General features: G+C 46.1%; 48 protein-coding genes, 1 rRNA gene and 3 riboswitches (1 of these 52 running past the window's edge). Of the genes, 20 read left to right on the top strand and 29 right to left on the bottom strand.

Features of this window, described 5'->3' with window-relative positions:
- The 6 genes from OIU26_RS22795 to OIU26_RS22770 all read right to left on the bottom strand — a co-directional run.
- Positions 1 to 1,907: the 5' portion of a heavy metal translocating P-type ATPase gene (locus tag OIU26_RS22795; protein WP_264218109.1), read on the bottom strand. It extends 550 nt beyond the left edge of the window; 1,907 of the gene's 2,457 nt are visible here — the first part of the coding sequence; it begins with the start codon at positions 1,905 to 1,907; its stop codon lies off the left edge, out of view.
- A 117-nt stretch (positions 1,908 to 2,024) separates the two neighbouring features.
- Positions 2,025 to 2,225 carry a copper ion binding protein gene (locus OIU26_RS22790; protein WP_013369074.1) on the bottom strand — a complete coding sequence of 67 codons (201 nt, stop codon included), beginning with the start codon at positions 2,223 to 2,225 and terminating at the stop codon, positions 2,025 to 2,027.
- 55 nt (positions 2,226 to 2,280) lie between these two features.
- A complete protein-coding gene (locus tag OIU26_RS22785; RefSeq protein ID WP_013369073.1) occupies positions 2,281 to 2,631 on the bottom strand; it encodes a metal-sensitive transcriptional regulator in 351 nt (116 codons plus the stop codon).
- Between the two features lie 119 nt (positions 2,632 to 2,750).
- Positions 2,751 to 3,494, bottom strand: a complete 744-nt coding sequence (locus OIU26_RS22780) for a DUF3600 domain-containing protein (protein WP_264218108.1) — start codon at positions 3,492 to 3,494, stop codon at positions 2,751 to 2,753.
- The gene (locus OIU26_RS22775; RefSeq protein WP_264218107.1) at positions 3,484 to 4,068 is read right to left on the bottom strand and encodes a sigma-70 family RNA polymerase sigma factor; all 585 of its coding nucleotides are present in this window, start codon (positions 4,066 to 4,068) and stop codon (positions 3,484 to 3,486) included. Before OIU26_RS22775 ends, OIU26_RS22780 begins: the two co-directional genes overlap by 11 nt.
- 355 nt (positions 4,069 to 4,423) lie before the next feature.
- Positions 4,424 to 5,653: a multidrug effflux MFS transporter gene (locus tag OIU26_RS22770; protein ID WP_264218106.1), complete on the bottom strand. Its 1,230-nt coding sequence runs from the start codon at positions 5,651 to 5,653 to the stop codon at positions 4,424 to 4,426.
- A gap of 202 nt (positions 5,654 to 5,855) precedes the next feature.
- On the opposite strand from OIU26_RS22770, the gene OIU26_RS22765 reads away from it, so the two are divergent.
- The 5 genes from OIU26_RS22765 to OIU26_RS22745 all read left to right on the top strand — a co-directional run bounded on the left by OIU26_RS22765 (position 5,856) and on the right by OIU26_RS22745 (position 12,776).
- Positions 5,856 to 6,449 (top strand): DUF5317 domain-containing protein, encoded by a 594-nt coding sequence (locus tag OIU26_RS22765; protein ID WP_264218105.1) that lies wholly within the window; start codon positions 5,856 to 5,858, stop codon positions 6,447 to 6,449.
- 283 nt (positions 6,450 to 6,732) lie between these two features.
- A complete protein-coding gene (locus OIU26_RS22760; protein WP_264218104.1) occupies positions 6,733 to 8,583 on the top strand; it encodes a diguanylate cyclase in 1,851 nt (616 codons plus the stop codon).
- A gap of 296 nt (positions 8,584 to 8,879) precedes the next feature.
- Positions 8,880 to 10,556: a copper resistance CopC/CopD family protein gene (locus OIU26_RS22755; protein WP_264218139.1), complete on the top strand. Its 1,677-nt coding sequence runs from the start codon at positions 8,880 to 8,882 to the stop codon at positions 10,554 to 10,556.
- A gap of 31 nt (positions 10,557 to 10,587) precedes the next feature.
- Complete coding sequence (locus tag OIU26_RS22750; protein WP_137077685.1) at positions 10,588 to 11,337, top strand: YcnI family copper-binding membrane protein; 750 nt, start codon at positions 10,588 to 10,590, stop codon at positions 11,335 to 11,337.
- A 191-nt stretch (positions 11,338 to 11,528) separates the two neighbouring features.
- The gene (locus OIU26_RS22745) at positions 11,529 to 12,776 is read left to right on the top strand and encodes a stalk domain-containing protein (protein WP_264218103.1); all 1,248 of its coding nucleotides are present in this window, start codon (positions 11,529 to 11,531) and stop codon (positions 12,774 to 12,776) included.
- A gap of 96 nt (positions 12,777 to 12,872) precedes the next feature.
- Here the strand turns inward: OIU26_RS22745 and OIU26_RS22740 are convergent, their stop codons facing one another.
- On the bottom strand, positions 12,873 to 13,256 hold the full coding sequence (locus OIU26_RS22740; RefSeq protein WP_264218102.1) for a winged helix-turn-helix transcriptional regulator: 384 nt from the start codon (positions 13,254 to 13,256) through the stop codon (positions 12,873 to 12,875).
- Positions 13,257 to 13,444: 188 nt separating this feature from the next.
- On the opposite strand from OIU26_RS22740, the gene OIU26_RS22735 reads away from it, so the two are divergent.
- On the top strand, positions 13,445 to 14,119 hold the full coding sequence (locus tag OIU26_RS22735; protein WP_058831366.1) for an NAD(P)H-dependent oxidoreductase: 675 nt from the start codon (positions 13,445 to 13,447) through the stop codon (positions 14,117 to 14,119).
- Between the two features lie 200 nt (positions 14,120 to 14,319).
- Positions 14,320 to 15,471: a response regulator gene (locus OIU26_RS22730; protein ID WP_264218101.1), complete on the top strand. Its 1,152-nt coding sequence runs from the start codon at positions 14,320 to 14,322 to the stop codon at positions 15,469 to 15,471.
- 108 nt (positions 15,472 to 15,579) lie between these two features.
- Here OIU26_RS22730 and OIU26_RS22725 read toward each other — a convergent pair whose 3' ends face one another.
- Both OIU26_RS22725 and OIU26_RS22720 read right to left on the bottom strand, forming a co-directional pair.
- The gene (locus OIU26_RS22725) at positions 15,580 to 18,642 is read right to left on the bottom strand and encodes an ATP-binding protein (RefSeq protein WP_264218100.1); all 3,063 of its coding nucleotides are present in this window, start codon (positions 18,640 to 18,642) and stop codon (positions 15,580 to 15,582) included.
- 146 nt (positions 18,643 to 18,788) lie between these two features.
- Positions 18,789 to 20,045, bottom strand: coding sequence for a DUF445 domain-containing protein (locus tag OIU26_RS22720; protein ID WP_264218138.1), 1,257 nt, complete (start codon positions 20,043 to 20,045; stop codon positions 18,789 to 18,791).
- Positions 20,046 to 20,628: 583 nt separating this feature from the next.
- Here OIU26_RS22720 and OIU26_RS22715 point away from each other — a divergent pair.
- The 5 genes from OIU26_RS22715 to OIU26_RS22695 all read left to right on the top strand — a co-directional run bounded on the left by OIU26_RS22715 (position 20,629) and on the right by OIU26_RS22695 (position 28,131).
- Positions 20,629 to 21,504, top strand: coding sequence for a helix-turn-helix transcriptional regulator (locus OIU26_RS22715; RefSeq protein WP_436449194.1), 876 nt, complete (start codon positions 20,629 to 20,631; stop codon positions 21,502 to 21,504).
- Positions 21,505 to 21,611: 107 nt separating this feature from the next.
- Positions 21,612 to 21,690: riboswitch (cyclic di-GMP riboswitch) on the top strand.
- A gap of 37 nt (positions 21,691 to 21,727) precedes the next feature.
- Positions 21,728 to 21,809, top strand: a riboswitch (cyclic di-GMP riboswitch).
- A 51-nt stretch (positions 21,810 to 21,860) separates the two neighbouring features.
- Positions 21,861 to 22,631 carry a transglutaminase-like domain-containing protein gene (locus OIU26_RS22710; RefSeq protein WP_264218099.1) on the top strand — a complete coding sequence of 257 codons (771 nt, stop codon included), beginning with the start codon at positions 21,861 to 21,863 and terminating at the stop codon, positions 22,629 to 22,631.
- Positions 22,632 to 22,991: 360 nt separating this feature from the next.
- Positions 22,992 to 26,621 (top strand): collagen binding domain-containing protein, encoded by a 3,630-nt coding sequence (locus OIU26_RS22705; RefSeq protein WP_264218098.1) that lies wholly within the window; start codon positions 22,992 to 22,994, stop codon positions 26,619 to 26,621.
- A 106-nt stretch (positions 26,622 to 26,727) separates the two neighbouring features.
- Positions 26,728 to 27,378 (top strand): class D sortase, encoded by a 651-nt coding sequence (locus tag OIU26_RS22700; protein WP_264218097.1) that lies wholly within the window; start codon positions 26,728 to 26,730, stop codon positions 27,376 to 27,378.
- A 135-nt stretch (positions 27,379 to 27,513) separates the two neighbouring features.
- Entirely contained in the window at positions 27,514 to 28,131 is a 618-nt protein-coding gene (locus tag OIU26_RS22695; protein ID WP_264218096.1) for a GGDEF domain-containing protein, read from the top strand.
- Positions 28,132 to 28,211: 80 nt separating this feature from the next.
- On the opposite strand, the gene OIU26_RS22690 is transcribed toward OIU26_RS22695, so the two are convergent.
- Entirely contained in the window at positions 28,212 to 28,676 is a 465-nt protein-coding gene (locus OIU26_RS22690) for a cupin domain-containing protein (protein WP_013369054.1), read from the bottom strand.
- A 284-nt stretch (positions 28,677 to 28,960) separates the two neighbouring features.
- On the opposite strand from OIU26_RS22690, the gene OIU26_RS22685 reads away from it, so the two are divergent.
- The 4 genes from OIU26_RS22685 to OIU26_RS22670 all read left to right on the top strand — a co-directional run bounded on the left by OIU26_RS22685 (position 28,961) and on the right by OIU26_RS22670 (position 32,016).
- Positions 28,961 to 29,743 (top strand): amino acid ABC transporter ATP-binding protein, encoded by a 783-nt coding sequence (locus OIU26_RS22685; protein WP_436449193.1) that lies wholly within the window; start codon positions 28,961 to 28,963, stop codon positions 29,741 to 29,743.
- A 46-nt stretch (positions 29,744 to 29,789) separates the two neighbouring features.
- A complete protein-coding gene (locus OIU26_RS22680; protein ID WP_013369051.1) occupies positions 29,790 to 30,620 on the top strand; it encodes a transporter substrate-binding domain-containing protein in 831 nt (276 codons plus the stop codon).
- A 71-nt stretch (positions 30,621 to 30,691) separates the two neighbouring features.
- Positions 30,692 to 31,351, top strand: a complete 660-nt coding sequence (locus tag OIU26_RS22675; RefSeq protein WP_040102312.1) for an amino acid ABC transporter permease — start codon at positions 30,692 to 30,694, stop codon at positions 31,349 to 31,351.
- A 14-nt stretch (positions 31,352 to 31,365) separates the two neighbouring features.
- Complete coding sequence (locus OIU26_RS22670) at positions 31,366 to 32,016, top strand: amino acid ABC transporter permease (protein ID WP_264218095.1); 651 nt, start codon at positions 31,366 to 31,368, stop codon at positions 32,014 to 32,016.
- Between the two features lie 27 nt (positions 32,017 to 32,043).
- Here OIU26_RS22670 and OIU26_RS22665 read toward each other — a convergent pair whose 3' ends face one another.
- From OIU26_RS22665 to OIU26_RS22635, 7 genes are all read right to left on the bottom strand, one after another.
- Positions 32,044 to 32,982 (bottom strand): LysR family transcriptional regulator, encoded by a 939-nt coding sequence (locus tag OIU26_RS22665; protein ID WP_264218094.1) that lies wholly within the window; start codon positions 32,980 to 32,982, stop codon positions 32,044 to 32,046.
- Positions 32,983 to 33,043: 61 nt separating this feature from the next.
- A complete protein-coding gene (gene opp4A, locus OIU26_RS22660; protein ID WP_264218093.1) occupies positions 33,044 to 34,864 on the bottom strand; it encodes an oligopeptide ABC transporter substrate-binding protein in 1,821 nt (606 codons plus the stop codon).
- 43 nt (positions 34,865 to 34,907) lie between these two features.
- Positions 34,908 to 35,807, bottom strand: a complete 900-nt coding sequence (locus tag OIU26_RS22655; protein ID WP_436449195.1) for an ABC transporter permease — start codon at positions 35,805 to 35,807, stop codon at positions 34,908 to 34,910.
- A 24-nt stretch (positions 35,808 to 35,831) separates the two neighbouring features.
- Positions 35,832 to 36,812, bottom strand: a complete 981-nt coding sequence (gene opp4B / locus OIU26_RS22650; RefSeq protein WP_264218091.1) for an oligopeptide ABC transporter permease — start codon at positions 36,810 to 36,812, stop codon at positions 35,832 to 35,834.
- A gap of 13 nt (positions 36,813 to 36,825) precedes the next feature.
- Positions 36,826 to 37,752 carry an ATP-binding cassette domain-containing protein gene (locus OIU26_RS22645; RefSeq protein WP_264218090.1) on the bottom strand — a complete coding sequence of 309 codons (927 nt, stop codon included), beginning with the start codon at positions 37,750 to 37,752 and terminating at the stop codon, positions 36,826 to 36,828.
- Positions 37,730 to 38,761, bottom strand: coding sequence for an ABC transporter ATP-binding protein (locus OIU26_RS22640; protein ID WP_013369043.1), 1,032 nt, complete (start codon positions 38,759 to 38,761; stop codon positions 37,730 to 37,732). Before OIU26_RS22640 ends, OIU26_RS22645 begins: the two co-directional genes overlap by 23 nt.
- Before the next feature lie 328 nt (positions 38,762 to 39,089).
- Positions 39,090 to 40,694, bottom strand: coding sequence for a ThuA domain-containing protein (locus tag OIU26_RS22635; RefSeq protein ID WP_264218089.1), 1,605 nt, complete (start codon positions 40,692 to 40,694; stop codon positions 39,090 to 39,092).
- Positions 40,695 to 40,908: 214 nt separating this feature from the next.
- Positions 40,909 to 41,023, top strand: a riboswitch (glycine riboswitch).
- Positions 41,024 to 41,234: 211 nt separating this feature from the next.
- Between OIU26_RS22635 and sdaAB the strand changes: the two genes are divergently transcribed.
- Positions 41,235 to 41,924, top strand: coding sequence for an L-serine ammonia-lyase, iron-sulfur-dependent subunit beta (gene sdaAB / locus OIU26_RS22630; RefSeq protein ID WP_165083790.1), 690 nt, complete (start codon positions 41,235 to 41,237; stop codon positions 41,922 to 41,924).
- On the top strand, positions 41,914 to 42,813 hold the full coding sequence (sdaAA, locus tag OIU26_RS22625) for an L-serine ammonia-lyase, iron-sulfur-dependent, subunit alpha (RefSeq protein WP_165083788.1): 900 nt from the start codon (positions 41,914 to 41,916) through the stop codon (positions 42,811 to 42,813). Before sdaAB ends, sdaAA begins: the two co-directional genes overlap by 11 nt.
- A gap of 152 nt (positions 42,814 to 42,965) precedes the next feature.
- On the opposite strand, the gene OIU26_RS22620 is transcribed toward sdaAA, so the two are convergent.
- The 6 genes from OIU26_RS22620 to OIU26_RS22595 all read right to left on the bottom strand — a co-directional run bounded on the left by OIU26_RS22620 (position 42,966) and on the right by OIU26_RS22595 (position 49,600).
- A complete protein-coding gene (locus OIU26_RS22620) occupies positions 42,966 to 45,302 on the bottom strand; it encodes an Ig-like domain-containing protein (RefSeq protein ID WP_165083786.1) in 2,337 nt (778 codons plus the stop codon).
- A gap of 137 nt (positions 45,303 to 45,439) precedes the next feature.
- A complete protein-coding gene (locus tag OIU26_RS22615; RefSeq protein WP_165083784.1) occupies positions 45,440 to 46,600 on the bottom strand; it encodes a serine hydrolase domain-containing protein in 1,161 nt (386 codons plus the stop codon).
- 163 nt (positions 46,601 to 46,763) lie between these two features.
- The gene (locus OIU26_RS22610) at positions 46,764 to 47,225 is read right to left on the bottom strand and encodes a hypothetical protein (RefSeq protein WP_058711595.1); all 462 of its coding nucleotides are present in this window, start codon (positions 47,223 to 47,225) and stop codon (positions 46,764 to 46,766) included.
- Between the two features lie 71 nt (positions 47,226 to 47,296).
- On the bottom strand, positions 47,297 to 47,521 hold the full coding sequence (locus OIU26_RS22605; protein ID WP_016818874.1) for a non-oxidative hydroxyarylic acid decarboxylases subunit D: 225 nt from the start codon (positions 47,519 to 47,521) through the stop codon (positions 47,297 to 47,299).
- Positions 47,522 to 47,562: 41 nt separating this feature from the next.
- Complete coding sequence (locus tag OIU26_RS22600; protein WP_149036172.1) at positions 47,563 to 48,981, bottom strand: non-oxidative hydroxyarylic acid decarboxylases subunit C; 1,419 nt, start codon at positions 48,979 to 48,981, stop codon at positions 47,563 to 47,565.
- Between the two features lie 28 nt (positions 48,982 to 49,009).
- A complete protein-coding gene (locus tag OIU26_RS22595) occupies positions 49,010 to 49,600 on the bottom strand; it encodes a flavin prenyltransferase UbiX (protein ID WP_013369033.1) in 591 nt (196 codons plus the stop codon).
- A gap of 161 nt (positions 49,601 to 49,761) precedes the next feature.
- Between OIU26_RS22595 and OIU26_RS22590 the strand changes: the two genes are divergently transcribed.
- Entirely contained in the window at positions 49,762 to 50,667 is a 906-nt protein-coding gene (locus OIU26_RS22590) for a LysR family transcriptional regulator (RefSeq protein WP_264218088.1), read from the top strand.
- Between the two features lie 72 nt (positions 50,668 to 50,739).
- Here the strand turns inward: OIU26_RS22590 and OIU26_RS22585 are convergent, their stop codons facing one another.
- From OIU26_RS22585 to OIU26_RS22565, 5 genes are all read right to left on the bottom strand, one after another.
- Positions 50,740 to 51,924: a response regulator gene (locus OIU26_RS22585; RefSeq protein WP_264218087.1), complete on the bottom strand. Its 1,185-nt coding sequence runs from the start codon at positions 51,922 to 51,924 to the stop codon at positions 50,740 to 50,742.
- Positions 51,905 to 53,701, bottom strand: a complete 1,797-nt coding sequence (locus tag OIU26_RS22580) for a sensor histidine kinase (RefSeq protein WP_025675766.1) — start codon at positions 53,699 to 53,701, stop codon at positions 51,905 to 51,907. The genes OIU26_RS22585 and OIU26_RS22580 overlap by 20 nt, the downstream gene beginning before the upstream one ends.
- 29 nt (positions 53,702 to 53,730) lie before the next feature.
- Entirely contained in the window at positions 53,731 to 54,564 is an 834-nt protein-coding gene (locus tag OIU26_RS22575) for a carbohydrate ABC transporter permease (RefSeq protein ID WP_436449192.1), read from the bottom strand.
- Between the two features lie 5 nt (positions 54,565 to 54,569).
- Positions 54,570 to 55,460 carry a carbohydrate ABC transporter permease gene (locus OIU26_RS22570; RefSeq protein WP_013369028.1) on the bottom strand — a complete coding sequence of 297 codons (891 nt, stop codon included), beginning with the start codon at positions 55,458 to 55,460 and terminating at the stop codon, positions 54,570 to 54,572.
- A 133-nt stretch (positions 55,461 to 55,593) separates the two neighbouring features.
- Positions 55,594 to 56,925, bottom strand: a complete 1,332-nt coding sequence (locus OIU26_RS22565; protein WP_264218085.1) for an extracellular solute-binding protein — start codon at positions 56,923 to 56,925, stop codon at positions 55,594 to 55,596.
- 294 nt (positions 56,926 to 57,219) lie between these two features.
- On the opposite strand from OIU26_RS22565, the gene OIU26_RS22560 reads away from it, so the two are divergent.
- Positions 57,220 to 57,378: a hypothetical protein gene (locus tag OIU26_RS22560; RefSeq protein ID WP_013369026.1), complete on the top strand. Its 159-nt coding sequence runs from the start codon at positions 57,220 to 57,222 to the stop codon at positions 57,376 to 57,378.
- Positions 57,379 to 57,553: 175 nt separating this feature from the next.
- On the opposite strand, the gene rrf is transcribed toward OIU26_RS22560, so the two are convergent.
- Positions 57,554 to 57,670 (bottom strand): 5S ribosomal RNA (gene rrf / locus OIU26_RS22555).
- Between the last annotated feature and the right edge of the window lies 1 nt (position 57,671).

Raw genomic sequence — 57,671 nt, 5'->3', positions numbered from 1 at the left:
CCGGCATAGGAACCATCCACAGCGACAAGCATTGCCGTTTTCCCTGCGCCTTCCAGTTCATTCATTTGCTGCTCGGTTGAGTCATCCATCGTGATGCCTTCCCTGCTCATTAATCGGCGTGTGCCCACCAATACCTGCTTGCCCTCCACAGAGGCCTTCACACCATAGCCTGGAATATTTTCAAAATCCGTCGGGCCCACTAGCTCAATACCTCGATCAGCAATCCCTTTTACAATGGCTTCCGCCAGCGGATGCTCCGAGCTTTTTTCTGCCGCACCGAGCAAACGCAGCAAATCCGTTTCAGCCAGGCTGCTCGCTCCAACTATAACATCTGTCAGCTCTGGCTTGCCGTTCGTAACCGTACCTGTCTTATCCAAAATCACTGCGTTGACGGAACGGGTCATTTCCAAATGCTCGCCGCCCTTGAACAAAATACCGTATTCAGCAGCACGTCCCGATCCTGCCATAATGGACGTTGGGGTGGCCAATCCAAGCGCACAAGGACAAGCAATGACGAGAACTGCAATCATTTTCTCCAGTGATCCTGCAAAATCAGACGGTGTCACAAGGAAAAACCAGACGAGAAACGTCATCACGGCAACAGCAACTACGATGGGGACAAAGATACCCGAGATTTGATCCGCAATCCGCTGAATCGGGGCCTTAGAGTTTTGCGCATCTTCCACGACCTTAATAATACGGGCCAACGCCGTATCACCACCCACACGCTCAGCCTGAATACGAAGTACTCCGTTTTTATTGAGCGTGGCTCCTGTGACTGGGGAACCCTCTCCTTTTTCAACCGGAAGACTCTCTCCACTTAACATGGATTCATCCACTGCCGAACGTCCATCCACGACCACACCATCGACGGGAATTTTCTCCCCTGGGCGCACAATAAAGATGTCCTTCACACGCACTTGTTCAATCGGCAAATCTAGCTCTTGTCCATCACGTACCACACGTGCCGTTGTCGCCTGTAGGTTCATCAGGCTCTTGATCGCCTCAGACGAGCGCCCTTTGGCTACCGCCTCGAACCATTTACCGACTAGTATAAGCGTAATGAGTACCGCACTTGTCTCGTAATACAGCTCTGGCATGGTCATGACAGGCATTCCCGCCATTCCCTCCATGGCGTCAGACGGACGCAGAGTAAGGTACAAGCTGTAAAAATAAGCCGCAGACGTACCTAGCGCAACTAATACATCCATATTCGAACTTCCATTACGAAGCGCTTTATATGCTCCCACATAAAACTGCCATCCTATGATGAACTGAATTGGTGTCGTTAGTACAAGTTGAAACCATGGATTCAAGAACAGTTCCGGCACATAAATCCATGAGGTAAAGGAAAAATGAGCCACCATCGCCCACAATAACGGTAGCGACAGCACTGCCGATATCATCCACTTCCATTTTTTACGTTGGATATCCTTACTGCGGACATCCGCAATATTGTCCTCAGCGCTCTGCGGGATCGCTCCATAGCCCAGCTGTTCAATCTTGCTTACCAAATCACTAACCGTAGTACTCCCAGCAGCATATTCCACATGGGCTGTTTCCATCGCCAAATTTACCGTGGCACCTGTTACGCCTGGTATTCGATTTAATCCTTTTTCAATTCGAGCTGCACAAGCCGCGCAAGTCATGCCCGTCACATTCAAATTGGCTTCTTCACTCACAGTTCCAAAACCAAGAGAAGCAATTTTATCGCGGAATTCTGGGATTTCCACCTGCTTGGGATCATAGGATATGGACGCCTGCTCCAAAGCCAAATTCACATTAGCCTGTGCCACGCCGTCTATTCGATTTAAACCTTTTTCAATACGGCTTGCGCAGGCTGCGCAGGACATCCCCGTAATATGAAGCGTTGTATGCTTATCACCGTCGGTCGCACGGTTTTCCATGGTAGTCCTCCTTCTGCATACCCCAGCGGGGTATATTATGTTCAAAAAGAAAAAGCTCCTAATATGGAAGCTTCTCCTTCGAACAAATCTGTTCACGCATCATATAGCATCTTAATCTTAAACAACATCATAGCCTTGGTCTTCAATGGCTGTTTTCAGAGCTTCAACGCTCAGCTTGGATTCATCATATTCTACATTTACTTGTTTCGTCTCGAGGCTGACCTTGCCGGTAGCGCCTACTTTCTCCAAAGCTCCTTCTACTGCTTTCACGCAATGATTGCAGCTCATGCCTTCTACGTTCAATGTAACTTGTGCCATTTTCGTTTCCTCCTCAAGGGTACATCCATACCCATAATGTGTATACCTGCTACTTTTAACGGATTAGCTTCTTAACCGTCACCAGCAGCTCATCAATCACTTCTTGCTCTCCTGCCTGCATGCGCTCAATGACACAGCTTTTCATATGCCCTTCCAGCAGCAGCTTGCCGACACCATTAAGGGCCGACTGAACAGCCGCAATCTGATTCAGCACATCGTCACAGTAGGTGTCCTTCTCAATCAATCCCTTAATCCCGCGAACCTGACCTTCAATACGGTTTAACCGGGATACAAGGCTGTTCTTGAATTCTGCCGAATGATGACTTTTTCTAACTGTCTTCTCTCCATCTGTTCCACAATGAGCCCCGTGGACTTCAGTGTGGGAAACAGGTTGCTCCTCAGCCATACATCAGCCTCCTGTGTGGTGTATATGCACTCATGCATTTAATATATCCCCATCATAATATACCCCCATGGGGTATGTCAACCTTCCAGAAAAGTGTCACCTTTTCGCCTTAATTTTCGTCACCGTTTCTTCTCAAGCGAATTAAACTGATCGAAATAAGGCTGAAGCAACCTCAAATGCTCCTCGTAATCTTCTCTTTCTCTTTCAGGCAAACGATCTGGATACAATACCCCATTTTCGCCCGTTATACGGGGAACATACTTGTAAAACTCCGTGAACAGAACACGGAACTTAACAAATTCATCCTTACTTAAAGCTTTTTTCGCATAGTCTAACTCGTCCTGTAAATCTATTCTCTTATGGGTTTGGAATTCCTCCTGATTCAATTTATCAAAGTACGGTTCCAACTCGGCGGTTATTCGATTATACTCACGCTGTTCATCGACGCTTAAACGCTCCTTATGGAGCATCCCGTTTTTGTCCGTTATTTTAAGATTATAGGCTCCTAGTTCCTTTAGTAATTCCATAAAAACACTAAACTCTTCCTTCGACAAACGTCCCTGTGCTTGTTGGAGCTTCGATTCTACTCTTGTATATTCCTCTGCCGTCCCTCCCATTTCAATTAGCTTTTCCTGCGAGCCATACAGCGTATCAGTCAAGTAAGAGTATGCAGCAAAGGCACCTGTCGGGATCAATAATGCCGCTACAAGAATCGTTGTCACGATATACTTTTTCATAGGTTTAGATCCTTTCCCTTTAATTCGCTCAATTTGTATCATGATATTTTCCTTTAACTCAATGGGAGGAGATAAGTGGTTATCCTCATGCTGCATCGCCTTACGTAGTTCTTGCTCAAGCTTCATGGATTTTCTCCACCTTTCCGATCAGAAAATGTCCCTGCCGCTCTTTCGAACGGAGCTTTTGCAAAGCCGCGTGAATTCGTGACTTCACCGTACCTAACGGTATGTCTAAAATGTTTGCGATTTCCTCTTGGGAATACTCATGCAAATAGTGCAATACAATCACCTGTTTTAGCTTGAACGATAGCTGCTGAACTGCTTGGAGCAATACATGATTTGCAACCTTGTCCACTATTTCCTCAGAAAAATCAAACGCTGCATGATGCTCCAGACTCTCAGCCTTACTTGTGATTCGCATCCTCATCCATCTTTTTCTCCGATACGCCCGAATTTGACGCATAACAATCCCCATCAGCCAAGGTTGAAAAGATCTATTTGCATCAAATGTCTCCAGTGATTTATACACCTGTATATAAATTTCCTGAACCACATCATCAACGTCTGCCTTTTCCTCCAACAGAAAATGCACTGATTTATAGACCGTATGAATCGTGTAATCATAGAGCTCCTTATAAGCTTCGCGGCTGCCAGCCAGTGTCTCTGCAATAAGCATTGTCATCTGATCATCCTGTGCCAATCTGACCACCTCCTTGCACTGTTCGATCCTAATCTCCTCCTCTCTTTCGGCTCATACTCTATATTGGAAGGAACGGGGAATATCGTTCGATTTTTTTGTCTCAATAACAGGGAGACAGGGTATGGTCGGTTTTGTATTAGGTAAATTATTCTTTTGTTTAATTCCGACCATACTGATCCTGCTGTTTATTTGATTTGCATTCTAATTCACAAACCTTCTCGTATGTACTTAAAACAGACACCCCTCCCCGCGAGGGAAGCCGAAGATATCTCGATTGTAAAACGATAAAAAACACCCATGGTCTGAAGTGGTTCATGCATCAGTCCATGGGAGTTTTCAGTTCAAATTGCCTATTTTAAGCCTTCGCGCGTGCTTCCTTGGCAAGTACAATAAAGCTTAACAGCGCACCAAGCTCTGCTATAGCAATCACAACCGCCATCGGTACGGGGGTTGTTCCACTACCCAAGCCCACCAACGGTGAAGCGATGGAGCCAAGCAATAGAGGCAGCAAGCCAAGCATGGCGGACGCACTGCCTGCGGAACGCTGCTGACTCTGCATGGCCAGTGAAGTCGTCGTTGTACTCACAATACCTACGCAGGATACGACAAAAAACATCGGAATCAATACGGCTAACAGTTGGCCTCCGGTAAAAGCTACAGTAAGCAAGCTGATCCCGGCTACAGCCGCAATCACCAGACCTGACAAGAGCAACTGTCGCTCGCTAAATCGACCCACGAGTCTACCCGTCAACTGGGAAAACAGTACAATTCCTAAACCATTCACTGCAAAAATGATGCTATACGTCTGGGGGGAAACCCCGAAAATATCCTGAAGCACGAAAGGCGAGCCAGCGATGTACGCAAACATCGCCCCTGTAATCAGTGCCTGCGAGAGGGCATAACCCATAAAGCGCCGATCTGCAAATAGATGACCGAGGGTTCCTAGCGTCTGCTTCAAGCCACCGGATGAACGACGGTTCGTTGGCAACGTTTCTGGAAGACCCAATACAACGGCAATTAGCATGCCCACACCAACTACACACAGCACCATGAAAACACCGCGCCAGGAAACAAAATTTAAAATGACACCGCCCATCACAGGTGCAGCAATGGGAGCCACACCATTCACCAGCATGAGCAGTGAGAAAAAGCGTGTCAATTCTTTGCCCGAGTACAGATCACGGGCCACTGCTCTGGAAATCACGATCCCCGCCGATCCCGTAAGCCCTTGAATAAAGCGAAGCGCAATGAGCACAGCGATATTCGGAGCAAACACACATAACAGCGATGCCGCGGCGTACAGAATAAGCGAAATCACCAGCGGTCCTCTGCGACCCCTCACATCGCTAAGCGGACCAGCAACGATCTGGCCAACGGCCAGTCCCAACAGACAGGCTGTCAAACTAAGCTGCGCCAACGAAGTAGTCGTATGCAAATTGTCGGCTAATGTGGGCAGTGACGGCAAATACATATCTATGGACAAGGGTCCGAAGGCACTTAATGCACCCAGAACAAAGGCAATCCATAATATTCGTGATTTGGTCATATCTGCGGCAACCATTACCGTATTGGATAACCGGTTCATGATAATAATCATCCTTTTCACTAAAATATAAATAATGACTTCAATATATTATGATATCATTCATTTCGTCTGGCTTCGAATAATTACACGCTAATCCGCAATTTTTTTTCAAAACTGCTATAAATCAGGCAGGAATTTACCAATTTCAGGTCGAATTACACGGTAACCAAAACAAAAAAAATGTAGAATCTGGAGAATGATAATGGTCTATGATGGAGTGCTGCTGGGTCTCATTGTAGGTCTGTTCAGAGGAGGCTGGCGGCAAGGTCTGGTTCGGTTCAGTCATATTCGCCTTATAGCCGGTTGGATGTTCCCCCTGCTGCTGGTGGTGCAATTCATTATTTTTTATGCTCAGGAAAAATGGGCTTGGCTAGCAGCCATGAATGGGTATCTATTTATGGGAGTCTACGTGGTCGGATTGATATTTCTCTGGTTGAACAGACATCATAAGGGATTCAAGCTTATTTTAATCGGCGTGTTGATGAATTTTATCGTTATGGCAGTGAACGGCGGCAGGATGCCGGTCTCGCTGAGCGCTTCTGAAGTGCTGGGTCCCTATTATACAGATATGCTTAAATCCGGCAGTGTCATCTCGAAACATTACATGATGGATGCGAGCACACGTTTATCATTGCTTGGTGACATCATTCCCCTTTCCAAGCCCTATCCCCGCACGCAGGTGATTAGTATTGGAGATGTCGTCATGAACTTCGGGATGTTCCTGTTTATCCAAAATGTGATGGTCGTAAAAAGAAATAAGGATAATCAACAAGAAACCAACCCCCACCATGCCTAGTTCAGAGCTTATTCCAAGGAAGGGAGGGAACCGTATGAAAAACTTGAAATACTCCCGTGTGATTATCAATGCTATTATCGTTGCTTCTGTCGTAATCGCGTTGACTTCCGGTTACAAAATTGGAGGCTAGTCACCGATAAAGAAAAAAAGGAAGCACAGGCTCAACAAAACAGGCTGGATTCCGGCCTGTTTTTTCATGTGAAATTTTCGATTACACAATTGTAAATTATCCCATTCACCCCTGGTAGCTTTGACATCAAGATACGACAAGGCAGGAGAAAAAATGATGAGTATATTAAAAAAGCTGCAAGAACGGGTTACCACGACGGGAATATACGTATTTTTCATGTGTATGGTAGGTCTGATCGTTCTCTTGTATACGAACCATTGGTCCTTTTTGCACTATTCGACGACAGAGTGGGTCACGATCTATTCCCTGTTGGGAGCAGTTCTGATTCTGGAGCATTTTACATTCCAGTTGCCACCAGCCAGTAACAAGCAGTCCATGGATTCCTCCGTGTACCTCGCTTGTATTTTTGTGCATGGCACTGAAATTGCCATTTTGATTTTGCTGTTCAATGTGATCATTGCTGCGTTTCGACATACAGAACTGTCCTGGTGGAAACATGCCGTCAATTTTTCCATTTACGCACTTTCCATTTTCCTGTCGTCAACCGTATTCGAACTAAGTGGCGGAACGCAGGGAGCCTTGAACGAGGACCATTTTGCTTCCTATCTGCTGGCATTGATCTGCTACTTTACGGTAAACACAATCACCTTGGGCATCTACTTCTATATCGCATATAAAGGGTCGTTCAATGAGCTCAAACAGGCTTTTTTGGCAGAATCTCTGCTTGTATACTTATGTACACTCATCCTGTCTTTGGTCTTGACCACGCTGATTTATTACAACGGCATTTTAGGACTTTTGCTATTCTTGGGGCTAAGCATGCTCTTATCCCACGCGTTCAAGCAAATGTTCACGATGTATCGTGAGATTGAAGAAAAAGCCAACACGGATCGCAGAACAGGGCTGTACAATCACAGCTACTTTGAAAATACACTTGAAGCTGAACTAAATACATCCAGATCGCAGAATACTCCCCTAAGTCTGGCGCTGATTGATATTGATGATTTCAAAAAATACAATGATCATTTCGGTCATCTCAAGGGCGATCAGCTACTGGGGTTTCTCGGTGAGTTTCTCAAAAAGGAAACGTTCGGTACTCATATTACCGTATCCCGCTATGGTGGAGAAGAATTCACTTTGCTTATGCCCGATCATACTGCTGAACAAGCTTATGAAAAGGTCAATGCTATCCGAAAAAGACTGAATGATTCCCGTTACGAGGGAGTTGAAATTTTCCCACACGGGTGTCTGTCCTTCTCCGCAGGCATTGCACAAAGCCGTATTGATATCTACGACAAATCACAGCTGGTCGATCTGGCGGATAAAGCACTGTACTATGCCAAGAAACAGGGCAAAAATATCGTTCATACACACGGCAGTCTAAATGAAGTGGAACGCGAGGTCGATCTCGGACAGGATATCCGTGATCTGGAGCAGCAGCTTAATCTATTCTTGTACAAGGATATTAACACCTTCAAGCATTCCAAACGGGTATTCAGATATGCAGCAGACATGAGCGATGTGCTTCAGCTCGGCCCGAAGGATAAACGGCGTTTTTTACTGGGAGCCCTCATTCACGACATTGGCAAACTGGAAATCCCCTGGAATATTCTTAATAAAAAAGAGAAGCTGTCTAGCGAGGAATGGCGGATGGTACAAGCTCATGTCGTGTGGGGCAAACGTATTGTCGAAGCCAATGAACGATTCATAGATTTAGTTCCTTTTGTGGAGCTGCATCATGAACGTTATGACGGGGGAGGCTATCCGTTTGGCTTTAAGGGCGAGCAAATCCCACGGCTGTGCCGGATGTTGACGATCATCGACTCTTTTGACGCGATGACGACAGAACGTCCCTATCAACCGACCAAAACATTCGAGGAGGCCATCGAAGAATTGCGTACTTGTTCGGGTAGCCAATTCGATCCCGATCTAACGGCTATTTTTATCCAATATATTCAACATAAGCAACCTGCTTTCACGCAGTCTATAGAAGCAGGCCTCTAATGTCTCATACACTATTCCTCTTTATCCCTACCGCGAATGAAATCCAGGCGATTTCTTTCATAGTAGGGATTTTTCATAAGATTGGCATTTTGCATCATGCTTATTATTTCAAATTTCATATAAATGTCATAATTCGCTCCATCTATTCACGCTATATGCACTATGATTAAGATAGGAATTGGTTTGTCCGTATAAAATGCTACAAATGAGGATATCCTCGCTTCAAGTAATCGAGAGAAGGTGACTTCACAGGCATGTTGTACCTGTCCAGACCAGCCCGTGCGGCTTGTCTTTTATTGCTGTGTCTGCATCTTCTGCTCCTGTTTCCTCACTCATCGTGGGCTCATGCATTTGTCGTTGAATCCAGCCCGACCGAAAATCAGGTTTTGGACAAGTCCCCTTCTCAGGTGACTATCACTTTCAACGAAGATTTGCAATCAGCCTTCATGTCCATCAAAGTGACTGATGAAACAGGCAAGCGGGTCGACACAGGAAAAGCACAGCTCAATCCAGAGCACCAATCCACCATGGAAATCCAATTGATTCCAGGGATGCAAAATGGAATTTACACCATCACTTGGAGAGCTTTGTCCGCAGATGGACATCCAGTCAATGGAGTGATTCCATTTCAAGTAGGTAGCGGTTCCAATGCGTACACCGATCAAGCTCCCCCTTCTGAAAGCTCTGGGACATCACGAATCGACTTAATCGCTGTCCGTTGGCTCCTTTACATAGGGTTATCGCTTCTGTTTGGAGCGATTTGTTTCCGCCTGTTCCTCTTACCGAGCATAAACCGAGACAAGAATCGCAGTGAACAGCAGATGCTTAGTCAGCGACCCTCTGACACATTACCCCGTTGGACTAAGCTGCTCTGGAGCGGCTACGGCATAACGTCTGCTGCCATTTTAATTAGCCTACCGCTTCAGGCGTCTTGGGATGCCGGAGTTTCCATCGGGGAGGGCTTCTCACTCCCTATTCTGGGAGAAGCGCTTCAATTTACTGGAGCAGGGCAAATCTGGTTTATCCAGATGATTCTCGTGCTGCTACTGAGCGTGACGCTAATTTATGCAATTGATCAAAGCATTTCCAATCGCCAGCGCCGAGTGTGGGGCTACAGCTCTGTTCTACTCACGCTGAGCCTCATACTGTCCAAGGCCTTTGTCGGGCATCCGGCAGCAGCCACCCATCCGGCTCCAGCCATTGTGGCAGATTTCGTCCATCTTGCGGCGACAGCCTTTTGGATCGGCTCACTTGCCGTCATGGTGGTGTGCCTGCCTGTTGCCGGGTCGGAGCTGCCTGTAACCGAGCAGGCAACTCTGCGGCAAGCCGCCCTGCGCCGCTTTGCTGGCTGGGGCATTGCTATGGTGGCGGCGCTACTCGCCACTGGTATCTATGGAGCGGTGCTGTACATTCCGGCTTCCTCCATGCTGCTGAACACATCCTATGGACTCGTTCTGCTTGGTAAATCAGTGCTACTGCTAGTGATGCTGGTCTTTGCAGCCAGCCAGTTCCGCAGCGCTCGACAAGCGGCAGCGAGCAAACGAGCCGCCGGAGGATTGCGTGTCGAGCTGTCCGTCGGCCTGCTCGTGATGCTGTTGGCAGCGGTGCTCACTCACCTGTCACCTGGCCAGGCACCTGCTGTACCGTTTGAGGAGACTCGCCCTACTGGCGAACACAGCGTTACACTGGCAGTTAGTCCGAATGCTGTGGGCAGCAATGAATTTAAGGTATCCGTTCAGGATAGCAAGGGTGCTGCCGTTTCAGGCATCCAGCAGATCACATTAACGCTTACCCCAGCTAATCCTGACCAAGACCAACAGGAATTTGTTCTGCCCGTGAAGCAACAACAGCCCTTCCGCAGTCAGGAATTGATAACCTCCGAAGGAACATGGGCGGTAAAAGTACATGCCCTGACGGCATCACTCGATGCGGTTGATGCTGAATTCACTCTGCATGTAGGCGGTAAAAAATAATTATTTTATTTTATAAAGGAGCGAAATGAAGATGAATATAACGATTCAAACAGCAAAATCCAGGTTTTCCAGGTTCACAACCTCTATAGGTTTAATTGCGGCTGGTGCCTTGCTTTTTGCAGGTATGGCCAGTGCGCATGTGACGGTCAAGCCTTCCGTTTCACAACCTAATGCATGGGAAACATACACGTTGAAAGTGCCTGTGGAAAAAAACATTCCAACCACCAAAGTCGCTTTAAAAGTTCCTAAAGAGGTCGTTTTCAAACAATACGAGCCTGTACCGGATTGGAAGGTAGCCACCGAAAAAGACAGCTCTGGCAAAATAACCACCGTCACATGGACGTCTGAAAAAGACGGCATTCAAGCGGGACAGTACCAACGCTTCAGCTTTGTAGCACAAAATGCAGACCAGAATACCGCGGCAGCCTGGGACGCCTTCCAATATTACAGTGACGGAAGTATTGTGGAATGGACAGGCGATGAAGGAAGTAACAACCCTCATTCCATTACCAAAATTACGGCAGATGCCACACCCGAAACTTCTGCTCCTGCCGCAGACAGCGGACATGATTCGGCAGGCACCGCAGAGGGCCATGCGAGCACAGATACGGCCAAAGATAACAGCAGTGCAGCGCCGACCTCGGACAATGCTGCTGAGGCTACGCCTGCCGCTTCTGCTCCAGCCAGCTCTGCTGCACAAACAACAGCACTTGTCCTCTCGATCATCGCAGTCGTGCTTGGTGCCGCAGCAGTAGGCATTGCACTCAAGCGTCGCAAGTAATCTGAGTTACAAACAACAGAGCTTTACATGTAAAAAAGCTGGTGCCATTCATTCAGGCACCAGCTTTTTTTATCGTTATCTCATCCTATCATTTTACATTCACCTATCTATCATTTTTTTGGTAAAATGGTAGATACCTCACGATTCTAACATGATAGCATTGCAATCTATTGAGCATAGGAGATCATAGGATGAAAATCGTAAATAAGGCTCTGTTATCTAGCGTTATCTTTCTGAGTACCGCAGCGGGCATCTATAGTCCCTTGGCACAAGCGGAGGCGGGTAAGGTCAGCATCATGCTGGACGGATATCCATTGCCGTTCCCTGTACAGCCTGCCATGATGAACGGCACGACGATGGTTCCCTTTCGCGCTATTTCTGAGGCTCTGGGCATTACAGTGAAATGGGATCAAGCCAGCCAAAGCATCACCGCTACCAAAGCGCAAGGCAATGCAACCAAGCAGGTGGTTCTCAAAATGGGGAGCCGCAATGCCACAGTAGATGGACAAACGGTTCAACTAACAGCAGCACCGCAAACCGTACGCGGCAGCACGATGATTCCGCTGGGCTTTTTCGGGCAACAGTTTGGAGCCACAGTGAACTGGAACCAGGGAACACGGACGGTCTCTATCACATCGCCACGTGAAGCTATGTACACTGTAGGCTTCTATGCACTGTCTTCCTTTGACCAAAAATCCAAAATACCGAATTTTAATGCCGTTGCCTTCGGCTGGAGCCGAATTGATACGAACGGACAGTTCACAACGACCGGCAAAGAATATAAATGGCCTCAAGCTGCTGGAGCTGTAACGCCTGAGTCTATTCTACAGGAGGCAGATAGCCAGGGGACTTCCCCTTACCTGATGGTTTATTCTGTCGACGGTAATCATGAGCTAACCAAGGTTTTGGAAAATGCGCAGCTTCAAGAACAGACCATTTCCCAAATCGTCAGCACTGCCACCGATAAACAGTTCAAGGGCATTACGTTAGATCTTGAAGGATTAGGCTGGAGTGGCGATAAGGCCAAAGCTCGCTCCGATTACAACGCCTTTATTAAAAAGTTATCAGCCAAAGCGCATCAAGCCGGGCTCAAGCTTACCGTCGTTCTGCATCCGCTGAATAGCTCTTACACTGGCTATGATTACAAGACGCTGGGCAATCTGGCGGACGATCTGATCATCATGGCCTATGATTACGGACAAAAATCTACGCCTGAGCCACTGGATAAAGTGGACGAAGCCATAAAGCTGGCGTTGAAGGAAACCTCGCGGGACAAGCTCATTTTGGGAATTTCAATGGGTAGCGAAAAAGACAGTACCGTTAACGCCAAGATCGGTTTAGCCAAACGTTATGACCTCAAGGGAATCGCCATCTGGCGTCTGGGTATTATTGGAGAAACGGCCTGGGCGAAGATGAACGAATCGATCGAGTTTAAATAGTGTCCATTTTTTAAAAGGAATCCGTCCTTATTCCGCCCGCTAATGATTTTCATGTGTTTTCTATGAAATCATCGGTGGGCTTTTCTCATGTCTATCTTAGCAAAAATGCTTGCCTGACTTGGAAATTTTCTCCACAGGCTCGCATCCCTGTTCTCCGTAGAAGATCCCCCAGTCTCTCATAAAATCCAGCAACGGTCTTAACGTATCTCCCAACGGGGTAAGCGAGTATTCCACACGTGGTGGGTTCTCGTTATAAATTTCACGGTGCACAATGCCATCACGCTCCAATTCGCGTAGCTGCAAGGTTAGCATCCGCTGTGTAATATTAGGCAAGGTCCGTCGAATTTCATTATAGCGCCGCGGTCCTGTGGTCAAATGATATAAAATGACTCCCTTCCACTTGCCTCCAATCACCCCAACAGTTTTCGCTACCGGACATCCAAAATTAACGCTAACTGTATGTTCCATCTCCTGTGCCATGTATTCCCCTTCTTTCTACAGGATATAGGCTAATAGCCTTCAGACCTATAACAAGGAACAAATATGTGCGTACTTGTTCCCTGCAAAAACTTTCTATATGATAACTATATATTCGATATTAGCTCTCATTATAGTAGCAGAAAACCCATAGAGTACCAACTAAACCCATATCAAAAGGAGTACATTTTATGTCCAATACATCAGCTAAAAAGCAGGAAATTCTGGATGCCTTTTTATTCAGACATGCCACGAAGGAATTCGCCCCCGATCGCATCATACCTGAGGAGGATTTTCAATTTATTCTCGAAACCGGACGACTTTCCCCAAGCTCCGTAGGATTTGAACCGTGGCAGTTTGTGGTCGTGCAAAATCAGGCATTGAGAGAAAAGCTGGCGGCGGTTTCCAGTGGTGGTCAAAAGCAAATTCCTGCGGCTAGCCACGTCGTCCTGATCTTGGCACGTAAGGATGTTCGTTATGATTCTCCTTACGTGGAGTACATGTATAAAGAGGTTAAGGGGATGTCTGACGAAGACTTTGCCTCCCTACCAGGCCGCTATAAGATTTTCCAAGGTGAAAACCAACGCCTGCTGGAAAACGAACGCACGTTATTTGACTGGGCCTCCAAGCAAACCTATATTGCCTTAGGCAATATGATGACAGCGGCAGCTCAGATCGGCATCGATTCCTGCCCGATTGAAGGCTTTAACTATGATCAGGTACATGCCATTTTAGAGGAAGAAGGATTGCTTGAGAACGGGCTGCTGGATATTTCAGTCATAGCCGCCTTCGGTTATCGTGCTCATGAACCCAAGCGGGAAAAATCCAGACAACCCCTGGAGAAGGTCACACGCTGGGTCCTGTAAATATTCGTCCAATACTGTTAGTCAATCTTTAAGTTTGACACAATTTGAACAGGCGGGCTTGCGATCACTCATCTTAACGATGGCCCATCGCAGCCCGCCTCTTTATTTAAAATTTTTTCTTCTACAACTGTTTGCTTATAGCCGTAGTCAAGTTATCCTATATAATAAGATGTATCTGCCTACAAAGGAGTACAGTACACGTGGAAAGATCAGAGATATTGACAAGGATTGTTATTGTCGATGATGAAGAGTTAGCTTTGGATTATATGAAGCGTCTGCTTGGCGAGTTACAAGGCATACATATTGCAGGAGCTTTTACGAATCCATTCATGGCTAAGGACTATATTCTACTTGATGATATAGATATAGCTTTTTTGGATGTAAGACTTCCAGGGATCAGCGGAATTGAATTAGCAAATCAAATTTTGGAGCACAAACCCCATATTCAGATCGTTTTTGTTACAGCTTACGATAAGTACGCTATTCAGGCCTTCGAGCTTAACGCACTGGATTATCTGCTCAAGCCGGTCACGACAGAACGTCTTATCAAAACCATGAATCGCATTCTGAAGCGTGACGATCAAGCTGCCTCCATGCCTGAGAATCAGCCTTCTGTTCTCCAGTTACAGGTTTTTCAATATGTCGTCTTTACATTACCGGATCAGCAACCCACTGTTATTCAGTGGAGGACTAAAAAGACTCAGGAGTTGTTTTTGTACTTGCTCCAAAATCATGACCAATGGGTTCGCAAATCAGCTTTGATTGAATTACTATGGCCAGAATATGAAGAAGATAAGGCCTACTCTCTTTTATATACAGCCGCTTATTACATTAGAAAAACGATAGCGCCGTATCATTCCTTTTTAGAGATTTCCAATACTAATGGCGGTTATATTTTGCACACGCAAAACGTTCTGTTAGATACAGAAAGATGGGAGTCTCTCCTGGCATCCGCTCCACAGATGAACAAGGAATCAATCCCATATTATGTAAAAATGATGGAACTTTACAAAGGGGACTATTTACAAGAATATGATTTTTGGTGGGTTGAAAGTGAACGCCAAAGGCTGCATAAAATGTGGTTATCCGTATCATTAAAAATGGCAGAATGGTATAGAGGGAACTCCCAGCCTGAAGAGGCGATCTCTATTTATGAGGGCATCTGTAGTCGTCATCCCCAAGAAGAGGAAGCCTACTGGGGATTAATGAAGACTTATGCTGAGATGAATAAAAATAGCTTAGTGATCAAATGGTATGATTTATTATCATCCGTCTTATGGGAAGAGCTTCATGAGAAGCCCAATGAACAAATTACAAATTGGTTTAAAGAGTGGCAAATGGCTCATGCCTAATTTCACGACTGGGAATCATTCTCCGTACCCGTAGAGTCCCCATTAGAAGCGTCACTTACTTCGCCTCGTTCTGTATAGAGGACCTACGGGACAGAGATATTATGTTCCTTATCTTTGTACCTGGGGAACATGGAAGCTTACCGTTGTACCCTGGTTGGGAAGACTGCTAATAGATAATCCTTTACCGTATACTTGCTTCAAACGTCGATCTGTATTCCGTAATCCAATCCCGCTATCCTGTTCTTGATGAGGACTCAACAGACGGTCCAGTTCCTCTTGACTCATGCCCACACCATCATCAATGATCGCTATTTCTGTTCCATCCTCCCGCTGCTGAATACGAATACACAATGTTCCTCCATCTATCCGATTCATGATACCATGCCTGATTGCATTTTCTGCAAGTGGCTGAATCGATAACGGTGGCAATAACAAAGATATCTGTTCGTCTACTTCCCATACAATATCTAGTCTATTGCCAAAGCGTTCCTTCTCTATATAAAGATAAGATTTCAGGAGAGCAAGCTCATATTCCAGTGATACGACTCTATCCAGATTTTGAGGGTTAAAGCTTGATCTTAAATATTTGCCGAATTCTTCAATAAGATTCACCATTCTGGTGTGATCCACATGACTTAAAGATGCAATGGTATTCAAGGTGTTAAACAAAAAATGAGGTTTGATTTGTGCCTGTAACCATGCAGCCTCCATCCAAAGCCTCTCCCTTGCGGACTTTTTAACGTCAGTCAAGGCACGGACCCTTGATTTCAATTCCATGGAATCCACAGGCTTCATAATGTAATCGTTGGCCCCTGCAAGAAATCCCGTATATAAGTCCTCCTGCTGACTACGTGCAGTCAACAGCAACACAGGCAGCTCGGAAATGCTAAAGTATTCCCTCACACGCCGAGTTAACTCATAACCCGACATTTGGGGCATCATGACATCGGCTATAATTAAATCCCATTCCCGATGATCCAGCCTATGTAAGGCATCCTGGGCACTGGTTACAGTGACAAGTTCGTAAGGCTCCGACTCCGAGGCGAGAATGCCCTCTAACACCCTTAAATTGACCGGATCATCATCTACTGCGAGTATGGCAGATCGTGCAGAGCCTGCTGCAACTTGCATCACAGCCTCATTCTGTAGAGCTATAAAATCAGTATCTGCTTCTTCATCCATACATACCTGCTCGTTATCTCGTGATTCGTCTGGGGTAGGTGAGGGATCGAGCGGTAGTGTGAAAGAAAAGGTTGAGCCTTGACCAAGTTCAGAACTTACACTCAAAGATCCTCCATGAAGCTCCACCAATTGCTTGCTGATACTCAACCCAAGTCCAAGCCCATCCCCAATAACCGTCAAATGAGAATTTCCTTGTTCATATGGACGAAATATTCGCTTTTGCGTCTCCCCATCTATCCCAACGCCAGTGTCACGCACCTGAATACTGGCCATTTCGCCTTGGATGTGTGCGTGAACGGAAATAGTCCCCTCAGCAGTATGTTTAACAGCATTGTGAAGGAGATTGAACAGGATTTGGATTACTCGGTTTTCATCCGCTAATACATTCGGAAAATCAGCAGGGATGTTAACTACCATGTTTAAAGGTTTCCCATCTGTCATGAATTGAAGCATATCCAATACACCCGAGGCTACAGCCTTGGGCTTCAGGCTTCTTTTTTCCAGAATAATATCCTTTTCACGTAGACGTGTAACATCCAGCAAATCATTCAATAATAAGGACATACGGCGGCCGACCGTAACAAGCAATTGCATGTTTCTCCTGTTGGGTTCATCCAGGGCGCCGCCCCGGTTCTCCAGCACAGTCTGTGCTATATTGATCATCCCATGCAGTGGATTTCGCAGCTCATGAGAGGTGTTGGCTAAAAATTCATTTTTCACCTGATCAGCGCGCTGCAATCTGTCCGACAGCCTTCTCAGTTCAGCATTCGTATTAAAAAACCGTTTGAACCAATAGGATGCAAATGCCACAAAAGCCAGCACAATATCCCAAGGGTAATAGGGGAGGTCATTCGTCTTGAAAATGCCCCACAGCATGCTGGATGCGATGCTAATGGATGCTAGCAACAGAAAAACAGCCTCTTTTTGCCCTCTGAATGTTCTAAGAAAAGCAAGGGAGGGAACTGTAGCACATAGAGTAATAGCCGGTAATGCGATAAGAACCATAAGAAATGCATACAGGCTGGATGCAGGTGCAAGTAACACCAAAATCGCAAAACAACAGTGGCCTATAAAAACAATCTGAATGATTCGGGATCGAACCAACAGAGACTGCGCTAGCTTCAGTACACACATGCCTATTCCAATATAGGAAAGGGTGGTTATCTTTAACGAAAGACCCAGATTAATGGGGAACCAGTCCAATAAAAGCTTGTCATCGTCTGTCAGGATGGATAATACCGTGCAGATTACAATTCCCGCAAAATACAGAAGCGCCTTCTTTTGTGGATTCATAAAAAATATAACGACTATATATAACCCGTGAAGCAACAAAATAATACATACCATAATTTGCATTGCGATCGTGAAGTTGGTTCGGCTATTCACAGCATCCGCGCTTCCAAAAATGATAGGCTTCATAATTCCTCCACTAGCAGAGAAATCAAAATTGGATACTTGGATGACAATCTCAATGGCCTGCCTGTTCGCATCAAACATGGCAGAGAATGGAACAGTTGATCCTATATGCTGTTCGACCTTGCTAGAGACCTGACCACTATGACTAATTAAACGACCGTTCACAAATATGTTGGATGCCGTACTGATCTTTCCAATCCGAAGTCCGTATAGAGTGTCCTCCGACCTGTCACTCAAAATAAGCAGCCGATAGGTTCCAACGCCATATGCCTTATGATCAACAGGAGATACCGACTCACTCCATAATCCTGGTACCTGAATGGTCTGGCGCTGCTTCTGCATAAGTAAGGATTTCAGTTCGGCAGAAGAAGATAAAGTCCCAGGATAAAACTCCCACTCCCCATTTAATGGCAGGGTCTTTATCTCCTGCAGATTCAAGCCCCTCAGATCCAGAATTCCCGCCTTGGCCCGGGGATAATCCTGATTGTGGTAATAATCAAACCACAACAAACGCAAGCCGATAATCACGATCAGAAATGACAGCGTAATTAAAAAAAAGTTCCGCTTATTCATCTACTGGTGATCCGGCACCATACATCAACGTACCGTTGCCGGGCTCTCATCTGAACCAGCAGCATTGGATGGTGACCAATCCTCATAGTTTCACAACCTTATCTACACAAATTTCATTTATCGTTCCTTAGCTCAGATTGTCCGTGCTACTCAAGCAACATACGAACCCCAGTAAGCACAATTCCAATCAGAAAACCTGTAAGCGCACCGTTAATCCGAATCCATTGTAAATCCTGCCCCAGCTTGTCCTCCATTAAAGCGATCAGTGAGGCATCATCCATTCGATTTACATTTTCTCGAACCAGATTACCAATCTGACTATGGTTTGCTTCCACTACTCCGGTAACACCTGCTACGATCCACGAATTGATCTTGTCCAGCAGCCCCGTATTTCTCCATAAATCAGACAGCATTTGATCCAGCAAAGGTACAATGTACGCCGTTACATAACTGGCATCTTCCATGTAATCCAGCAGATTACGACGAAGCTCTTCAAGCTTATCGGATATGGCTGCATCACCTTCCCAAGAATCAATAAAGGTGTTTTTCCAGTGATTCAGCCCCTCCCTGACCGTATCTTTGGCCGCCAGATGAATCAACTGTGTGTTGAACCCATCCAGGACGGCCTGACGACGCGGATGTCCTTCATCTCGAAGCTCCGCTACGCGGTCCAGCAAAAAGTGACGAATCATCTCGCCCATACGCTCCTCATTCAAATAGCCAAGGAAAGCGTTCAGGGCAAACTGCATAAGCCCGCTGACCTGCAAGCCGCTAACAGCCTGCATCCCCAGGGTGCCTAGCGTAACCCCGGTGTCTGACCGCAGTAGCCAGGACTCCGTCTGCTCCAGCGCATAATCCAACGCCCGTTGGTCATACTTTCGCTCGCCAGCTTGCCGGGCGAGCACCTCTAGCAATGGTCCTATATCGAATTCTGTCGCCTGTCGTTTAATCCCAGTTGAGATGGCCGGGGCCAGCTCTGCCAGCGGAATCGAACGGACAAGTTGCTTGGCAAGAACATCTATAAAAGCGACCGCTTCGGGCGTACGTATTCCTTTTTCCACACTTTTCAGCACCAGCTCTGCCAGTCTAATCTCGGCAATTTTAGATGCAATACTTTCTTTATGAAGCAAATTGTTCTCGACCGTGTTAACCAAGGCATCGGTCAGCTTTCCCCGATTTTTAGGGAGAAGCGCTGTGTGTGGAATCGGAATGCCCAGCGGATGACGGAATAACGCGGTTACGGCAAACCAGTCTGCCAACCCTCCTACAAGTCCGGCTTCAAAAGATCCGGCCAAAAGACGGGCCCAGCCAAATTGTTGAAAAGGTAACGTAGCAGCAAAGCCCGCTCCCATCATAACAAGTGACCAAGCTGCTGCGGTTTTTGTGTTTTTTGTTTTTCCCATCATGTAGTCCTCCAAACTAACTGTAAAATTTGTTTCATTTCATCTGTAGTACCATCATATCATTGCCTGTGCAGATACCAAAGGTCACCATACTCTATTGTCAACAAATTGCATGATATTTAAAATTTGCACATTAGCTTAAATTGAGTTCGCATAACCACACTTATCCATACATTTTCGTGAACAAAATCACAACAATTAAGTTACAACTATTTTCTAACAAAATGAGCCCTTTGAATCATTTTGTCGAATTATGGTCCCATTTTTCTTGCAACCTAAAGGATATATGCCTCAAAAAGTGGAATTGCAAGATTATGATACATTCATTGATAAAGTTAATTATTCCCAACATCATTCTTTATTCCATCAATTTAAGGAATGAATTCCAGAAGAACCCTATCCTTTTCAAATAGGTGCTTTCTGGTTAATTTTGTTATATAATGTATAGCCTCAAATCGATACATGAATATACTTTAATGTGATAAAATAACCTTTGTAAATGGGAACTCCGGTTCTAAAAGGATATTCATGAAACAAACTACAATTGTCTTACTAAAATTGTTCTTTTGTAAAGGAATTGGATATGACAACAAACCAAAAAAATGCCCAGTATGTCTGGAGCGAAGATCCAGTTGCAATTATATGTACACCCTCTGCTTTTGCTAAAAAATCCCTCTTTTATATACAGGAAATAGGCTATTTCAAAACAGATGCTTATGTAATGGAACGGCAAAAGCTCACCTCTTTTTTGCTCCTTTTTACTCTGTCCGGGAGAGGGGAATTACAATACCGGGGCAAGGATTATATATTGAAACCTCATGATATGCTTTTTATTAATTGCGAAGAATATGTACAGTACAAAACTTCCTGTCAGAAGACATGGGAGTTTATTAGTGTGAATCTATATGGCAATCTTATTGACCATTTCTACGAACAATTCGATAAACACAATAAGCCCGTAATCTCACTAAAGGATTCAAGTGCAGTATTGGACAAGCTGCGCACCTTATTACATGTACAGCCAGAACGAAGCTTATCCTCTGAGCTGCTCTCATCCAGGATAATCGTTGACTTGTTAACGATTATTTTACAGCACCCCTACACCAATCCCAACGCGAATTCAGATGGAACGGCAGAGGTGCGCAAGGTAAAGCAATATCTGGATCAATCCTATTGCGAACGGATCACGCTGGATTCGCTAGCAGAAATGTTTGGTCTAAACAAGTTCAACCTGGCTAAAAACTTTAAAAAACAGATTGGCTTTTCCCCTATTGAGTATCTTATTAATGTTCGTATCACGGCTGCTCAAAGCTGGCTTAAAACTAGTGATGTAGCTATTGTGGACATCGCACAATATGTGGGCATTCCCAACACAAGTCATTTTATCAATCTGTTCAAAGAGCACATTGGAGAAACGCCTCATTCCTATCGCAAAAAATGGGGAAACCGTATAAAATAGGTCTTATGTATAATCTCCAAGCTTGCTTTGTCGATAAATAGCGAAAATTTGAGATTTAAACTTGCCTAATAGAGTACCTAACTGATAGAATAAAAATACAAGCTATTCAGGATAAATGGCAAACTTGTCGAAAGGCAAGGACGCAAAGCTACAGGGCCTTCTGTATGATGGCAGCCAGCTACCGGTTGAAGTGGCTTTTTGTCGTGCTTTTTTCCGAAAACTTTATACGAAATGGCAAACTTGTCGAAAGGCAGGGACGCAAAGCTATAGGGCCTTCTATTTATGATGGCAGCCTGGCCACCGAAAGGAAGTTTTTTATGGGGAAAATGATATTTTCTACACTTCTCCTATTTTTCATGCTGTCCGCAATACTCTTAAATTCGACAATTTACGCTGCTGATAGTGTTGCATGGTTGGATCAAAACAATGTAAATCATGGGACGGTCAGTGTGCGCTACCCCGTTAAACCTAACGTTAAAACCAAGATTTTGGTTACCAAAGATGCACAAAAATACTCTTATAATCTAACACCCGGGAAATCCGAAGAAGTATTTCCTCTCCAAATGGGTAATGGGAACTATAACATCAGTATTTTGGAACAGCTTAGTGGTAATCAATATAAAGTGATAGGACAAGATACGATCGAGTTAAAGCTAAACGATAGCAAGGCGGTGTATCTTAATTCCGTTCAAAATATTAACTGGAGTAGTACTAATCAAGCGATTCAAAAAGCCCGTGAGTTAACCCAAGGTGCAACAACGGATCGCGAGAAGCTCCAAAAAATCTATGACTACGTAATTAGTCATATCAAGTATGACTCCAATCAGGCCTTTGCCTTAACGACTGACTATCTGCCACAAATTGATCATACGTTAAGCTCTCAAAAAGATATTTGTTATGGTTATGCTTCACTGATGGCTGCTATGTTACGAAGTGTAGATGTACCAACCAAGCTGGTTATGGGCAAATCCTCCTACGTGGACACTTACCATGCCTGGAATGAGGTCTACATCGACAATCAATGGATGGTCGTAGACACTACAGTAGATGCAGCACTGTATATGGGTAAGCAGAAATTCGAAATGATCAAAGATCCCTCCAAATACATTAAAACAAAGCAATATTAATATCAATGTTTTTAATTCATATTTTTTAAAAAATGAAAAAATAGAACTACATTTCTTGAAGAGCCTTGATCACATGATCAAGGCTCTTTTTCTATCCTTGTTGAGAAATTGTTGAGATGTGGCATGTATTCTAGTCCAGGAAGACAATGAGATTTCCAACCATTATCTAATTTCGAGACAAAAGGAGGAAGTTCATCCCCGAACATAAATTTTCATAAATTCTGAACAAGTAATTAATGCGGCTAACATAGCATCATATGAATGAATGATGAATATATAAATACAGTTCTCTCGACCTCGAAGGAATAACCATTAGCCGTTAAATAAGAGTATTTTAAGAATAGGAGATTTGTTTACCGTATGAGAAAAAAATGGAATGCAGCAACGGTTGCGCTATTGCTCTTTTTGCAGTGTTTGTTCAGCACAACACAAGCTTATGCACAAAATCCCGACTCTAATCTGCCAGTGACCCCAGGAACCGAACCGGTTCAGAGTGTGACTAACGATGTTTATCCAATGCCCTCAGAGCCAATTAACATCCCACCTGCTGTCCCGGCTCCAGTCCCTGAACCAACTGCTGGCTCAACTTCTGAAGTTAGGGCAACTCAAGAAAGTATTTTAACCAAGCTAACCCTTACAGATTCTACTGGAAGTGTTATTGATGCAGTGTATAATCCCGATAGCCGTATTGATATTGGTTCCGCCATCCATTTAGGCTATGAATGGGAACTGCCCAACCATACGTATAAAGCTGGAGACACCTTTACCTTTCAATTACCTGAGCAATTCCAAATTTACACAGATATTACGTCTCCTTTGACGAATACAGATGGTGAAGTAGGTCATTTTACCGTAGACCGTCAAGGTAAAGTGGTTATGACATTTAATGATTACGTAGAAAGCCACTCTAATGTCAGCGGTAAGCTAGAGATCAAAACTGAATTTAGCACACAAATAGAAAAAGGCAGTACACAAGTTATTATTGCGATCCCGATCAAAGGCGGCGAGCAAACGGCTATCGTAAATATTAAGCCTGCAGCTGGTCCTACAATGGAGAAACAAGGAAAGTTTGATGGAAAAGACCAAATTCATTGGACAGTTGACGTAAATAAACACTTGGATCCTATCAAACACGCTGTAGTAACCGACCCAACTCCCCAAGGACTAGAACTAGTCAAGGACTCCATCCGGGTAAACCATTTACAAATTAATGTGAACGGAACCACCGTGCTGGGGGACACTGTTAGCGCAGATAAGTATACAGTAGAGGCTGATCCGGTTGTGCCGGGCTTCAGAATCCGTTTTAACGAGGAGAGTATTAACAGCGCCTACCGTATTCAATACTCCACAAACATAACAAGCGAGGATACTCGTTTCTCCAACACAGCCACTTTTTCAGGGGACGATGTGAAGGATACCTCCGCAACAGCTACAGTCACTGTTCAACGCGGGGATTTTTTAAGCAAAAAAGTGGAGAAATACGACCCAGTCACACAAACGATCTCATGGGCAATCAAATATAATTTTGCCAACAAAAAAATTCCCGCAGCTAAAGCCGCATTAAGTGACCGTTTTAATAACAGCCAACAACTCATCATAGATTCACTTAAAGTGTATAAAGGGGATACACAGGATGAGCTCCTTGCATCCCAATACAGCGTCACTCCAGTTATTGACGATCATGGTACCAATGGTTTCAATCTGCTTTTCAATACGGATATTGAAGCCCCATATACCATCCGTTATCAAACAAAGGCTATAGATCGTGTAGTTAAAAATAGTAAAATAACGAACAGTGTAACTTCTGGTGGGGTAACAAAAGAAACAACCACCGAACTGAAAAGTATAATTATCACCAAAGGCTATAAGGAACCGAACTATAACACCAAAACGATTCCTTGGGTCATTTCTATTAATGCGGATAAGTATACAATGGATCAAATCGTTATCGACGATGCCTTTCCGAATGGCGGTCTGGCCTTATTGCCGAACACATTGAAGATCCAAAGCGCGGACGGAAAAACAACACTAACATCACCGACAGACTACGAACTGATCCCTCTTACGCTGGATTACAAAAAAGGGTTCACTATACGTTTTCATAAAAAGATTCAAGACACGTACACCATTAACTATACAACTACCTTTAACAATGAATGGAAAATCGACAAAACCAAGCCTGACTTTTGGAATAAAACCTCTATCACTTGGTTATACAACGGACCAACACAAACTGCTGAGGCCGAAGCTCGATTATGGCCGGACAATATGACCCAGCAAAATGGCGCGAAGTCAGGTAGTTACAATGCCAGCTCCAAGCAAATTACATGGGACATTAAGGCCAACTATAACCGCAAAACTCTGAATCATGCTGAAATTAGGGATACCTTGTTACAAGGACAAAAACTGGTCCCAAATTCAGTTAAAGTGTACGATATGACCCTGCTCGGGTGGTGGAATGGCGTACAAAAAGGGGGCGAAGTGCCTTCGAGCCAATATACTCTTGTTTTGCCTTCCGCCGCTAACAACAACGAACTGAGCATCCAGTTTAACCAGTCCATCAACTCTCCTTACTGGGTCACTTTCCAAACAACATTGGAAGGAGAGCTTATTGACAAAGAGATTAACAATAACGCTCTGCTTATGGATGGAAAAAATGTAGATTCGGAATGGGCTGCCAAAGTGACTGTGCCCCACGGTGGAGAATACGTGACAAAGTCCGGTGCTCAGAATGGAAATAAAATCGACTGGAACATCCATATCAATGAAGGGCAATCCCATGTCTCCAACGCGAAGATCGTGGATACGCCCAGCAATAATCAAATTCTGATTGAAGATTCCTTCCATCTATACTCCACCAAAGTGTCTGCCAACGGAGAAGCTGTTAGGGACACTGAGTTAGTCAAGGATCAGGATTATAAGCTAAAAATAACAACGACTGCTCAAGGTCAGCAATCCTTTGAGCTTGCCTTTGCGAAGGCTATATCATCAGGTTATATTTTGCAATATAAATCCTTTCTTCAAGCTGAAGACAAGGCAAAAGTGAGCAATAAGGTTAATTTCGAGGGCGACCGTTTGACCACCGAAATCAGGGAAACAAGTAAGGAAATTACCGTGCGCACATCCTCTGGTTCAGGATCAGGAGGAGGAGTTACGGGAAGTCTGGAGATTACCAAAGTTGATGAGGACGATCACAATAAGGTTCTATCCGGGGCACGTTTTGCACTCTATGACAAGAATCAGAAAAGAGCACCTCTTGTCCAAACTACCAATTTGGACGGGAAAATCGTATTTTCTTCATTGAGTTATGATGACTACATCCTGGAGGAGCTTACTGCTCCTGAAGGCTACAAAATAACAGCGCCAAAAACAGAAATCAAAATAGATGCAACTATCAAACAAAGTTCAGGCATTAAACAAATCGTAATCACCAACAAAAAAGACACTCCTGTTGATCCGGGTCCGGGTACACCTACTGATCCAGGCACCCCTACAAACCCAGGTACGCCTACAAACCCAGGTACACCTACCGATCCGGGTACACCTACGAGTCCGGGCTCAGGCAAAAAACATGATAAGGACCCTGAAATAACTGAACCTCCGGCGACGCCTGTTACGCCCGTAACAACCGAAGAACCGAAAATTATCGAGGATGAGGATGTTCCGTTGGGCGTTCCGGTTATTGAACAGCCACCTGTAGAACCAGAGGCGCAACCATCCGCTGAACCAGGGGTGCAACCTGAGACACCGGAAGCCGATCCTCACCAGGAGCCTTCTCCGCCCGTGAAGATTGAAGAAGACCCAGTACCTAAGGGTGTAATCCGCCTACCAGCAGAAAAACCAGAGAATCCAAGTGATCCGGGTCATACACCCAAGGTGGATACATTGCCAAAGACAGGAGAAGACAGTCCTGCTCCCTTCTATGTAAGTGGCATGTTCTTAATTCTTCTGGGGGCCTATCTGGGTTATAGACGAACGCATAAAAAATAAATAACATTTTATAATCAAAAATCCCCCTTCTCAGCTCATCACTAGCGAGAAGGGGAATTATTTTACATGTCCGATCTATGGATTACTGTATTAGGAGGCTTTTTAATTGCGTAAGCTGGCATACGTGAGCATCATGTTAGGAATCATCATCATGTTATTTCCTACCGCTAATGAATGGTTGGAAGATCAAAAGCAAAAAGAGCTATTACAGGAAGCTGAATCATTATCAAATACAGATACATCGACACTGACTCCCGAAATGATGAAAGGATATACAAATTTGTCCAATTGGCTGACAAATACTGCAGCAGCGGATGGGCCACAATTGTCACAAGCCACTCCCCCATCGTCGGCTTCAGAGCAAGCCCCAATCGCTATAATCCAGATTGATCGTATCGGGCTGGAACTTCCTGTACTCGAAGGTGCAACCCAACAGCATATGAGATATGCAGCCGTACATATGTCGGAAACTGCGACACTCGGCCAGGTGGGGAATGCTGCCATAGCCGCTCATCGCTCACGAACAACTGGACGTTTATTTAACCGGCTTAATGAGGTGAAAATCGGAGATCAGATTCTAATTCACACTCGGGGTGAAAAATACGTATACAAGGTCTACAACATTTCAGTCGTCACTCCTTCAAATGTCTCCGTTTTAAAAAGCATCAAGAAACAAAAGCTTCTCACACTAATTACCTGTGATCCTCTTGTAAATCCGACACATCGACTCATCGTTCATGCCAGACAACTAACCTAATGCCGCTAATAGAAGCGGAATAACCTATAAACTATATTGGTGGTGAACCCATTGAGTATATCTTTAACAGCCTTACTTCTAATCGGTCTAACTTTGGCGCTGTGGATATATACGTTAATTTTTTTACATTCTGTGATGATGGAAAGAAATTTGCTGCGGAAACTTGCCTATCAGGACCCTGTAACGGGTCTGTTCAATCGGAATGCACTTGAGCTATTTTGGAAACGAAGCAACGGCAAGGAAGGCTTTGCTATTATGTATCTTGATCTGGATGGATTCAAAGCCATTAATGACACAAATGGACATCAAATCGGTGATAAGCTGCTCAGACGGGTAAGCGATCATTTACTCCAGGTAACAAACTCCCATCAGAAAGCTTTTCGAATCGGTGGTGACGAATTTCTACTCATTATGAAGGATTATGATGCCGATCAGGTCACAGTTCTGGCAGAACTGCTGCTGCAAAAAATCAGCGTTCCTTATAACATCCAGGGAATCAATCTTCAGGTTACAGGTAGCATCGGGATTACTATGCATCCTTCTCCGAAGAAGCCCCTGCCTTCTTTACTGAAAGAGGCCGATATCGCCATGTACCAAGCGAAAGGAATGGGGAGAAACCGCTATGCTGTATACCAGAGGATCAAACAGAGGCCAAACGTCAGATCATATGGTACTGCACGAGTGATAAAGTTTGCAGCTGGTTTTCGAAAAAAAACAAAGATCCAAAGTATACAACAAATGGCAACTCTCTAACACTAACAAGAATACCCGTAACAACAAATCAGGCGGGTAAGTCCTGTTTATCCAGGATTATACCCGCCGATAAAATATTCCTACTCCACCTTACCTTTGGCAATCAGCTTGAAATCATCAAAGTGGAATCCTGGTGCAACAACACAGGTTACCAGCACAGGCTCATCCCCCAGCGGACGTGCCGTTTGCCATACAGTTCCTGGTACGAGTGCTTGTGGATGTTGTCCTGCCTCCACGTCTGCGCCAACGATAATTACCGTTTCTTCGCCAGGTTCTTCTCCGCTTCCACCCAATTTTAACTCTATAGGGCTTCCACTATGGTACAACCACAGCTCGTCAGAATGGACCACATGCCATTCGGAGAACTCACCCGGATGCAGCAAGAAATACGTAGACGAAGCTGCAAAGCGCGGACCGGAATACACATCCGGTAGTACAGGCTTCGGAATTTGAAAATTGGCCTTCCACATCTCTTTGTACCAGCCGCCTTCTGGATGGGGCTCCATACCCAATGCCGTGACTAGCGGTGAAATAGCTTTCGTCATTGTCTATCCTTCCTTTACCCTAAATTCCTTCTTCCCTACTGTAAAACATAGCGCTCCTTTTGTCACGTTTCCCCCTCTGCATGTCGAGGTTTCATAGTTTATGTCAAACTAAATAACATTAAATTGTGGATATATATTCGTTTTCATCATATAAATAACAAATAACTAGTATGAAAACCGCCAAAAACACTTTTCACGTAAAGTTTATTGACATAAAATCTTGTTTTTTATTGTAAGCTTATAGTATCATGAGAGAAATTTCGAAATTCTAATAGAGCTTAATCATGTCAGTCTGTCTACTAAGCGATGTATTCAAGTCAAAAAAAGGGGTGAGCTCTCTGATCCAATTTCGCAATGTCAACAAGCATTACGGTCACTTTCATGTACTTAAAGACATCAATCTTCAGATTAAGGAGGGCGAGGTCGTTGTCATCATCGGTCCCTCCGGCTCAGGTAAAAGCACCCTGCTTCGCTGCATCAATCGTCTGGAAACGATATCTGATGGGGAGCTAATCGTTAACGATGTCCCCGTGCATGACAAAAAGATTGATATTAACGCCTTCCGCCGCAATATCGGGATGGTGTTCCAGCATTTCAATCTGTATCCCCACAAAAAGGTGATTGAGAACATTGTACTGGCACCGATGAAGGTACTGGGCATCCCGAAAGAAAAAGCTATTCAAACTGCCCTCACCTATCTGAAGCGTGTCGGAATTGAAGAAAAGGCACAGAGCTACCCCGCCCAATTGTCCGGTGGACAGCAACAGCGGGTTGCAATTGCCCGTGGACTCGCAATGAATCCGAAAATTATGCTGTTTGACGAGCCGACTTCAGCTCTGGACCCCGAAACGATCGGAGAGGTGCTGGATGTCATGCGCTCGCTTGCCCATCAAGGCATCACGATGGTCATCGTCACTCATGAAATGGGCTTTGCTCGTGAAGTGGCTGACCGCGTGATTTTTATGGACAAAGGACAGATCTTGGAAGACAGCCAACCTGCTGAGTTTTTTCAGAATCCGGGTGAAGAACGGGCTCGCCTGTTCCTGAGCCGTCTGATTCATCATTAAACAGACTATTATTAACTGGAATAAAAATTGAAAGGGGATCATTTTGATGAGAAAAAGATTTCAGTGGAGTACTTTGGTGCTGGTTGCATTAACCTGTCTGCTCGTCTTGGCAGGCTGTGGAGGTAAGCAAGAAGCAGCAACGTCAGGAAATGAAGCAGCAGCTTCCAACGGGCTGGAAGCCATCAAACAGCGTGGAAAACTGGTCGTTGGGGTGAAGTACGACACCAAGTTATTCGGACTAAAAGATCCGGCTAGCGGGAAAGTCGAGGGCTTTGATATAGACATCGCCAAGGCTGTAGCCAAGCATATTTTTGGTGATGAAACCAAGCTCGAACTCAAGGAAGTCACGTCCAAAACACGAATCACCTTACTGCAAAATGGGGACATCGACGCTATTATCGCCACGATGACCATTTCGGATGAGCGCAAAAAACAGGTCGATTTCAGCGATGTCTACTTTAATGCAGGGCAATCCCTACTCGTGAAAAAAGGAAGCCCGATCACCGGTCTGGAGTCCCTGACACCCGATACCAAGGTACTCGCTGTTAAAGGCTCTACCTCCGCAAAAAATATCCGCGAAAAAGCGCCCAAAGCAACGATTTTAGAGTTCGAAAACTATCAAGATGCCTTCAACGCCCTCAAGGCAGGTAAAGGGCAAGCGCTGACGACCGATAACTCTATTCTGCTTGGCATGCAACAGCAAGATCCGAATTATACCCTAGTAGGTGGGAACTTCACAGAGGAACCTTACGGCATTGCAGTGAAAAAGGGGCAGACCGAACTGCTGCAAGCCATTAATGATACGATCAAGGAACTGAAAAGCAATGGGGAATACGATAAGCTGCATGAGCAATGGCTTGGGGTTAAACCCGAATAATGATCTTGTGAAGGAGCCGCGATTGCGTGCTCCTTCCTTTCTTAGCTCTGGATAAGGAGGTATACCCGTAGATGCTAACTTTTGATATCAACGTACTTTTCGATCATGGCGATCGTTTCAGAGAAGGCTTGCTTCATACCGTTCAAGCTAGTGTTATTGCCTTGATCGGAAGCTTCATTCTGGGGGCTATCATTGCCATCTTCCGAATTGCGCCTTTTAAATGGCTAAACTGGATCGGTACTGTCTATGTAGAGGTCATCCGCAATATTCCATTGCTGATTGTTGTACTGTTTTTTTATCTCGGTCTTCCCACTTTGGGCATCCCCTTGGACGGCTTTGTATCTGGAACGCTTGGATTGACTGTGTACACCGCCTCTTTTATTGCAGAAGCTATACGTGCCGGCATTCAATCTGTACCCAAGGGACAATTTGAGGCGGCAAGGTCCTCCGGGTTGAATTACAACCAGACGATGATCAGCATTATTTTACCGCAAGCCATTAAAATTGTACTGCCTGCAATCGGCAATCAATTCATCAATCTGGTTAAAAACTCTTCCGTACTGGCCATTGTGGCTGGACTGGATCTCATGTATTACTCGGATCTCATTAACTCAGATACCTTTCTGCCCATCACAGTCTATGCGATCACGGCGCTGCTGTATCTTGTATTGACGGTTCCGCTCAGCTTTCTTGTGCTATATATGGAGCGACGCTTGTCCAAAACATCCTAAGGAGGGAAGCCCGTATGGATTTCGGTGGATTGTTTGCATGGCCTAATGTGCGTTTTATACTGGAGGGCTTCCTGCTCACGCTGGAGGTCGCTATTTACTCTATCATATTCAGCTTCGCTCTCGGTATTGTGTTCGGCATCCTGCGCTATGCCCGTATACCTGTCCTTTCACAGGTTGCAGCCTTTATCATTGATCTGATTCGCAACCTGCCCTTATTGCTCATTATTTTCTTCATCGGCATGGTTTTGCCATCCATCGGATTATCGATTTCCCTCAAGTGGGCAGCCATTACAGGACTGTCGATCTTCGAGGGAGCCATGATTGCCGAGATTATGCGCAGCGGTCTCAATTCGGTCCATAAAGGACAGCTGGAAGCCGCACGTTCCTCCGGTCTAAGCTATTCTCAAACCTTATGGCATATCATTCTACCCCAAGCGCTTCGTCGCATGGTACCTCCTATTGTCAGCCAGTTCATTTCCCTATTCAAGGATACCTCACTGGCTGTCATTATCAGTTTGCCGGAGCTGACGCATAACATTCAGATCGTCGGTGGACAAAATCAATCTTTTGTCATTCCAGCTCTGCTGTTCGCCGCTTTCCTGTACTTTGCCGTTAATTACAGTATGTCACTGATTGCACGCAGGCTAGAAGTTCGTACACATTAAAGCACGTAGTACTCATCAGGGTTGCCACTAGTTGGAACACTCTGTTAGTACAGCTTGTATCTTTTCAATTAATCGCTTCACTGCTTCTCCCTGGTAACGGTCAGACCGATAAACCAACTCTAGCTGACCTTGGGGCACGCCACGCAAAATAGGTACCGTGCAAAAAAGTGAACGATCCAGTTCGGCCGCAAGGGACTTCGTCTGTAGGGTTACGGCAAGTCCCTCCTGCACCCAGCGCAGGATTGAAGGTATAGAATTTGTTTCCAGGACGGTTGCAAAGGGATACCCGCGATCACGGAAGCATTTCTCAATCAGCTTCCTGCCGGGATGGCACTCTGGCTGCATCGCCCAGGGTACATGCCTCAATTCGTCCAGCATAAGGGAAGAACGATTGGAAAATGCATGATTTACGGGGACAATAAGACAGTAGTTCTCTGTGCGAAGAGGAAGCTGGACAAGCCTTTCATCTGTACCCGAATGTAGGGTGATGCCAACGTCCACACGGTTATCCAGCAGCTGTTCTGTTACATCAAAGGATGGACAGATGTGCAAGCTGATTTTAGGAAATGACCGATGAAAGTGGGCAAACATCTCTTGCAACGACTCCTCTAGCTCCGGTAATGCGATACCAATCCGTAAACTGCCGCGTTGCTCGGTACGCAGTTCCTCAATAGAAGCCTTCGCTTGCTGTAAATCTTTGAGCGCATGCGCACTGTGTTGCAGCAGCAGTTTCCCGGCATCTGTCATTTTGATTTTCTTGCCTGCACGGTCAAAGAGCGTCATGCCCAGTTCCTCTTCCAGCGCCTTAATTTGCAAGCTAAGCGTGGGTTGAGAGATACCGATCTTTTCCGAAGCCTTCGTAAAATGCAGTTCCTCGCATACGGCTATGAAGTATTGAAGCTGACGTATTTCCGTCTTCCTTCTCTCCCTTCGAGAATCCCCAGAATGTTTGCATGAACAGGTCAAAAGAAGCGCGAGATCGGATCAATCCGGTTCGCGCTTCTTCAGGTTATTGCGCTTTTTTAGATTATTGGGCTACTTCTGCTTTTTCCGCGGTCAACGTAATATTCGCAAACGCGTCTGCATCGTACTCCTTGCCGCGGGTAATATCGTAATTGGCTACCCGATTATTTACTGCCTCCAACGAGTAACGGAATAACGTCGGTACAATCGGCGCCTCCTCGCTCATATACGCCTGCCACTGATTGTATATATCTTTACGATAATTGTCGTCAAAGGCTTTCACAGACACCCCTTCCTGTAACAGCTTATCATTCTCTTCACTGGTAAAACGCGAGTAGTTAAAGCTGGCTCCGCGTCCATACAGCCCACTAGGGTTTACATCTGTACCTGTACTCCATGCGCCGCCAAAAATATCAATGCCCGGGTCATCCTTCTGCACACGGTCATAGAAAGAATTGAACTCAAGCAGACGACCGTCCACCAGTTCGACATGAAGCCCGACATCCTTCCAATTTTGCAAATAAAACTTAGCCAGCGATTCGGCCGTCGCATCCCCGCTCATTGCTGCATAATGGAGCACCAGTTCCTTGCCCTTAGGGTCTTCACGGTATCCATCTCCATTGGTATCCACATATCCTGCCTCGTCCAGCAGCTTTTTCGCCTTGTCTGGATCATACGCAATGCCCTTCGCATTCACATCATGGTATCCCTTGAAGGCGGGCGGGATCAGGGATGTCGCAGGAGTCCGAAGCCCATGATAGAGCTGCTTGCCAACCTGCTCATTATTCAGCGCATAGCCAAGGGCCTGACGCAATGACTTGTTCGCCAGCTTGGCGTTCGGGTCCATAATATTTAGACTCTTGGCCTGATCAAATTTGCCCAGCTTAAAGCCTACATAGCTATAAGATAATTCCTCCTGACCGAGAAACTGTACATTTTTCGGATTACTGGCCTCATTGTAACGGGTGGTTGGATAGCTGGCCCAGTCGATTTCTCCGCTTTTCAACGCCTCAGTAATGACATTCGGATTCACAACCTTCAGATGAAGGCCATCCAACTTGGGCGCACCGCGGAAATAATCTTCATTTTTGACGAATTCCACAGATTCACCTGTGACCATAGATTTAATTTTGAATGGCCCATAGCCAATCGGATGTTTGCGGACAGGGTCAGATCCAGCCATATCCTTTACGGGAATGTTCTGGAATACCCTCTTCTCCAGTGGTGTGGACCAAAGTCCCGACTTTACCGAAGGATTAGGTTCCTTAAAATGAATGGTAACCTCTTTCTCATTCAGCACCTTGATGCCAGAAATGGTTTTGGCCTTGCCGGCGTGATAATCTTCCATACCTACAATGTTGGTCATAAAACTATCATAACGTGGACCTTCATAGTCTTTGTGGCCAATCACTTCATAGGAAAAAGCATAGTCCTCTGCCGTTACGGGATTACCATCTGTCCAGTTCAGTTTGGGATCAATTTTGACAGTCACTGCCTTATTGTCTGCGGAAAAGAAAATCGTCGCCGCTCCTTTATCGTCAATATTCAGATTGGAATCAATCGAAAACAGGGAAGGGTAGAAAAACTGGAAGACTTCAAAATCCGGATTTCCATCATAAAATACAGGATTCAGAATACCTTCAAAAGGGGTATCGGACACAAGTGCATAATTGATGATGCCGCCCTTAATCGGGGGGTTATCGTTCTTGACCGCCTTTGCCAGCGCAGTCGCATTCACCTGCTTGCTGTCGGCCCCTGATCCACCTGTACCGTCAGACGATTTTGCTCCATTCGAAGCGGAAGGCGAGCCGCTGCATGCAGCCAAAGAAAGCACCAAAATGGCAGATAGAACAGGCAGAATTCCTTTTTTCCAGCGTTTAACCATTGTAATCCCCTCCTTGTTGTTGTCCTTATCCTTGAATTTCGGTTTAACCCAATCGTTGTTTGGCATCCGTGGCACGTTTGAGTGCCTGACCGATAAAGTTGATTGCCAGCATTAGCACCAATATAAGCAGTGAGGCAGGCAACCACATCCACCAGTTGTTCTGCAATACATCCGGGTCATTCGCATAACTCACCAGTGTCCCCAAGCTCGGAGTAGATTCCGGCAAGCCAAAGCCGAGATAGGAAAGCCCGGTCTCGATCCCGATATTTCCCGCAAGACTGAGCGTCAGATTAACAATCACAACAGAGCTGAGATTGGGCAGCACACCCAACCAGATGATCTTCCAATTGGGTGTGCCAAGGGTTTTGGAAGCCTGCACGTAGTCCAGTTCCCGCTCAGACAGCACCTTGGCCCGGATCAGGCGCGCTTTTCCAATCCATAAAAAGGCAGTCATAATAAAAATAAAGGAACCTATGCCGCTTTTGGGCACAATGCTGACAAATACGATAACCAGCATCAAGAATGGAAGCACCAGGATAAAATCAATGATTCGCATGATGATGTTATCAACCAGTCCTCCATAAAACCCAGCCAGTAAGCCCAGCGTCAAGCCGATGGCGGCGGATAACAAAGTAATCGTAAAGCCAATGGTAAAGGAATTGCGGGCCCCAATGACCAGCTGGCCGAATATATCCCTGCCCGCTCGGTCCGTACCCAGCCAATGCACTGAACCGGGAGCTTCGCGGATCGCACCCAAATCGACCGTCGTGACTACATCCTGATTGACAAACAGGACAGAGGCATATATAAAAATCAAGAACAGAGCCACAAATCCAATGGAAATCAAGGCCATTTTGTCACGTACGAGTTCACGACGCAGTACAGACCAGCTAGACGGTGATTTACGAATGATTTCCGGCGAGAAGACTTCCTTCACCTGCATAGACACCATAATCCCTCCTTTTCTCTAGACTTGTTCTCTATTCAATTCGATGCGGGGATCGACCTTGCTTAGGATGACATCAGATAAAAGGGTCCCTAATAGTGCCAAGAAGCCGGAGATCATGACCAGTGCGTTCACAACTGAAAAGTCCCGTTGGGTGATGGACTGAAGAAATAGCTGGCCCAACCCCGGATAACCAAAAATAGATTCTAGGAAAACGTTGCCCGCAATCACACCCGTCAGATCGTAGCCCAAGAAAGCAGCAATGGGTAATAAAGAGTTTTTGAAAATATGACGGGAATAGATCTTTCCTTCGGGTACCCCCTTGGAACGCGCCGTTTTCACAAAATCCTTCAGACGTGTGTCAATGACCTCATTGCGCAAATACTGAATCGTAGCCGTTGTACTGAGTAATGCGCCTGTAACCGCCGGTAGAATGAGGTGATATGACTTATTCACGTAATATGACCATGTCCCCGGCTCTACACCTACATCCACACTGCCGCTGGTTGGAAACCAGCCAAGCCTGAACCCAAACACGTACAACAACAGCAATGCGAGTATAAATAGAGGTGTCGCAAAGCTGAGATAGGTATACCCGACCACGGTTTTATCCAGCAGACTATGCTGATAACGACCGCTGAGTACTCCCAGCGGAATGGCGATCAGATACGTTAGAACCAGAATCACAACACCCAGAAAGAACGTGTTCCCCAAACGACTGCCAATCAAATCGGTAACGCTAATTTTATGTACATAAGATTTGCCCAGATCCCCATGAGCAAGCTGGACGAGCCAGTTCCCATACTGCACCCACACCGGGTCATTCAATCCCAGTCTTTGCCGCTGTTCTTCCAGTGCAGCCGGATTTAGATTGGGAGTTGAAGTGATGAGCCCTGTCAGGGCATCCCCTGGCATAGCCTTAGCTAGGAAAAATATAAGCACACTCAGTGCAAAAAGTTGAGGGATCATAACCAGCAGCCGGCGCATTGTAAATTTCCACATATTCTGTCCCCCCTTATGGTAGCGCGACTTGATGGGATGAACTTACTGACTTTAGTGCAAACGGCTTTCCACTCGCGTCTAGATGTTTGGGCAGCTCTGACTTGTAAGAGGATAAAAGCTTTTGCCTTTTTTGAGCATTATCCAGCCGTTTCGCAGGATCGATACTGGGAATGGTGGCAATAAGCCGCTGGGTATACAAATGCTGTGGACGCTCATAAATATCTTGCTCGCTCCCCTGTTCCACTAAGCGACCTCGGTACATGATGCCGATTTGGTCGCACATATGGCGGATAATCCCCAGGTCATGACTAATGAACAAATACGTCAATTTGAACTCCCGCTGCACATCCTTCATAAAATTAAGCACCTGTGCCTGCACAGAAACGTCAAGCGCTGATACGGGCTCATCTGCAATAATCAGTTTTGGGTTTAATGTCAGCGCACGCGCAATCCCGATCCTTTGCCGCTGTCCCCCGGAAAATTCATGCGGATATTTGTAGGCCGCATCAGCGTTCAAGCCAACCTTTTCCAGCAGCATCTGTACTTTCCGCCGTTCTTCCTCATTACTCAGCCTTTCAAAGTTTCGCAGTGGTTCAGCAATGACATCCAATATGCGCTTGCGCGGGTTAAGCGAAGAATAGGGGTCCTGAAAAATCATCTGAATGTCTCTACGCAGCGGATGGCGGTTATTACGACTCAGAGCCGTAAGATCCTTGCCATTAAAAAGAATCTGTCCGCTCGTCAGCTTATTCAGGCCGATAATCGTTCTTCCTGTCGTCGTCTTTCCACAGCCGGATTCTCCTACTAGCCCGTATGTTTGGCCTGCCTCTATGCTGATCGACACGCCATCCACTGCTTTTACCTGATCAACGACACGCTGGAAAAAACCGCCGCGCACCGGATAATGAACCTTCAAATCATTTATCTCTAGTAGTGCCATGAGCAGCCTCTCCCTTTGTCTCATCTTCAAAATGAAAATGTTGGTAACATGTACAGCGGACCCAATGGCCGGGAGAAATTTCACTTAATCGGGGATGGTCTTCATGCATTCTCTGCTGAATCCAAGGAATACGCGAAGCAAAGCGACAGCTATTGCGAGGAATATCTTGCAAGGAGGGAACAATACCACCGATGACATGCAGCGGTTCTCCCTTGGTATGCGATCCCGGCATGGAGGCTAGCAAGGAACGCGTATACGGATGCTGTGGATGCCGAAATAATTCAAAAACATCAGCGCTCTCCACGATTTCTCCGGCATACATGACCACCACACGGTCGGCTACTTCGGCCACAACGCCAAGATCGTGCGTAATCAGAATAATTCCGCTTCCGGTCTCCTGTTGAAGCTGTTTGAGCAAGTCAAGAATTTGCGATTGAATGGTTACATCGAGCGCAGTCGTCGGCTCATCTGCAATAATAAGAGAGGGTCGGCAAGCTATGGCAATCGCGATCATCACACGCTGGCGCATCCCTCCTGAAAGTTCATGCGGATACTGTTCATACACACGTACGGGGTTGGGTATATCCACGCTTTCCAGTAGCTCCAGTACACGTTCCCTTTTTTGCTTCGTAGATAGGGACGTATGATAATCGAGATTTTCCTCGATCTGCTTACCAATGCACATTAACGGGTTAAGTGCTGTCAGCGGGTCCTGAAAGATCATGCCAATGCCCGCTCCGCGGATTTTATTCATTTGCCCTGAGGAGAGACGGATCAGATCCGTGCCTTTAAAAAGAACCTTTCCTTCGACACGTGTTCGCTCCATGTCATGCAGTTGTGGGATCGAAAGTGCCAGCGCGCTTTTGCCACAACCGGATTCTCCGACTACAGCCAGCACTTCATTGGGATTGACCGTCAGATCCAGATGGTCGACTGCGGGGTGATATTGATCCTTGATGCGAAAAGATACGGATAATCCCTTAATCTCCAACACAGGTTTGATATTCAATGCGCGCTTCCTCCATTCTCCATGGTCTTGTCCCGCTTATTCTCACCATGTTTGATGTTTAAAACCTCTCATGAACATTACATACCGTTTTTGTCGGAATAATTTGAATACATCCTATCACCAGTATATGGATATATCAATTAAGATTATGCTATCAACATCATTTAAAAAATCAATGATCCAGCAGTAGCGCGACTTTCCTGGCACAAAATGTAATCAAATAACCAACCACAGGTTAATTTTCATCACAAAAAAGCCGTTTGATCCCCTACAGAGGATCAAACGGCAAACTAGCACCCAACCGCTCACACTGAATTCTTTACGTTTATTACGAAGCCGCTCCATAAGAGCCCGACTTGAACGTTTTTGGATCGTACCATTTGTAGCCTGCTGCTGGAGCAGACCAAGGCTCGGGTTGCGGTTCTGTGGAAGCCGCAGGCTCCTCAAACGGCAGAAGCTTCGTCGGTTGATCCAGCGTTAAACCTGCCACATCGGATAATTTGGTGTAGTCCTGCTTCCACGCAAGCCACTGGACCGTTTGCACCAGGAAGGTGGCATCGTCCACTTCCTTGAAACCATCATATGTCTTTTTCGACTGTCCGTTTTCTTCACGCGCATATTTCGGTGTAGCATCTTCTACAGGGGAAGAATCACCGATAAATGCTGCCTTGCCTTGACCCACCTTGGAGATCGCAGCATAAGGCCCTTCCGCACGGCCTCCACCGTTATAGACACCATGGTCTACAGCATTACCCCATTTTTTCGTACCTGTAGGGATATAGGCAATTCCTTTGGCTTTGGTAGGATCAATAATAGCCAGCGTAGATCCCGCATGCATGGCAATCGAGCGTACACCCTTGGTAATGCCGAAGGATTGATCTGCGGCTACAATGTCCGTAGCATTCACGTCGCCAAGCGCATTGTAACGGAAACGAACACCAAAGTTGGTCGCCAGCCAATCGGAGCTAGTTAACCCCTGCATCGCCGGTGATGCTGCTTCTTCTGTAGTCATCCCTTTGGCCGGATTAGTATAGGCTCCACGACGGTAGCCATTCATAACCTCAGAGGAATCCCAACGGTTTTTGTTACGGTCCGCATTATAGTGGTCGGAGATGAAGAAAACACTTCCCCCGTTATTCACATATTGCAGCAGGGCAGCCTGCTCGGATGCCTTAAAAGCAACATTCGCTTCACCGATGATGAACACATCATATTGGCGCAGCTTATCATAGGTTATGGCCTGTTCTCCATAAGTAAAAGGAATGGGACGGTTCAGTTGGTCCACTGTAAAACCTACATTACGCAATCCATTGGCAAAGTCGGAGAAGGCGCCTTCAATGACCCAATCTGCTGCCCCAGCCGTCTGTGCGTGCGTATTATCGAACAGCACCTTTTTGCCGTTGCCATCCGGCAGTGTAGTACCGGGTTGACCCGGGTTTCCAGGTTCAGGTTCGCCAGGTTCACCTGGTTCCCCCGGCTCGCTTCCGTTCACCAGTTCAACAGTGCTTGGACTTTTCACTCCACCAAAATTATTGTAGGTGCCAAGTGTACCCGTCACACGGATTTTGCTGCCAATCAGCTCAGGATGGCCTGTTAGCCCAAATTGCCCTCTGTACGCTGATGTCAGCTGTACATCCAATAGATTAGACGTGCTACGTTCATTGGCCTGGTCGGCAATCAGTACGTTAAAATCATTCGCAAACGGAGAAGAAAAATTAGCCGTTTTCGATCCGGTAGCATGTCCGACGATGTAACCTTCCACCGTCACTGTGCCTCCACTGCCTTGGCGCTGGAGTGCCTCGGCTACTGTCAGTGCTCCCTCCGCTTTGACCTGACCGAATGGAACGAAGATCCCGATCAGCAGCGATACGATCGCTGCCAGATGCAGCACCCCTTTCAAGCGTGAACCTGTGAACCGCAAGCCTTTTACCATACGTCAATATCCCTCCTATAATTCCATAAATGTGCTTGTCCTCTATCAGATTAGCTATCAATCTTCTAATTCCTTCCTGATTTCATCCATAATTATGTAAATTTTAATCTTTTTTATTGGAAACTCGCCTGTTTATGTAAAAATTGAACCCTGCGATTGACACCGAGCACGGCATACATTACGCTAAGAAAGATATGTAGAACGGTATACGCGAATGAAGATGACGGGAGAGTCTGTCCAGGGGCTTACACGCTGGCGGCACCGAAGGAGCAAGACGCCAACACCCGGCTGGCGGATAATCTCTCAGGTCCATGTATCGTCATCTGACGCAACTCTGGAGAGAGCGCAAGCCACCCAAGGGGTAAGGCGGTAAGGACACCGCACGAAACTCTCAGGTAACGAGGACAGAGATAAGGGAAACTTCCTTATCCTGTCCTTTTTTGCGCTCACATTGTACGTCAGCATTAGGAACCGTCATAGCCGCGCAAAAACGCGGAAATACCATATACTATGGTACTAGAACATACAGGGGGCCACACCATGCGTTTCAAAGATGTATTTTCCATTATCGGTCCGGCCATGACCGGACCTTCCAGTTCACACACTGCAGGCGCGGTGCGGCTTGCACGCGTTGCCCGTCACTGGCTCGGGACGCAGCCTGACCGTGCCCGCATGACACTGTACGGCTCTTTCGCCGACACATACAAAGGACACGGTACAGACCTAGCGCTCATCGCAGGACTGCTCAATTACGATACAGACGACCACCGAATTCCAGATGCCGAGCAATGGGCGGAGCAGGCCGGGATGACCGTGGAATTTGCCGTCAGCGGACTACCCGCCCCCCATCCGAACACCGTCCGTTTTGAGCTGTGGAAGGGTGAGGATCAGCGTACACTGCTGGGTTCCTCCATCGGCGGTGGCAGCATCCATGTCCAGCAGCTCAACGAATTCCGAGTCAACCTGACCGGAGAGCTGTCTACGTTGGTGCTTCTTCACTCGGATAAGCCCGGTACATTAGGTGCGGTGACTTCAGCGCTCGGCGCTGCTGACATTAACATTGCCTATATGCACGTGGATCGCAAAGGTCGGGATGGAGAAGCACTTACAGCCATCGAAACGGACAGTCCTCCTACGGCTGAATTAATCGCAAAACTACGATCCTTACCACATATGTACGAAATTAAAACGATTAATTTGAAAAAAGGAGCTGAATCTGATGCGATTTAGCCATCTGCATGAAATCAGCGCTATATGCGCGGAGGAATCCACCACGATTGGCCGCCTGATGATTCAAGAGCAGGTACAAGAGACGAATACAACGGAAGAAGAAATTTTCCGCCAAATGTCTGATTATTATGAAGTCATGAAGGAGGCCGTTCATCGTGGTCAGACGCAAGACACCGTATCCCGCAGTGGATTAACGGGCGGCGACGGCAAGCGCTTAGCCGAATATCTGCGGACAGGGGAAACCTGCTCCGGCGATGCCTCCGCGCTCGCCATGGCTTATGCGCTCTCCGTGTCGGAGGTTAATGCGTCCATGGGGCGCATTGTCGCCACGCCCACTGCAGGTTCATGCGGAGTCATCCCCGGTGTGTTCATTAGTGCGCAGGAGCGGTTCGGCTGGGATGATGAGCATATGGTGCACGGCTTGTTCGCAGCCGGAGCCATTGGCTACGTCATCGCCAACAATTCCTTCATTTCCGGCGCGGAGGGAGGCTGTCAGGCTGAGATTGGTTCAGCCATCGGGATGGCCGCTGGCGCTATGGTCGAGCTACGCGGTGGCACACCTGAGCAGGCCGTTCACGCCGTAGGCCTAGCGCTCAAGAACACGCTCGGCCTGATATGCGACCCCGTCGCCGGACTCGTCGAGATTCCGTGTATCGTGCGCAACGGGCTGGGAGCCGTGACCGCACTTGCCGCAGCGGATATGGCTTTGGCGGGTGTGCGCAGCGCCATTCCGTCTGACGAAGTCATTGACGTGATGCTTGAAGTCGGCAGCGCAATGCCGTCAAAGCACCGCGAGACCGCCAAAGGCGGCTTGGCCCAGACACCGACTGGCAAGCGTTTGACCGAATCCCTTACACGCAACACACTGGCCAAGAAAGATAAGTCGTAGCTTCTAAGCTCTAAACCAACTACTTTTCCTCTACAAAACAAAACGAATATCTCTCCCACACATTAAGGGAAAGAGAATTCGTCCTTAAAAAAAGAGCAAGCATGTCGTCCCTAGACGCATGCTTGCTCCTTTTCTTTTCAATTGATTACAGATTACTGGACAGTTACCTGTACCTTCGTCATTTTACCTGCATATTTCACGGTAATTACAGCTTTGCCTTTGCCCTGTGCTTTAATGTTACCGTCTTTGACCGTCGCAACAATAATTCTGGACGAGGACCAGACAGCCGGCTTGGAGACATCCTTCTCCGACTCATCCTTATACGTGGCTGTAGCCGTAACCTTAGCCAGCTGCCCTGCCTTCAAAGTCAAGGCGACTTCGTCCGTTTGCAGATATTTAAGCGTATCAACATCAACAGGCACGCTGATCACCTTACCGCCGAACTTCGCCTGAATGTTAGCTTTACCGTAGCTGATCGCGGTAACCTGACCTTTTTTGACGGTGGCTACCCTGTAGTTGGACGTTTTCCATTCAGCTTGGGTTGTAACATCCTTTTCTTTACCATCACTGGATTTAACCACAATCGCAATCGTTTTTTGATCCCCGGATTTCAGTGATAACGCAATGGCATCCGCTTCAATCTTTTGTGCTACGTCTACTTCTACCGTAAATGTAATGGTTTGCTTGCCATATGAAGCAGTGATCGTTGCCTTACCGCTAGCATTAGCTTTGATCAAACCTTCGCTAACTTCAACTACTTTTACATTGCTAGTAGTCCAAGTGGCGTCCTTGGTTACGTCTGTTTTTGTACCGCCACTCTTAACGCCTGATACTTTCAGCTGCTTCGTTTCCTGAGCACCGAGTGCAATTACGCGCGAGTCTGTTTCCAGACGGTCTACAAGGCCTACTTGTACGTTTATCGTCAGTTTTTTGCCGTTATAGGTCGCTGTAATAACCGCTTTACCGGCCGCTTTACCCGTAATCGTTCCCTTGGACACAGAAGCAATATCTTCCGCACTTGAAGTCCATTCTGCATCCTTTGTAACATCTTCCTTACGCCCGTCCGCATAAGTAGCCGTCAGAGTCGCAGTATAGTCCTCATTAATATCTATCGTTGCCGTTTTAGAGGACAAAGATAGATCACCAGGTACGTTTACGGATACGGTAGCTGTGGCTGTTTTGCCGCCATAAGAAGCTGTGATCGTTGCCTCACCTGTTTTATAACCTGTGACTTCTCCCCCGCTGACAAAAGCGATATCTTCATTACTGGACTTCCACTCTGCTTTACTTGTGATATCTTCTTCCGTCCCTGTTACATAGGTTGCGGTCAGCTTGAGCTTTTTGGATTCCTTAGCATTCAAGCTGAGCTTGTCCTCGCTTAAATCCAGAAATCTAGAGGTTTCAACATCTGTCTTGATCGAAACCGTCTTATCTCCGTACTTAGCGGTCACTGTAGCCGAACCCGCTCCAATGGCCATAATCGTTCCTTTATTCACTGTTGCAATTTTTTCATCGCTTGATGTCCAAGCAGCTTTATCTGTGATATCTGTTACCGTACCATCCGGGTACACAGCAGATACCTGTATTTTTTTTGATTCATCCAAACGGAGAAAAATATTGGTTTCGCTGGCTTTCAGCTTATTCGTCTGATCCACATCCACCGCAATCGTAGCGGACATCGTGCCATATTTACCTGTGATTGTCGCCTTCCCTGTGCTATAGCCGGTAATAGTGCCTTTCAGAACATCTGCCACGGCTGTATTGCTGGAGCTCCACTCGGCAGACTCTGTAACATCCTGAGTCGATCCATCCGGGAACGTGGCTGTCAATTTAACCTTCTCCGTATCTTTTAACAAAAGAGAAACCTCTGATGTACTGGCATCCAGCCGTTTGACCTGCTCTACCTGTACAGCAATCGTTACGGTCTGTTGTCCATATACAGCCTTAATATTAGCTGAACCTGCTCCCTGAGCAGTAACTAATCCGTTGACTACAGTCGCTACCTTCTGATTATCCGAAGTCCAGGTCGCATCACCTGAAACCTGAGCTGTTGTATTATCACTGTAAGTCGCTGTCAGATTGATCTGTCCTGTACCGCTTGAACGCAAGTTCAGGCTTTGTACATTGGATGTCAGCGCCTTAACCTTTTTCGTTACATGTACCTGAACGGATTGTACCTTCTCCTTATAGGTCGCAATCACAGTGGCTTCCCCTTCAGCTTTGGCTGAAACTGTACCATTGTACACCGTAGCAATAGATGTATTATCACTTTTCCAATCTGTGCTTACGGTTACATTTGAGGTTGTCCCATCGCTATAAACAGCCGTTGCCGTCAACGCAGCTGTATCCCCCTGTTGCAAAGTTACCTCGTTAGACGAAAGGACAATCTTGGAAAGCACTGCTTCTGCTGCAGATGCAAACCCTGCATATGATGTAAAACTTGAAATCAGGATGACCAACGCCAGAAAACCGGACCATCTATTCTTCAAAATCTAATTCCCTCCCATTTCAAAGCTAAAAATTAAGGATTTCGCAAAATCCCTACACCTACGTTTTATGTCGTCATATGGAAAAGAATAGTTTAGACTTTAGAGAAAATTTGGTCCTTATTAACTAGAATCGGAACTTACAGACAGCTATAAGCTGCTGCACGAATTCTTAAATGGTGGTACTCTTCCATATTGGGATCAAGCTGATGCATATAAACGACGGAGAACTGTTCGCTCGGATCTATAGAAACCCAGGTGCCTGCCATTCCCGTCCAGCCAAATTCTCCAATCGAGCTGTTTGCATGCCCAGCCGCTTTATCCATTAACGTGCGTACACCCAGCCCATAGCCATAACCTGTATGGTATGAATTGGTGAAATCCGATAGTTGAGCTGTATTCAGATGATTTGTACGCATTAAATCAATGGTTTTTCTCCCCAATAAGTTCACACCTTTTACCGTGCCGCCATTTGACATCATTTGTGAAAATGTGAGGTAATCTTTGACTGTCGAATATAAACCTGCGCCTCCACCTTCATATATAGCATCTGGCTGATGATATTCATCCAGGAAACCCTCAATTTTTTCAAGTTTTCCGGCGTCTGTCCGTTGATACATGGAAGCCATCCGCGATTCAATATCTCCACGATAACGGTAACCTGTATTGTTCATTCCAAGCGGATCAAAGATTTCATCCTTCAAAAATTGCCCTAATGATTTACCTGAAATGACTTCAATAAGACCAGCAACAAGATCGTGGCCATATCCGTATAACCATCGTGTTCCTGGTTCAAATGCAAGCGGAACTTCAGAAAGCGCTTTAATTTCTGTGCGCAGGTCATATTTCCCCTGCTTCTCCTTTAATGCTGTAATGACCTTATGCATAGCTTTTCCTGTTTCTGAAAACTCAGAAGCATACGGAATTCCTGCACTCATATTGAATATATGCTTAATCAAAATAGGGTTATCCGCCTTATCAATGTAGGTGTGTCCGTTAGGAGCAGTTTTGAATACATACGAATTACGATACTCAGGTAAATATTCATACAAAGGCTCATTCAATAAAAATTGTCCGCGTTCGTATAGCATAAGTGCAGCCGCACATACAACGACCTTTGTCATAGAAAACAAGCGATACACGGTATCTTCAGTAATCGGTTTCCGAGTTTCCACATCAGCATATCCATGATACCCTTCATACAACACTTGACCATTTTGTGCAATGGCACAACCACACCCTGCCGGCCCATTCGCTAAGAATCGTTGCAATAGCTGATCTACCTTGTCAAAACGAGACATTTTCATCCCTCCTATTTTCCTTCAAAAGAAACAAGCTTCCCCTCACGCTCTAATTCCTGTTCCAACAAGCTCAACCTGACTCCTTGTAAGCGCTTATTCCCTTGCATCTATTTTAACGGTAAACTTGGTAATTACAAAGATGATTTGTCATAATCAAATAGCTTTATACCAACAACTCTGCCACCGTCTCTTTCCAGCGATTGATCACCGATTCCGGCTCCTTGAGGCGAATTGTGACACCTGTCAAGATATCCGCATATTGAGCCGAATCTTCTCTGGCTGCAAAAACATGGGCCGCAAATCGCTCACGTACATGCTTGGCTCCGGGTAAAGCAGGCAGATGTTTCAGCGACAACCGCACATAATGCGCCTTTCCCCCGGTGAACACCGCAAGCGTTGCCTTCCCAGTACGGATCATGTTGCCTGTCGTGGTCGTACCCGGCCATAGGGCCAGACGCAAATTCCCCTCGTCCAGCGCTACAACCTCGCCCACACTAATCATCGCTATGTGCGGCCACTGATCTTCTGTAACCGTCAACAGCATCATTGCTTCTTGTTGCTTGTGCTCCAACTCCTTGCCGTTCAGCAGCGTGAACAGCTCCTTACCGATCCTTGGCGTCTGCATGAAGTATAATCCCCTTTACATTTGGCCTATAACTTCAAAATACCATAATTTACGGCTACTTACGAACGACCCTATATCCGCTCTGGAATAGGAGGAACATGAGCAGCATCCGGAATATCTTGGGGGTTTACCTTGAACGCCGATTTATACTTTGCTGGATCAGTAATGCTATCCGGTTCTGAGGTTCGCCATGTGAACAGGCATACAGGACACAACAAAACCTCCCAGGCACCTTTAACCGGCGAATGGGAAACGACTTCTGAACGATTGGACTCACAACGGGGACAAATATGCATCTGTCAGCACTCCTTTAATCTTTCTTTGTTTTTAAAAATATTTAGCGAAGCATTTGGCTCAACTTTTTCTCCCATTCCGCTACACCCAGCGGGGAATCGAGCGGCTGCGAGTAATGGCCTCTAATATCCGGTGCTACAGGTGTCGTCGCATCCAGTATCATTTTGTGCGTCATACCTGCCGGATCAGAGCCGGGGTCAAGCGGTAAAATAGACAAGCCAGGAACAATGACAGCATCATGCTTTGGATGAAGCTTGGTGGATAAAGCCCACATGACTTGCGGCAGATTGAACGGATCGACCTCCTCGTCCACCACAATCACCAGCTTACAATACCCCAATCCATGCGGAGTCGTTAACGCACGTATTCCCACAGCCTTCGCAAAGCCGCCATACCGGGTTTTCGTGGAAATAATAGCGACCAGCCCATGCGTATACATGGCATTAACAGCTACGATTTCATTAGGAAAAGCATCCTTAAGCTGCTGAAACAACGGTACACTTGTATTCACACCGATCATATAATCCGTTTCCGTCCAAGGCATCCCGATGTACAGATGCTCAAAGATAGGCTGTTTGCGGTGATATACACGATTAATCTGAATGACTGGCATCGCGCGACCGCCGGAATAGTGACCTGTGAATTCACCGAATGGACCTTCATACTCACGTTCACCTGCTAACACTTCGCCTTCCAAAATGACCTCGGCTCCCCAAGGCAGATCCAGGTCTGCATCCTTCGCTTTGACCACACGATAAGGCTCACCCTGAATGGCGCCCGCCATCTCATATTCGGATTGATCGTACAGCAGCGGCGTAGAAGCAGCCGTTGTAATCACAGGCTCACATCCGAGGGCAATAGCCACTTTCAGATTTTCGCCACGCTCCTCAGCCTGACGGATATGGATCGCAATATCATGCTGTGGTACAGGCTGGATGCCCAAACGGTTCTTGCCTTTCACCTGCATCCGGTATAAGCCGACATTTTGCTTACCGTAGGTGTCCGGGTCATCCAGATCGCGTGAAATTAGAATTGCTTTATCCAAATAAAACCCTCCGTCCCCCTGATTCAAACGAAACAACGGCAAAATATCAAACAAATTAATATTCTCCGTAATCTCGACTTCATGAAAAGGAGCGGCTTCTTCCCGCTTCACGGGCACCGGAAATTGTTCATAGCGTCTGGCAAATTCAAAAAACTGCTCCTTGAGCGGCGTATTTTTGGGCATTCCCATCATGAGGGCATGATTGGGCCAGGAGCCCATCACATTCATTGCAATACGAGCATCCGTATATCCATAGATGTTGTTGAAAAAGAGAGCAGGCGTCTTATCTCCAAGATTGTTTAATGCTCTGTTAGCTGCTGCGAGGTCCGGCTCCGGCTTTACCTCATCGCTGATCGTGAGTAATTGTCCCTCCTTTTCCAAGGTGTGTAGAAAATCGCGAAAGTCTTTATAAGCCATCATTCATTCTCCTTCGTCTTTCGATTTCTCAATTCTGGTGCAGCCTGGAGTCATTCTGCTTCATCCCATCCCAGCGTTTGGCTGCGGTTGTGACAATACCGAACTGATCCAATGCGCGAAAAACAATATGATCCACTAATTCCTCGATACTTGCAGGATGATTATAAAAGGCAGGCATCGGCGGCAGGATCATCACGCCCATACGTGACAGCTCCAGCATATTTTCCAGATGGATACTGCTTAATGGTGTTTCTCTGGTCATGAGCAGCAGCTTCTTTCGCTCCTTCAGTATCACATCCGCTGATCGGGTAAGCAGGTTGTCCGCCATACCGATACGAATAGAGGCAAGAGTCTTCATACTGCAAGGAGCGACGACCATACCATCTACCCGGAAGGAGCCGCTAGAAATACGTGCGGCCTGATCCTTATACGAGTAGACTGCATCCGCCATTGCCTCCACTTCCTTCACCGTGTAGCCTGTCTCATAGGGAATGTTGGCAATAGCCCACGGGGATAGCACCAGATGGCTTTGGACTCCAGCCTCCCGTAATTGTTGCAATATACGGATACCAAAGATTGACCCTGTCGCTCCCGATATTCCTACAATGATTTTCTTCATATGTCCCCTCCTTCCATCCCATCGTTTTATGTTCACCCATGCATTACTGTCAAAAATTATACGCCCGTTCCCTGCACACGAAAAATATATATAATATATGTAATGCATATTTTAAAAGTATTCAAATCGAAGCGGTGTTTAGAAATGAGGAGGAATCCCCAATGGACTTGAAGCATCTGCATTACTTTTGCGTCATCGTGGAGGAAGGGCAAATCACCAAGGCCGCCAGAACGCTCAACATGGCCCAACCTCCACTGAGTCAACAACTCAAAAACATGGAGGACGAGCTTGGTGTAAAGCTGATTTACCGTGAAGGAAAGAAGTGGGAAGTTACCGAGGCCGGATATACACTGTATACACGCGCCAAACGATTATTGGCTGAAATGGAGGACACCTGTAGAGAAATTGGGGAGTTTGAAAACAGAGTAACCGGCACACTTGCCATAGGCACGTCATCCGCCTGTATGTCTCTGATTACTGAACAACTCAGTCACTTTCATCAGGTTTATCCAGAGGTATACGTTAAAATAGGACACGGAGACACACATCATCTGGAAGAGCTGCTGCATCAAAATAAAGTCGATCTGGCCCTGCTGCTGCTTCCGGTAGACGACAAATCGTACCATACGATTGAACTGGAGGGCGTTTCTTTTGTTGCGGTTCTTCCGTGTGAATGGGCAGATCGCCATCCCAGTGGGGAAATTACATTACAGGAAGCTGCCAGCTATGACCTCTTGTTGGGACGCCGAACAGAAGGACACGGACTATACGAAACCGTCATCCGCAAATTTCAGGAACACCGTCTTATTCCGCGCGTCGTATTGGACTGTCCAGAAATATCGACCATTCTCTCGCTCGTTTCCACAGGCATGGGAATTACCATTATTCCAGACGCTGGCTTGGGACAAGAATACGGGGACAGATTTCGCACACTCTCCATTAAGGAGCCATTCCCCTTCACACAGCCTGCCGTCGTATGGCGCAAGGATCGTTATTTATCCAATGCAGCTCGCAAATTTGTTGAACTGCTACAAGCTGGAGACACGAAAAAGACTGTTCCCGAGTAGATGCTCTACCGCTCTACTCCTGAAACAGTCTGATGCTGGATGAACTTCCTTCATTCGGTCGTTGATACCAACTTATTTAACTCCTTGATGCCGATACTCGGTCGGAGTCATTCCACATTTGCGCCGAAACACCTGTGTAAAATGCCTCATATCTTGATAGCCGATCCGCTCGGAAATATCAGCCAGCCGCAGATGAGGATCATTTAGCAGCCGCTTCGCCTCTTCCATACGCAAGGAAATGACGTAATCCTTATACCCTTGTCCCGTCTTTTGCTTGAATAGCTGGCTGAAATATACTGGATTTAAAAATACGATTGAGGCCACTTTTTCCAGTGACAGCTCCTCTGTAAAGTGAGCCCGAATATACTGCAATGCTACATCAACTGTATGCATGCCCTTACGGAGACATTCTCCTGTATCCGCTGCTGCGGCTGCAATCTCTTCTGGCGTTCGTCTTAGTCGCGCTACCTCTTCAGGTATGGATGAGAAATTGTGATGAACACCTGAACGTGTAATTTGCAGAGGCACTCTGACATAACGCTTTAAATGAGATTCAAGCAACATCTCTAACCGTGTAGCCTCTGCTTCATCCCTTAGCCTTGCAATCCCCAGCAGACTATGGCGGTCTAGACTGACGACAAAACCGCTGCCTCCAGCCTCAATGAGCTCGGACAGTACATTTTCAATCATAAAATGCTCCAAATGTGTCTGCTTGTGATCAGGTTCCATGCGAACCATAAAAAGATGGAATTCTGGATAATTTTCGACGAAAGGCTGTATATCCAGCTTCCCCGTATCCAATCCGAGTGCATAACGTTGGAAAACAGCTTCACGTAAATAAACCATATTGGATTTAAGAAGCCTGCCCTCGTTTGCCTGTTGCGAGGCCACGAGCGCTTCGGCTGCTAACATTTCAATGCATTCCAGTAGCTTCTTTTTGCCGATTGGCTTTAACAGGTAGTCTTTGGCACCCAGCTTTACTGCTCTTTGCGCATATTGGAAGTCGGAATGGGCCGAAATGACAACCCACTGCAGATGAGGATGCTTTCGCTTGGAAATACGCATGAACTCCAGACCATCCATACCGGGCATCAGGATATCAGTCAATACAATATCCACAGGATGCTCCGCCAGAATGCCTGCTGCTTCCTCGGTGGAAGCAGCGAGATGAATGCCGCAGGTTGGTAGAGCTTGGCCAATAGTGCGCCGAATCCCCTGTCGAATCATATTTTCATCGTCAGCTATCAGAATATTCATGTTTCTCCTCCTTCTGTGGCAGAGGCACACTTACAGTGACTGTCGTTCCGGCCCCTGGTGTGCTGGAGATCCGTAGGCCGTACTCTTCTCCGAACATGTGCCGTAGCCGTAAATTTAGGTTTTGCAGGCCGATGCCTCCCGCCTGCCCGCTGCCCGCCTGTTTGCCGGGTTCTGCCAAAGCGACCTGGACCACCTCCCATCGTTCATATTCCATCCCTACACCATTGTCTATGATATGCAGACTCAATACACCGCCATACTCCTCCGCTCTGACGAGCAGTTTGCCACCTGTATCTGCATGAAGAGGCTCCAGCCCGTGTTTCACCGCATTTTCAATTAACGGCTGTAAGGTCATTTTGGGCAAACGGATATCCAGCCATTGTTCCTCGATATTGACGTCAACAGATACCCTGCCCTCCAGCCGAGCTTGGATAATGGTGAGGTAGTGGCCGACTTGCTCTACTTCTTCTCGAAGACTTACATCGGCTCCCTCTTCCCAGTGACTGCTGTAACGGAACATATGGGATAAGGAGAGAACCACCTCACCGAGCTGATCCTGTCCCTTTTCATCCAGCATCCAATAGATCATATCCAGCGTATTGTACAGAAAATGTGGATTAACCTGCGTCTGTAGAGCGTGCAGCTCCGCATTTTTTTCGCTGACCGATGATATACGCACTAACTCAATCAGTTCTGCAATCTGTCTTACCATATGGTTGAAAGAAGTAGCCAACTGGTTGATTTCTTCATAGGATTCGATGTTTACCGTATGACGAAAATTGCCTGTCTCTACCCGTTTCATTTCCCGTATAACTCGTTTGAGCGGATGGGAGATGCTCCTAGAGACGATGGACGCAATTAGCGCTGACACCATAATGAGTATAGGTGCCACGATAAATAAGTACCTTTGATTTTGCGCCAGTTCTACGTTCAGATCCTCACTGGGTGTCACACTAATCACCGACCAATCGGCAAACGGAAGTTTGGAAGCGATTACAACTTTCTCATTATTCCGATCTACAATTACATCCTCCTCCGGGACCTGTTGCTGTAGATTTCGCAAATCTGGTGGCGGATCAGAAGAAGTAGCCGATACAATTCGATTTTCATGGCCTAACAGATATACCTGACTATTAGTGCTCAGCCGCAAATTGTGGAGAGCGGACAATACTGAACGTGGTTCAGCCTCAAACAGAACAATACCAATCGGCTTGTGTTCATCCAGATCATAGAGCTGCCGTCCGAATGCAAACACAGGTCTGGTTTCCACTTGGTCGATGACAGAGTGAGGATAAACACCCAACCATGCAATTTTGCCCGCCGATCTTCGAATTTCCCTGTACCATTCCGTATGCTCGTAATGAGTATCAATGACATTCATATAATTTCCATAATTGTATACCTTGCCTGTGTCTGTGATGACATGAATGCCGATTAGATCCTCCCGCGAATAGTAGATGGCTCCAAGGATATTCGTAATCGTACGTTCATTGATGTAATTGACAGCAGGTAAATCACTATGATCTGTCGTCAACAGACGAACCAAATCCATATTGTTGCTGATCGACTTGGAAAGACTGTTATAGCTGTCGAGCAGCAATTCGAACAGTCCTGCTGTCTGAGATACATTTTTACGTGCAAGCTCGCTGATCTTATCATGGAACTGCACTGTAGTACGGTTGTAAAATAATAGACTGACCGCCAGCACAATGCTGGACATGCTCAATAGGAACAGAACAAACAAGCGGTATTGAATGGATTGAAAACGGCGCATCATGCCTCGTGCGCTCCTTTCGCATCGGCCGCCTATCCTTTAACCGCTCCTGCAACCATGCCCTTGGTGATTTTTTCGGACAGGGCAAAATAAATAATAATGACCGGTAAGGCTCCCATAACTAGAAAAGCACCAATATTGCCGTAGTTCACAGAATACTGGCTGACAAACGTATAAACGCCGAAAGGGAGAGTTTTTAGCTTTTCGGACGAGATAAAGGTGGCAGCCATAATGTATTCATTCCAGATATTAATGAAAGTTAAAATACACACTGTCATGATAGGCGGAATCGAGATGGGTAAGATTACACTGCGGAAGATACGATAAATGCTCGCTCCGTCAATGTAGGCGGATTCTTCAATTTCGTGGGGAATGGACCGCATAAAGCCGGATAGGATGAAGACCGCAATCGGTGTCTGAAAAGCAATGTAGGGTAAAATCAGCGAGAAATACGTATTCAGAATATGGACGTATTTAAACATCACCATCAGTGGTAGCAGTGTAGCTTGCATGGGGATCATCATCCCGACCAAAAACAACGTCAGTACAACAGCCCCGAAACGCCAGCGAAAACGTGTAATTGCATAAGCAGTCATCGAGCTTAATACAATGACGAACATCATCGTAACCCCAGTCACCAGCACACTGTTTCCTAAATAACGCAAGTAGCTCCCCGATTCATAGGCTTCCTGATAGTTGTGCCACTGGGGCACTTGAGGGAGTGCAAAGAAGCTTGAACTTAATATCTCTTCATTCGTCTTCAACGAATAGGTCAACAACCAAAAGAGTGGATACAGCTGCGTGACCACTAAGACAGCCAACAGGGAGAAGACTCCCGTTTTTTTCAAGGCGTTCAACAGTCCCATCTCCTTTAGCTTACCTTATTTTCGATCCGTTTGAAAACAAAATTTATCACAATTGTAAATGACAAGCAGATTACTACGAGAAACGAAGCCAATGCACTGCCATACCCGTATTTCATAGATAAAAAGGACATATTGTACATATACGTGGATACTGTATCCGTCGCATGGGCCGGTCCTCCACCCGTCATCACCCAGATCAAATCAAATGATTGCAAGGACCCGATAAAGGCTAATACAATAGATATTTTGAAAATAGGCACAATGAGTGGCAACGTAATGTAACGGTCTGCTTTGAATCCTTCTGCCCCATCAATTTTAGCTGCTTCATACAGCTCATTGGGTATATTTTGTACACCGGTAAACTGGATAAGCAAATGGTAGCCAAAATATTGCCACAACGATACAAAATATAGAGCATACATCGCTATCTGCGGTTCCGTCAGCCAAGAGCGTGTCCAGCTTTCCAGCCCGACCGCCATCAAAATACCGTTCAGCATCCCACCCATCGAGGCCGGATTATAGATCGTTTTCCACAACTGCCCGATAATGACCACCGATAGAATGACCGGCAGAAAATACATCGTTACCAATGTATTTGCCTTACGCACATAACGATTGAGTAAAATCGCCAGCAGCAGACAGAGTGGAATTTCCAGCATGGAAAATACAGCGAACATCATCGTCCGCTTCACGGACGGCCAGAACACTGGATCGGCTGTAAAAATTCGTTTGAAATTAGCTAGCCCCACAAACTTCGCCTCTGCAATTCCGTTCCAATCTAGCAACCCGCAATACACAGATACCAGAATCGGAACAAATACCATACAGGTATACAGCAACAGGCAGGGCAGCACGAAAACGGCAATTGTGCGTGCCGGCACCTTCAGTACATTCATGCTCTAATCTCCTTTGTGTTGATTCGGAGTATCTTCTGGGGATGCTTAACCATATGTGATTGCGAATCAGGGAAGAGTACTTTCGCTCCCTCCCCTAGAGTCCGCTACTTCTGGATTTTTGCAAAATCCTCACTTATTTATTGGCTTCAAAAGTGTTCTGGTGTTCCTTCGCAACTTGCGCAGAGTCTTCTTGTTGCACAAACAGGTTTTGAATGCTACTTAGATGCGCCTGCGCAATAGCCGGATTCATCGTATTATCAAAAGCGAGGTCTCCTCCTTTTACATTTTTGAACAGCTCATTGAGACTAATGGCTAGTTCGGAATAACCAGCTTCCTTCAGATCGCCTTTCATTTTCTGACCACTGCCAATTGCATTTTTCAGATCAAACTGAATCTTGGGCATCTCTGTAATAAAATAGTGCAGAAAGTCCTTCGTCTCCTGTAAATGTTCACTATTCGCAGATACCGCAAACGCGCTACCTGGCGCGATGACATACTCATTTACATTCCCTTTGCCATTCACCGTAGGGAACTGAAACGCTCCGACCTTACCAGCTACCGGGGAAGCATCAATAGAACCTGTTTCCCAAGTGCCCATGATATACATCGCAGCTTTTCCTGTTTTAAAAATATTACCGCCTGCATTATAGTCAATAGATGTGGCTCCATCCGGGAAAGCCCCAGCCTGCACCAATTCCTGGAACGCATCCACAGCTTCCACAAAAGCCGGGTCGTTAAACGTCTTTTTGCCATCCAGCACATCATTGAGGAAGTTTGGTCCTTCATTCGTACGCAACAGAATATTCATAAAAAGGAGGGAACCGGTCCATGAATCCTTTTCCCCAATAGCAATTGGAGTAATTCCCTTCGCTTTTAGTGTCTTGACCGTCGTAATCAGCTCATCAAAGGTAGTCGGCAACTTTTGAATTCCCGCCTGCTCGAACAGCTCTTTGTTGTAAAAGACCACTTCTATATTGTTACCATCCGGAAAAGCATACAGCTTATCATCGAAGCTATAGTAATTAAGAAGGCCATCCTGAAACGTATCTTTTAACCCCTCTTTATCAGCTACATCATTTAATGGTGCCAGTAGCCCGGCATCTACAAATGGCTTCATCTGTGCAGCCGGATTTACAATCGTAATATCCGGTACTTCCTTCGCTGCTGCTTGTGTTTTTAGCTTGAGCTTTTGCTGATCTGTATTTAACGAATCCAATTCAATTTTGACATGAGGATGATCCTGCTCGTATTGACTTACAATCTGCTTAATCATTTTGTACGAAGGGGTGCTCGGATCAGGATTGATGTTTTGAAAAGTAATCGTCACATCCTTCGTTACATTGCCTCCACCCTTTTCCCCTGAATTTCCCGGACCTGCGCTCTGTCCGTTATTACAAGCTGCCAGCGTCAATGCCAAGACGCCCGCCGCCACAACAGCAAACGCTTTCATCTTTATTCTGCTCATGTTCCTATTCCTCCTCTAGTTGAAGCATTGCGCAATTTATCCTCCTAGTCGGTGGACACTCAATGCCCGCTTGTTCTTTTCATTATGTTCCATAGAAAAGACGTGAACAATGCGTGAACTTAAGGAGAAGGGTTTGTTTTTTTAAGCCCTCATTTGCGTGCTTCAAAATTCATTCATATCATAACTTGCAATTTATCTAGAAGACAGGCATAATATGAATAAGATCGTTGTTTGATAATGATTATCATTATTAAATGATAAATACACATAGACTTTAAAGGAGGCAGGACCGCAGTGAAAGAAGCTTTTAGTAAAACCTCCCTGCATATCGATGATTATTTGGATCTTCTCAATCTTGCCGTACAAGTCGGAGATACAAAGTGGCAAAAGGAAATTACCCGTAAACTTCAAGCCTTAAGTGCCCTCCAGGCAGAACAGGTTGAAATAGATTAACATCGCACAGTGCTGGATGTCAGTTGAAGCAGCACGTCAGACAGCACTATACAAGGAACAACCAGAATATTGTAGTGCTTTTAACCAAAGGCATGCCATGAGCCTTTCATATGAATGATAAATGAATCGGATATACAAAAAGAACACAGCCATTAAGGCTGTGTTCTTTTTTTGTGCTTGGCAACGTCCTACTCTCCCAGGACCCTGCGGTCCAAGTACCATCGGCGCTGGAGGGCTTAACGGTCGTGTTCGGGATGGGTACGTGTGGAACCCCTCCGCTATCGCCACCAAAC

It is taken from the genome of Paenibacillus sp. BT-177 (assembly GCF_025846815.2).
GTDB lineage: Bacteria > Bacillota > Bacilli > Paenibacillales > Paenibacillaceae > Paenibacillus > Paenibacillus polymyxa_C.
The sequence above is the reverse complement of the archived record's forward strand: the minus strand, read 5'-3'. Positions and strand labels throughout refer to the sequence as shown.

Bases quoted from the DNA above. Each gene is read 5' to 3' on its own strand.
- OIU26_RS22600 (WP_149036172.1), bottom strand. From the start codon at position 48,981: ATGGCTTATAAAGACTTTCGCGATTTTCTACACACCTTGGAAAAGGAG.
- OIU26_RS22615 (WP_165083784.1), bottom strand. From the start codon at position 46,600: ATGTCTCGTTTTGACAAGGTAGATCAGCTATTGCAACGATTCTTAGCG.
- OIU26_RS22740 (WP_264218102.1), bottom strand. From the start codon at position 13,256: ATGGCACAGGAGATGGAACATACAGTTAGCGTTAATTTTGGATGTCCG.
- OIU26_RS22670 (WP_264218095.1), top strand. From the start codon at position 31,366: ATGGATTTCGGTGGATTGTTTGCATGGCCTAATGTGCGTTTTATACTG.
- OIU26_RS22735 (WP_058831366.1), top strand. From the start codon at position 13,445: ATGTCCAATACATCAGCTAAAAAGCAGGAAATTCTGGATGCCTTTTTA.
- OIU26_RS22580 (WP_025675766.1), bottom strand. From the start codon at position 53,701: ATGATGCGCCGTTTTCAATCCATTCAATACCGCTTGTTTGTTCTGTTC.
- OIU26_RS22745 (WP_264218103.1), top strand. From the start codon at position 11,529: ATGAAAATCGTAAATAAGGCTCTGTTATCTAGCGTTATCTTTCTGAGT.
- OIU26_RS22780 (WP_264218108.1), bottom strand. From the start codon at position 3,494: ATGAAGCTTGAGCAAGAACTACGTAAGGCGATGCAGCATGAGGATAAC.
- OIU26_RS22770 (WP_264218106.1), bottom strand. From the start codon at position 5,653: ATGAACCGGTTATCCAATACGGTAATGGTTGCCGCAGATATGACCAAA.
- OIU26_RS22750 (WP_137077685.1), top strand. From the start codon at position 10,588: ATGAATATAACGATTCAAACAGCAAAATCCAGGTTTTCCAGGTTCACA.
- OIU26_RS22765 (WP_264218105.1), top strand. From the start codon at position 5,856: ATGGTCTATGATGGAGTGCTGCTGGGTCTCATTGTAGGTCTGTTCAGA.
- OIU26_RS22760 (WP_264218104.1), top strand. From the start codon at position 6,733: ATGATGAGTATATTAAAAAAGCTGCAAGAACGGGTTACCACGACGGGA.
- OIU26_RS22585 (WP_264218087.1), bottom strand. From the start codon at position 51,924: ATGAATATTCTGATAGCTGACGATGAAAATATGATTCGACAGGGGATT.
- OIU26_RS22610 (WP_058711595.1), bottom strand. From the start codon at position 47,225: ATGCAGACGCCAAGGATCGGTAAGGAGCTGTTCACGCTGCTGAACGGC.
- OIU26_RS22705 (WP_264218098.1), top strand. From the start codon at position 22,992: ATGAGAAAAAAATGGAATGCAGCAACGGTTGCGCTATTGCTCTTTTTG.
- OIU26_RS22720 (WP_264218138.1), bottom strand. From the start codon at position 20,045: ATGGGAAAAACAAAAAACACAAAAACCGCAGCAGCTTGGTCACTTGTT.
- OIU26_RS22590 (WP_264218088.1), top strand. From the start codon at position 49,762: ATGGACTTGAAGCATCTGCATTACTTTTGCGTCATCGTGGAGGAAGGG.
- OIU26_RS22725 (WP_264218100.1), bottom strand. From the start codon at position 18,642: ATGAATAAGCGGAACTTTTTTTTAATTACGCTGTCATTTCTGATCGTG.
- OIU26_RS22605 (WP_016818874.1), bottom strand. From the start codon at position 47,521: ATGCATATTTGTCCCCGTTGTGAGTCCAATCGTTCAGAAGTCGTTTCC.
- OIU26_RS22565 (WP_264218085.1), bottom strand. From the start codon at position 56,925: ATGAGCAGAATAAAGATGAAAGCGTTTGCTGTTGTGGCGGCGGGCGTC.
- opp4B (WP_264218091.1), bottom strand. From the start codon at position 36,812: ATGTGGAAATTTACAATGCGCCGGCTGCTGGTTATGATCCCTCAACTT.
- OIU26_RS22675 (WP_040102312.1), top strand. From the start codon at position 30,692: ATGCTAACTTTTGATATCAACGTACTTTTCGATCATGGCGATCGTTTC.
- OIU26_RS22645 (WP_264218090.1), bottom strand. From the start codon at position 37,752: ATGGCACTACTAGAGATAAATGATTTGAAGGTTCATTATCCGGTGCGC.
- OIU26_RS22685 (WP_436449193.1), top strand. From the start codon at position 28,961: ATGTCAGTCTGTCTACTAAGCGATGTATTCAAGTCAAAAAAAGGGGTG.
- OIU26_RS22790 (WP_013369074.1), bottom strand. From the start codon at position 2,225: ATGGCACAAGTTACATTGAACGTAGAAGGCATGAGCTGCAATCATTGC.
- OIU26_RS22715 (WP_436449194.1), top strand. From the start codon at position 20,629: ATGACAACAAACCAAAAAAATGCCCAGTATGTCTGGAGCGAAGATCCA.
- OIU26_RS22575 (WP_436449192.1), bottom strand. From the start codon at position 54,564: ATGGGACTGTTGAACGCCTTGAAAAAAACGGGAGTCTTCTCCCTGTTG.
- sdaAB (WP_165083790.1), top strand. From the start codon at position 41,235: ATGCGTTTCAAAGATGTATTTTCCATTATCGGTCCGGCCATGACCGGA.
- opp4A (WP_264218093.1), bottom strand. From the start codon at position 34,864: ATGGTTAAACGCTGGAAAAAAGGAATTCTGCCTGTTCTATCTGCCATT.
- OIU26_RS22695 (WP_264218096.1), top strand. From the start codon at position 27,514: ATGATGGAAAGAAATTTGCTGCGGAAACTTGCCTATCAGGACCCTGTA.
- sdaAA (WP_165083788.1), top strand. From the start codon at position 41,914: ATGCGATTTAGCCATCTGCATGAAATCAGCGCTATATGCGCGGAGGAA.
- OIU26_RS22710 (WP_264218099.1), top strand. From the start codon at position 21,861: ATGCTGTCCGCAATACTCTTAAATTCGACAATTTACGCTGCTGATAGT.
- OIU26_RS22655 (WP_436449195.1), bottom strand. From the start codon at position 35,807: ATGCAGGTGAAGGAAGTCTTCTCGCCGGAAATCATTCGTAAATCACCG.
- OIU26_RS22690 (WP_013369054.1), bottom strand. From the start codon at position 28,676: ATGACGAAAGCTATTTCACCGCTAGTCACGGCATTGGGTATGGAGCCC.
- OIU26_RS22635 (WP_264218089.1), bottom strand. From the start codon at position 40,694: ATGGTAAAAGGCTTGCGGTTCACAGGTTCACGCTTGAAAGGGGTGCTG.
- OIU26_RS22595 (WP_013369033.1), bottom strand. From the start codon at position 49,600: ATGAAGAAAATCATTGTAGGAATATCGGGAGCGACAGGGTCAATCTTT.
- OIU26_RS22785 (WP_013369073.1), bottom strand. From the start codon at position 2,631: ATGGCTGAGGAGCAACCTGTTTCCCACACTGAAGTCCACGGGGCTCAT.
- OIU26_RS22680 (WP_013369051.1), top strand. From the start codon at position 29,790: ATGAGAAAAAGATTTCAGTGGAGTACTTTGGTGCTGGTTGCATTAACC.
- OIU26_RS22570 (WP_013369028.1), bottom strand. From the start codon at position 55,460: ATGAATGTACTGAAGGTGCCGGCACGCACAATTGCCGTTTTCGTGCTG.